The sequence below is a fragment of the Paraburkholderia caffeinitolerans genome (genome assembly GCF_902859945.1).
GTDB lineage: Bacteria > Pseudomonadota > Gammaproteobacteria > Burkholderiales > Burkholderiaceae > Paraburkholderia > Paraburkholderia caffeinitolerans.
In genome coordinates this window covers 1-57671 of record NZ_CADIKL010000025.1, presented here as the reverse complement: position 1 = coordinate 57671, position 57671 = coordinate 1, and the positions used below count along the sequence as shown (strand labels likewise).

The following is a 57671-nucleotide window of genomic DNA, read 5'->3' as shown; positions in this document are numbered from 1 at the left end:
ATGCATGAGCGGCACCGTGCCGAGCACCGAAAGGATGCCGAACAGGATCATCGACATGCGGCGGCCGATCTTGTCGGAGAGCGAACCGAACACCGGCTGCAGCAGCATGTACACGAACAGCGCGGCGGTCATCACGTTGCTGGCGGTTTTCGCGTGCATGCCGGCCGTGTTCACGAGGTACTTCTGCATGTAGGTCGTGAACGTGTAGAAGATCAGCGAGCCGCCCGCGGTGAAGCCCACCACGGTGAGAAACGCGCCCTTGTGCTGCCACACGCCGCGAATCGTGCCCGCGTCTTTCTTGTGGCGCGATTCGTTCGTGGAGGTTTCGTCGAGCGACTTGCGCAGATACAGCGAGACCAGCGCGGCGGCCGCGCCGACCACGAACGGAATGCGCCAGCCCCACGCCTTGAGTTCCGCGGTCGAGAGCGTCTGCTGCAGGATCACCAGCACGAGCAGCGCGCAGAGCTGCCCGCCGATCAGCGTCACGTACTGGAACGAGGCGAAGAAGCCGCGCCGGCCCTTGAGCGCGACCTCACTCATGTAGGTCGCGCTGGTGCCGTATTCGCCGCCCACCGAAAGCCCCTGGAACAGGCGCGCGACGAGCAGCAGCAGCGGTGCGAATGCGCCGATCTGCGCGTAAGTGGGCAGCGCCGCGATCACGAGCGAGCCGCCGCACATCATCAGCACCGAGATCATCATCGCGGCGCGGCGGCCGTGCCGGTCGGCGATGCGGCCGAACAGCCAGCCGCCGATCGGGCGCATCAGGAAGCCCGCCGCGAACACGCCGGCGGTGTTCAGCAACTGGGTCGTGGTGTTGCCGCTCGGGAAGAAGGCGGGCGCGAAATACAGCGCGCAGAACGAGTAGATGTAGAAGTCGAACCACTCGACGAGATTGCCCGAAGATGCGCCGACAATGGCGAGCACACGTCTCCTGGTGTCGTGCGGGTCGTGCACGGCTGGCTCGGTCTTGACGTTCATGAGTTGGTCTTTTCCTGTAAATGCGCTTGGGGTTTTGCCCTTTGGGCACGACGGCTGAGTGAGCGTCGCGTGCGATCGTTGCCATTGCGCGCGTCGCCCTGTCAGGCGTGCGGCTACAGGATTTTAGCCAATCGTAATATTTTTTCCAGAAAACGTAAGCACCGTGCGCCGCATCAAGGATGCTTGCGCAACGGCACGTCGCGCAGCAGCCAGGCCAGCGCGAACGCCAGCACGACCACGCACGCAGCCGAAAAATAGACCGTGTGCAGCGCACCCGCGAAGGCGTCGAGATACTGGGCGCGCACGGTGTCCGGCAGATGATGGATCGCCTCGGGCGTGAGCGGCTGGGGCAGCTCGACGCCGCTCGCGAGCAGGGAAGCAAGGCGCATGCTCCGGCCGTGCGAGAACACCGCGCCGAACGCGGCCACGCCCACCGAGCCACCAATCGAGCGAAACAGCGTCGCGCCCGAGGTGGCCACGCCCATGTGCTTGAACGCGACGGTGTTCTGCACGGCGAGAATCAGCACCTGCATCACCATGCCGAGCCCGCAGCCGAGCAGGCCCATGTAGAGATACATGCGCGCGAGTGGCGTGTCGATGCGTAGTTGCGCGAGCAACATCATCGCGGCGGCCACGAACGCGGTGCCGACAATCGGAAAGATCCGGTACTTGCCGATCTTGCTGATGATCCGGCCCGAGATGATCGACATCGTCAACACCCCGCCCATCATCGGCAACATTTGCATGCCGGCTTCCGAAGGCGTCGAGCCCTTCACCACCTGCAGATAGAGCGGCAGGAAGGTGACCGAGCCGAACAGCGAGACGCCCACAATAAAGCCGATCAGGCTGGAGAGCACGAAGGTGCGCTCGCGAAACAGTTCGAGCGGCATGATGGGCTCGACGGCATGCTTCTCCTCGTGGATGAAACCCGCCACCGACACCACGCCGAGCACGAGCGTGAGCCACAGTTGCGGCGAAGTCCACGGCAGCAGCGAGCCGCCTTCGCTCGTAAAGAGGATCAGGCAGGTGAGGGCGGCGGCGAGCCAGCCTGCGCCCATGTAGTCGATCACATGCTTCACGTGCGCGACGCGCGGCTTGAACACCGCGCCGATCACGGCGAGCGCCACCGCGCCCAGCGGCAGATTGATGTAGAAGATCCAGCGCCACGAGAGGTGTTCGACGAGAAAGCCGCCGAGCAGCGGGCCGACCACTGTGGCGAGGCCGAACACGCCGCCGAACAGGCCCTGATACTTGCCGCGCTGCGCGGGAGAAATGACGTCGCCGATGGCGGCCATCGTCACGACCATGAGGCCGCCGCCGCCCACGCCCTGGAGCGCGCGCAGCGCGATCAACTGCTCCATGTTCTGCGCCACGCCGCACAGGGCGGAGCCGGCGAGGAAAATGACGATGGCCGCCTGCAGCACGATCTTGCGGCCGTACAGGTCGCCGAGCTTGCCGTAGAGCGGCACGACGATGGTGGACGTGAGCAGGTACGCGGTCACGACCCACGAGAGCCGGTCGAGCCCGCCCAGTTCGCCGACGATGGTGGGCAGCGCCGTCGACACGATGGTTTGGTCGAGCGCGGCGAGCAGCATGACGAGCAGCAGCGCGGGAAACAGCAGCCGGATCGGCGGATGCTCCGCGGTCGCGGACTGGACGACATCTTGTGCGGTGTCTTGCATGGGGGATGGCATTGGGAATCTGTGGCTGCGTTCGAACGTGTCGAGGTCAGCTTTCGATCTTGAAATTAATTAACGTGAAGATTAATATTAGGATAATTCTTAACGGTCGTCAAAGACTGAGCACGTGAGTGTAATCCGATGAAAGAGCCTGGATCGCGGGCCGCGTCCCCGCATGCCCATCCATCCCCGGCTGCAATTGGCGACAGGCCCGCTGCCAGTCCTGCTGAAAGCCCCCTCGCCGGCAAGCCCGCGCCGCGCCGGCCGGGCCGCCCGAGCGGCGGCGGGGGCGGCGCCGAGCAGCGCGAGCGGCTGATTGCCGTGGCGCTCGCGCTGTTCGCGCGTCAGGGTATCGTCGATACGTCGCTGGGCGCGATCGCGCGCGAGGCGGGCGTCACGCCCGCGATGGTGCACTATTATTTCAAGACGCGGGACCAGCTCATCGACGTGATTATCGACGAGCGCTTCGTGCCGTTGCGCTCGTCGATGGGCGGCTGGCTCGAAAAAAATCCCGGCGATCCCGTCGCCGCGCTCACGGCGCTCACGCAGCGCTTCGTGGACGTGGCGCAGACGCACCCGTGGTTTGCGCCGCTATGGGTGCGCGAGGTGATCAGCGAGGGCGGTCTGCTGCGTCAGCGCATGCACGAGCGCTATGGCGACGAGCACCAGCGCGCGGCGCACGAAGCCATCGAGCGCTGGCAGCGCGAAGGCAAGCTCAATGCGGCGCTGGAGCCGTCGCTGCTGTTCCAGTCGCTGATGGGGCTCACGCTGCTGCCGCTCGCCACCGCGCACGTGTGGCGCAACGACCTCGTGCCGCGCCGCGTCGGCGCGGAGGAGATCGCGCGTCACGCCGTGGCGCTGATCACGCAGGGCATACGGCCTGCTTAGCCTGGCTGGCCCACGCGGGTGCAACTCATCGCCGCGTAGCCGCATTTGTTTGATCGAGGTCCATTCTGGCTTCCGCACAGTCCGCTCACGCTCCCGTCGTCGTCTGGTTCCGCGACGATCTGCGCCTCGCCGATCAGCCGGCGCTGGCCCATGCGGCCGCCACGGGGCGGCCGCTGATCTGCCTCTATATTCACGATCCTCAGGCGGCCGGCGAACGCGTGCCCGGGGCCGCGGCGCACTGGTGGCTGCACGAAACGCTTGCCGCGCTCGACGCGGCGCTGCGCGAGCGCGGCGGCCGGCTCCTGCTGATGCAAGGCGCCGAGCGCGAGATGCTGGAGGCATGCATCGCGGCGAGCGGCGCGACCGGCGTCTATTGGAACCGCCGCTACGGCGGCGAGGAGCGCGACGGCGATGCCCGCCTGAAGGCGGGGCTGCGCGAGCGCGGGCTGACGGTCGAGAGCTTTAACGCAACGCTGCTCTACGAGCCGTGGACGGTGCTCAACCAGGCCGGTGAACCCTTCCAGGTGTTTTCGGCCTGGTGGCGTGCGTGCCGCCGAGCCGGCGATCCGCCGCCGCCGGCCAGTGCACCGCGACGGTGGAATTTTCAATCGCTACCGGCAGGTCTTGCCCGGCTCGCATCCCCGCTCGACGATCTCGGCCTTGCGCCGCGCAAGCCCGACTGGGCCGGGGGCCTGCGTGAAGCATGGCCGGCGGGCGAGGAGGCCGCGCTCGAACGTCTGCGCGCGTTTTTCTCCGACGATTTCGAGGCCTACGCAAGCGAGCGCGACGCGCCGGATCTCGCGGCAACCAGCCGCCTGTCGCCGTATTTGTGCGTGGGTGCGCTCTCTGCGCGCCAGCTGTATGCGGCGCTGCGGGCCGGGCAATACGATGGCGCGGCGGGCTCGCCCGGGCGCCGCGAGGCCAGCGCGGAAAAATTCGCCAGCGAGCTGGGATGGCGGGAGTTCTGCTACTACCAGCGCTACCACTATCCCGATCTGGCACGACGCAACCTGCGTCCGGCATTCGACGCCATGCCCTGGCGCCGCGATGCCCGCGGCCTGCGCGCGTGGCAGCGCGGCCTGACGGGCTATCCGTTCATCGACGCCGGCATGCGCGAGCTATGGCGCACCGGCTGGATGCACAACCGCGTGCGCATGGTGGCCGCTTCGTTCGCGACCAAGCATCTGCTGCTGGACTGGCGCGCAGGCGAGCAGTGGTTCTGGGACACCCTCGTCGATGCCGACCCGGCCAGCAATCCGGCCAACTGGCAATGGGTTGCCGGCTCGGGCATCGACGCCGCGCCTTACTTTCGCATCTTCAACCCCGTATTGCAGGGCCAGAAGTTCGACCCGAGCGGCGCGTACGTCAGGAAATGGGTGCCCGAGCTGGCGTCGTTGCCCGACCGGCTGATCCATCAGCCCTGGAAGGCGAGCGCGCAAGAGCTGGAGGCGGCCGGCGTGCGGCTTGGCGTGGATTATCCGCATCCGTTGGTTGCGCATGAGGCGGCCCGCGAGCGGGCGCTCGAGGCGTTCGCGAGAACCGGCAAGGCGCAAGGCAAACCGGCGCGGTTGTCATCGGCGTGACGCCTGCTGCGGCTATCGTGCGCGGCACGGGGTTGAACGCGCGGCATCGGGATTGCTCTAATTGGGCAATCGGGCAGGTTGCCCGTAGTGTGTTGCCCGCTGCGAACCGCGCGCCTCATTGCACCCATTGCGCCGCGCGGCAAGCGAAACAGACAGAACGGCACTCAAGCAAACACAATGAACGCAGTACACAAGCTCGACCAGACGACCATCGTGCTGGTCGAAGACGACCCGCAAAGCCGGGACTCCCTGACCTCGCTGCTGGAGTCCGAAGGGGCCAGGGTCGTGGCGGTGGAGGACGCGGAAACGGGTATCGAAGCGGCGCTGAGCCTGCTGCCCGACGCCGTGGTCTGCGATCTGGATCTGCCCGCGATGGACGGCTTCTACCTGATCCAGCGCCTGCGCGATCACGAGATCCGCGGCGATCATGCCCCGGTTGTGGCGGTGGCGCTCACGGGCCACACCGACGAAAGCTGGCGTCTGCGCAGCATCGGCGAGGGCTTTCAGCATTTCATGACCAAGCCGGCTCGGCCTGAGGCGCTGGTGGCGCTGCTGAGCGACGCGATCGACGCGCGCCAGATGCCCTGACAAGCGTCTTTGCGGTGCCGGGAGGTTGTGCCCCGCGCCGCTCGGCGTTGCTCTGCTCAGTCGCTCAGTGTTGTTTCAGGCTCAGGGCTGTGCGGCCTGCGTGCCTTCGGCGGCCGTTTCGGCAGGCGCCGCGTCGGCGGTCTGGCATTGCGCGCAGACACCCTTGAGCTCGATGCCGTCACCGGAGAGCCGGTAGCCCGCGGCTTCTATCTGCGCGACCAGCGCCTGGCGCAGCTTGGGCTCGTGCAGCTCCGTGACGTTGCCGCATTGCTGGCAGACCACGAGAATGCCGTGCTGGCACTGCGTGAGGTCGTGGCAGACGGCAAACGCATTGATCGACTCGATGCGGTGAATGAGTCCCGCCGAAAGCAGAAAGTCGAGTGCGCGATAAACCGTGGGCGGCGCCGACCCAGGATGGATCTGGCGCATTTCGTCGAGCAGCGAATAGGCTTTGGTCGCGCGGCCCGAGGCGAGCAGCAGTTCGAGCACCTTGCGGCGGATCGGCGTGAGTTTCTCGCCGCGCTCGCGGCAGTAGGTCTCGGCCATCGCAAGCGCGCTTTCGAGCGATGCGCCTGCAATACCCGCAATCCCGCCCGCAACCCCGTTTACGCCGCCCGCACCCTGACCGAGCGCCTCGTGAGCGCGATCGTGATCGTGCGGATGATCATGCGCGTGGCCGTGTGAGGCCGTGGCGCCGAGGGACGGTTTAGCTGTCTTCATGCTGCGATTATACGGGGCGCGTCGCGCGTGCGCCGGCGCGCCCGAAGACGGCTCAGGTCAGCGGCAGGTCGATGTACTTGCGAAAGCCCTGGCGCTGCGCGAGGCGCTGATACCAGCGCTCGAGATTCGGCAGCGCGGGCCGCTCGATGCCTTCGAGTCCGAACCAGCGCCGCGCGTACGCGCCCAGCACGATGTCGGCGAGTGAGAAGCGCTCGTGCTCGAGGAAGAAGCGGCCTTGCAGATGGTGGTCGAGCAGCGTCCACAGCACGGCCACGTTCTGCACATCGGCTTCGATCTTCGCGGGGTCGCGCTTTTCGGGCGGAGTGCGCACGAGCGCGAGAAAGAGCGGCCGCTCGGCGGGCGCGAGCGTGCCGAGCGACCAGTCGAGCCAGCGCTCGATCGAGGCGCGCACTTTCGGGTCGGTGGGGTAGAGCAGGCTCGAGGGGCCGTATTCCATCGCCAGATAACGCACGATCGCGTTCGATTCCCACAGCACGAAATTGCCGTCCGCGAGGGTCGGGATCTTGCCGTTCGGATTCATCGCGAGGTAGGACGGGTCGTCGAGATGGCCGAACTGGCCGCCCGCGTCGATACGTTCGAACGGCAGCACGAGTTCGTCGCAACACCACAGCACTTTCTGGACGTTTACCGAATTGGCGCGTCCCCAGATCTTGATCATCCGGCGCTCTCTCCTTTGCAGCAAAGATAGCAACGATACACGATCCGGGCCGGCTTTTTACACATGCGCCTCGGCGCGCATCCGTAGAATAGCCGCTGCACGCCCCGCCGATCCCCAACCCAACCCGATTCGACTCGACTCGACGAGAACCGCCCATGGCTCGCATTGTCCCCGACGACTGGCAGCATCTGGAAGCGACCGGCGCGGCCGCGCGCGAACGCGAGACGCTCGCGCTGCTCGAACGCGGCCTGCCCGCTGGCTACACCGTTTATCACGGCGTGCACTGGACGCGCCTCGTGGAAGGATTCTCCGTGTTCGGCGAAGCGGACTTCGTGATCGTGAGCCCGTCCGGGCGCGCGCTGATCGTCGAGCAAAAGACCGGTTTCCTGCGCGAGACGAAAAACGGTCTCGTGAAGGCGTATCTGCAAACCGAGCGCAATGTCGCGGTCGGGCTCGCACGTACGGTGGAGCGATTGCACCGGCGCTTCACGGCTGCTTTCGGCGCGGGCAACTACGGTCTCGAAGAACTCTTTTACTGTCCCGACCATGTGGTGCGCGAGCCGGCGATCGCGGGCGTGCAGCCTTCGCGCATCGTCGACGCCACGCGCAAGTCGCAGCTCGCGGCCATCGTGCGCGAGGCGCTCCCGGCCGACGAGCCGCGCCTGCCGAGCGCCGCGAAGATCCATCACTTTCTCGCCGACGAACTCTCGCTCACCCCCGACGCCAGCGCGCTGGTGGGCGCGGCCGGCACGCTCGTCACGCGTCTCGCGGGCGGGCTCGCCAGTTGGGCACGGCGTCTCGAGTTCGAGCCGTTTCGCCTGCGCGTGATTGGCACGGCGGGCTCCGGCAAGACGCAGCTCGCGCTGCAGGTGATGAAGGACGCCGTGGCGCGCAGCGCGCGCACGCTCTATGTGTGCTTCAACCGGCCGCTCGCCGACCACATCGCCAAGGTCGCGCCGCCTGAGGCGAAAGTGGCCAACTACCATCAGCTATGCGACTGGGTTTCGCGCGACAGCGGCCACGTGCCCGACTTCGAGGGCACGCATGTCTTCGACGATCTCGAGCGGCGTTTCGCTCAGGCGCCCGTCGACGCGCGCTGGCAGTTCGACGTGGTGATCGTCGACGAGGGGCAGGATTTCCAGCCAGCATGGGTCGATGCGCTTGCGCGGCTGTTGCGCCCAGGCGCGGCGTGGTGGTGGCTCGAAGACCCGCTGCAGAACCTCTATGTGCGCGAGCCTGTGGCCTTGCCCGGCTGGACCGTGCTGCGCGAGACCACCAATTACCGCAGTCCGCGCGACATCCTCGCGTTCTTGCGCGAGGCGGCGGGCGAGGCCGCGCCCGCGCTCGCGCAACTGGTCGCGGGTAGCCCGTTCGACGGTTCCGAGGTCACGTTCGCGGTGTGGGACGAGCGCGCCGTGGAGGGCGCCGCCGGCGCGCAGGAGAGCGCGGTGGTGGCGGCGACCAAGCGCGCCATTACGCAAGCGCTCTCGCTCGGCTTTCGCAAGCAGGACATCGTGGTGCTGTCGTTCCGGGGCCGCGAGCACTCGCACTTCACGGCGCTCGATCATCTGGGACCGCATCGGCTGCGCAGTTTCACGGGGCAATACGACCTGTTCGGCAATCCGCGGTATCGCGACGGCGATGTGCTGCTCGATTCCATCTATCGCTTCAAGGGGCAGTCGGCGCCGTGCGTGATTCTCACCGATGTCGACTTCGAGACGCTCGACGAGCGCACCGCGCGCAAGCTGTTCGTGGGCGCGACGCGGGCGACCATGAAGCTGATCGTGGTGGCCTCGGCGCGCGCCGCGCGGGCGATGGGGCATGACCCAGCCGCGGCGGCAGCGTCCGGCGAGCGTGCCGTGCCGGGCATAAAGCGAGAAGGGCGTGAGGGGCGCGAGGGGCGGCCGCAATAGCGGCGCGGGAGAAACCGGCAGCGGACGAAAGCGGGAAGGAGCCGGGAGGCCAGCGGGAAGCAAGCGGGAAGCCAGCGGAACTACGCGCGCTTCAACTCCAGGCCGAAGCGCCGATTAGCGTGCCCGCTCGCGCCGACGCGTTCCACCAGATCACGCGCAACAGCGGCGCGAGCCGCGCGATATAGATGGCCTGCACCGGATCGCTTTCGATGAAATGCGTCACGCCGCAGCGCACCGCCGCGGCGGCCTTGTGCTCGGCTGCGCCCGAGGGCGTCTCGTCGTGCTCGCCTGGGGCGCGCATCATCAGCTCCAGATGTCCGAAGCCGTGCCGGTCGAGCCACGCCTGGGTGCGCTCGCGGTCGATCTCGGGGCGTCCCGTGATGATTGCGCGCGCCCGCTTCAGGTCGATGTCGGGGATGCGCTCGAGCGGCAGCAGCGCATCGCGCTCGGCGAGCGCCGCCTCGAGATCCTCGTCGTAGCGCGAGAGCGGAATGTCGGGCAGGAGAATGCCGTCGAGGTCGATGGCGTAGATCGTGTAGTCGTGATCGTCGGCCATGCCGGTGCCCTCGCGCGCGCTGGTGCGCGCCCAGTCGGCCCGGTAGCGGTCGGTGTAGGCCTGGCGTTCCCACGGGAACAGTGCGAAATACCCGCTCGCGTCGATCGAATAGTCGGGGCGCAGGCGGCTCAGGTCGTCATAGGCGCCCGTGAGCGTGCGCACCACGAGGCCGTGCTCGCGCAGGAACGCAATGCAGTCGACGAGCGTGTGGCCGCGTCCGGCGATGTCCTCGCATACCAGCACTTTCGAGCCGGGCTCGGGCATGGGCAGCGTGGAGTCCCAGCGCACTTCGCGGGTTTCGCGCGAGTAGCGCAGGAACGCGACGTTCGCGCCGGTTGCGTGCGAGACCATCAGCGCGAGCGGCGCGCCGCCACGCAGGATGCCGACGACGGCGGCGAAATCCTCCTCGATCAGCAACGGCTGCAGCGATTCGACCCAATGGTCGAGCTGTTCGTAGGTGAGCGGGACGACGGGTTTGTTCATGGGCGAGACAGCTATGGCTGGATCAATGTTTGACGATATTATGCCTATGCTGGCCAGCTCATGCAGACCGGCACGGTGCGGGCCGAGCGAAGGCGGAAGCGGGCGCAAGCGGGGGAACGCAGGCGCAAGCGCGCGAAGGGCCGGATCGTAAAACTATCGCATGACCGCGCCATGAATTTGCGCAAGGGGAGCAAGAGCAATGCAGGAACCCGTTGCCGGGCAAGACAGCTGGCAAGAACTTTGGCAACAGCGCAGGCAAGAGCGCAAGCAAGAAGGCCGGCCCGCATCCCGCGAGCGCCGTCGCTTCACGGCCGCGCTCGCGGGATGGCTGGCGGTTGCCGCCGCACCGGTTCCCCGGCTTGCGCTGGCGGCCCGGGACGGCTCGCTCCAGCTCGACGTGAACGGCGAAGTGCGCACGACCAACAACGCCGCGCACACGGCCTATCACTTCAGCGCCGATGCGCTGCTCAAGCTGCCGCCGCATTCGATCGTGACGTCCACCACCTGGACGCCGCGCGCCACTTTCACGGGCCCGCTGCTTTCCGACGTGCTCGGCGCCGTGGGCGCGTATGGCAGCGAGATCGAGATCCACACCATCGACGACTACACCTGCGTCGTGCCCGTCTCCGACGCCGCACGCTTCGGCGCGGTGCTGGCCTACGAGATGAACGGCCAGCGCCTGAAGGTGAGCAATTTCGGCCCGCTGTTCCTGGTCTATCCGCGCGACCAGTACCCGCAGGAGCTCGACGGCGCGGCGGGCGACGCCAAGTTCGCCTGGCAGATCGTTTCGATGACCATCAAGCAGTGAGAAGGTGATGCGACGTCCGTTGCGGCGCATGCTGCATGTGTTGATCTGGATTGCCGCGCTGGCGCCGCCGGTGGTGGCGGTGGGCTACCTGCTCTACGCGAACCTGCTCAATCCCAACGTGGTGCAGCGCCTGACCGGCAATTACGACGGCCTCTACTGGGATGCCGCGCAGATGCAGATCGCCTACGCGCGCTTCGAGAGCCAGTTGCTGATCTACGCCGATGGCCTCGACCGCGACCTCGACAAGGTGCGGCTGCGCTACGAAGTCCTGCAATCCAAGCTCAACGTGATGAAGGGCTCGACGCGCGAGCTCGCGGGCAAGGCCGACCTCATGCGGCGCCAGCACGACGATCTTGCTGCGATCGATGCCGCCATTGAGCCGTTCGACGCCGAGATCGACACGCTCGCCGAGAACCCCGAGCGCGCCGTGCCCATACTGATGGCGCTCGACACGCACTGGACCCAGGTGACCGATCTCGCGCTGAACCGGCGCTTTGCCGACGTCACCGAGCGCGAAGACCTCCGGCGCGACTTCATCGCGAAGCGCCGCGATCTGTTCGCAGCCGGGCTCGTGCTGCTGATGCTGTCGGCTGCGGCGGCGGTGCTGCTAGTTTTGAACGGCTACCGCCGCACGCGCCTGATCCGGCAGCAGCACGCGGCGCTCGAGGCGGAAGCCCAGGCGAGCCGCGCCGCGCGCGAGGCGAGCATGGCCAAGGACGCGTTCCTCGGCATGATCAGCCACGAATTGCGCACGCCGCTCCATGCGATCGTGTCGTCGATCGAGCTGCTCGGTTTCAACTCGCACTCCGAGGCGGACAGCAAGGTGATTCAGCGGCTCGAAACCGCCGCGCGCCAGCTCGAAGCGCAAATGAAGGACCTGACCGACTACGCGCGCCTTGGCGCAGGCAAGCTCGAATTGCGTCAGGAAGCGTTCGATGTGCGCGAGCTTCTGCAGTCGATCGTCGACGAAAACGAGCAGGCCGCGTTCGCTCGCGGACTTGCGTTCGAACACGCCTGTCACGGCCCGCATCAGGCGCTAGTGGCCGACCCGCACCGGATTCGCCAGATCGCCAACAATCTTGTGACCAATGCGATCCGCTATACCGAGCGCGGCTCGGTGCGCATCGAGTTCGTCACCGGCGGTGCGTCGCCCGACGGCATGCCGCCCAGCGTAGCGACGCGCGCACAAATGTTGGCGATCATCGTGAGCGACACCGGGCCGGGCGTATCAGCCGCGCAGATCCCGCTCATCTTCAAGGAGTTCACGCAGCTCGACACCTCGCGCTCGCGCCGCTACGAAGGGGCCGGCATGGGGCTCGCGATCGTGCGCGGGCTCGTCGACCTGTTCGGCGGCACGATCGACACCGATAGCCGGGTGGGCAGGGGCACGACCTTCACGGTGATGATTCCCGTTGCGGCGGTCACGGCGCCGCTAGCCGAAGTGGCCGCGCCGCAACCTCATGACAAGGCGCAGCAGCAGGTGCTGGTGGTGGACGACAACCCGCTCGTGCGCGAGTCGCTCTGCGAGATGGTTGCGCACATGGGCTACGCGGCGCTCGCCGCCGCCGACACGGACAGCGCGCTGGCCCGCCTCGACGAGGCGCAGTGCGAAGTCGTGCTGCTCGATCTGCACATGCCAGGGCGCGACGGCTACGCATTCGTGGCCGAGCTGCAAGCGCGCGAGGGTGCGGGGGAGGGCGAAGGCGAAAGCGAAAGGATAAGCAGCGGCGAGCGCACGCGCGTGATCGCCGTGAGCGCCGACGTAGCCGCACTCGCGGCCACCGCCGCCGACAGCAGCAATCCGTTCTTCGACTTGCTGCCCAAGCCGGTGCACTACGAAGTGCTGCGCAAGACGCTGCTGCGCGCGTTCAATGCGCGACGCTTACCGGGCGTAGCGGGAGCCGCGAGCGCGGCCGGCCAGCCAATGCGGCAGACGCAGCGGCCGGCGCAGGATGTATCAGCCGAAGGTATGGGCCGAGGCGTCAGACTCGATTGAGCCGCTTGGAAAGATCGGCGACGAGAATCGCCATGCGCGCGGGTTTTTCGTAGCACGCCACGTTGTAGTGGCGCACCACCTGGCTGATCTCCGACTCGCTTGCCTTGCCCGTCAGCAGCTCGCCCGTGAGCACGAAGATGGGCGCGTCGGGGTTCTCGGAGGCGCGCACCTGGCGGATGGCATCGGCGGAAGTCTGGCTGCCGAACAGCCAGTCGATCACCACGCCGTCGAACACGTTCTGCTCCAGCGCCTGCTCGAACGCGGCGAGGCCGTACAGCGCGTGCGCCGCATAGCCGCTGTGCTCGAGATAGTCGCGCAGGTTGTCGGCGGAGGCCTGGTCGTCGTCCACCACGGCGATGAGCGGCTTGTCGGACTCGGCGCGGCGCGGGTAGATCTCGATCTTGTGCACTTCGCGGGCGTTCTGGTACAGCGCGCCGTCGGGGCGCACCACGCGCCACTGGCCCTGCTTCTCGTAGGCGACGAAGTCCGGGCGGCTGCCCGGCTCCACGGGCGCGCCAATCCAGGCCGTGCAGGCGAGCTCCACGGCGCTCACGCACAACAGCGCTTCCTGCGCGCTCGCGCCCACCGTGCCGGGGTCGAGCAGTTGCGCGCCGAACAGTTGCCCGGCGGGCTCGTCGAACGCTTCGGCTACTTTTTTGATTTGCGCGAGCGTCCACGGGCTGTTGCCGCGCAGTTTGCGGTGCCCTTGCGAAAAGCTCAGCTCGAGAATCCGGCACAGCTCCGTCGTTTGCTGACGTTTGCCGATGCCATGGCGGCTCATCAACTCGCGGACGCGTTCCGCGACTGCGGCCGAGTCGGTTGAATGTTCAACGTTCGACATGCTGCAAATGGGGGGATCGAGGGTCGGTTGGGGCTAATTATCTCGTGTCGCGACGCTGCGCCAAGAATAATAATTCTGACAGAACGTGGGCGTGCGAAATATTCTAAACGCATAATTTTACAATTCTGCAAGCTTTTAATCGACAACATTCGATGATGAGTCGATATTTCTGTGCAACGACCGTTCCCGGGCGATGGCGCCGGGCCGATAACGCGAGGGACGCTTGAACGAGTTCACGAATCAGCCTGCGGGCGAACCAGCGGCGCATGACGGCAGCGATGTTGTGTCGCGCGTGATCCGCCACCATGGCGTGCCGTACCTCAGCCAATGGGGGAGCCCGGGCTGGGTGGCGCGCATCGTCGAAGAGGACGCGGACCCTTGCGATGATCCGGGCTGGCGCGCGAGCGGTTTCGCGCTGCCCGGCGACTACCGCTTCTGGGCGAAGCGGTTGTGCGGGCTGACCTGCTTCGAGTCGGCGCTCGACTACTGGGGCATTGCTCACGCGCCGCGCGCCGGGCTGCTCGAAGATGCGTTGCGTCACGGCGTCTATCGCATGCGCGAGGACGGCGGCGTGGACGGGCTGATCTACCGCCCGTTCGCCGCGTGGGCCGAGGCGGCGTTCGGCGTGCGCGTGGAGGTGATGACCGACGAGGGCATCGAGACCAGCGCCGCGCGCGTCGATGCCGACACGCTCGTGATCGTCTCGGTGAGCCCGGAGATCCGCTATCCCGAACGCGCGAATGCGCATCAGGGTGGCCATCTGATCCTGCTGCACGGACACGGCGACGGCGGCGTGTGGTTCCACAATCCGTCGGGCGTCGCGCCGTATCAGGCCGATGCCTGGCTGCCTTATGAAACCGTCGCGCGTTTTCATGCGCGACGGGGGATGGCGCTTACGCGGACGCGCCATCTGCGTGGCAAGCCAGCCTGACCCCCGCCCCGCTCAAGCCGGCTGCAACCCCTCCAGCAACTGCCGCACGCGAGACAGATCGCGGTTGATCGCGCCGGCGTCCTCGAACAGCGCCGCGAGCCAGTCGACGAAGATGCGCACGCGCGGCGAGACCTGGCGCGACTTCACGAACGCCACCGAGACCGGCGTGGGCAGCGGCTTCCATTGCGGCAGCACTTCGACGAGCGCGCCGCTGTCGAGATACGGTTGCGCCGCGAGCAGCGGCGGCTGGATCAGCCCATAGCCCTGCAGCCCGCAGGTGAGGTAGGCGAACTCGTCGGAGACGTGCACGAAGCCGTCCACCTTCACCTTGGTTGCGCTGCCGTCCACCTCGAAATCGAACTCGAAGGGGCGGCCCGTGAGCGGCGAAAGAAAATTCACCACCGGGTGCCGCGCGAGGTCGTCGAGCGACTGCGGCGCGCCATGGTGCGCGAGATACGCGGGGCTCGCACAGGTCACGTGCTCGAGCACGCCGAGGCGGCGCGCCGCGAGCCCCGAGTCGGGCAATTCGCCGAGCTGAATGCTGCAATCCACGCCTTCGCCGACGAGGTCGACGTTGCGCAGGCTCACGCCGATCACGAGATCGATTTGCGGATAGCGCGCGTGAAAGTCGTCGAGCGCGGGCAGCACGATCGCGTTGGCGATCAGGCCCGGCATTTCCACGCGCAGGCGGCCGCCGATTGCGCTGGGCGACTGGCGCACGCTCGCTTCGGCATCGTCGATGTCGGCGAGGATGCGCGCGGCGCGCTCGTAATACGCCGCGCCTTCGGACGTGAGCGAAAGACGGCGCGTCGTGCGCACCAGCAATTGCGTGCCGAGCAGCGCTTCGAGGTTCTGCATCAAGGTGGTCGCGCTGGCGCGCGGCATGTCGAGCGATTGGGAGGCTTTGGTGAAGCTGTTGGTATCGACGATGCGAACGAAGGTGCGCATCGCCTGAATGCGGTCGATCACGGGCGAGCTCCTGGTTAATGGGGAAAACCGGGCAAAAACGAACCGGCAAAAGCTAACGGGCAAAAACGGCTGGAACGAATTCACGCTACGGCACAAAGCAGCAATAAGCCGCAATAGCGGTTTCAGGGCGGCGCGCGTCTCGCGCGAGGCGGCGCCGCTCGACTACGTGAGGCCGGGAAAGACTGGCCCCGGCACGAAAGCACGTAAGTACGAAGGAGGCTGGTTGGGCCGTCAGGAACGGACGGCCCGGCGGGAACAGGCGTTATGTCAGGCGTCAGCGGTCACTTACTGGCGCAGCGAATCGATGTCGATCACGAAGCGGTACTTCACATCGCTCTTGAGCATGCGCTCGTAGGCGTGGTTGATGTCCTGCATCTTGATCATTTCGATATCGGACGTAATGCCATGCTGTCCGCAAAAATCCAGCATTTCCTGGGTTTCCGCGATGCCGCCGATCAGCGAGCCCGCCAGACGGCGGCGCTTGAAGATCAGGTTGAACACCTGCGGCGAAGGGTGATCGTGCTCGGGCGCGCCCACCAGCGTCAGCGTGCCGTCGCGCTTGAGCAGCTCGATGAACGGGTTCAGGTCGTGTTGCGCGGCCACCGTGTTGACGATCAGATCGAAGCTGTTGGCATGCGCCTGCATCTGCTCCGGGTCTTTCGAAATCACGACTTCGTCGGCGCCGAGCCGCTTGCCGTCTGCGATCTTCGAGGGCGAGGTGGTGAACAGCACCACGTGCGCGCCCATCGCGTGCGCGAGCTTCACGCCCATGTGGCCGAGGCCGCCGAGCCCCACGATGCCAACCTTCTTGCCGGGGCCCGCGCCCCATGTGCGCAGCGGCGAATAGGTGGTGATGCCCGCGCACAGCAGCGGCGCCGCGCCCGCGGGGTCGAGGTTCTCGGGCACGCGCAGCACGAAGGCTTCGTCGACCACGAGTTGGGTGGAATAGCCGCCGTAGGTGAGCTCGCCACTTATGCGGTCGATGCCGTTATAGGTGCCCACGAAGCCGTTCTCGCAATACTGTTCGAGGCCTTCCGCGCAGCTCGCGCAAGTACGGCACGAGTCGACCAGACAGCCGACGCCCACGAGCTCGCCCACCTTGAAGCGCGTGACGCCCTTGCCCACTTCGGTCACACGGCCGACGATCTCGTGGCCCGGCACGACCGGGTAGAGCGTGTTGCGCCATTCGTTGCGGGCCTGGTGCAGGTCGGAGTGGCACACGCCGCAGAACTGCACGTCGATGCGCACGTCGAGTTCGCGCAGGTCGCGGCGCTGGAATTCGAACGGGGCGAGCGGCGAGGCGGCGTCGCGGGCGGCATATCCGTAAGTGGGGTACATGGGCTGGCTCCTGAGGCTGGACTGACTTGTCGAATCAGCAAATTGTGCGGACGCAAATACCCGCTCGCAGCGCATGAGCAAGCGCTGGATCAATGGGTGTTGCGGCAGGGTTCCCATGCTAAGGATCGCGCTCTACCCAGGGAATACCTGAAGCTATCGAAGACTTGCCTGATTCTCCTGGCGCGCAGCACGCGCGTGCGTTCGGTGATAGATTGGCAAGCCTGTTTCTCCGCTTCTATCGATGAATTCAGGAGCGCTACTGTCATGAAAAGTCCACAAACCGACGACGCCACGCAAAGCCGTATCGTTGATCTACTGCTGCAACTCACGCAGCGCGATGGCTCGCATCCCACCTCGATCGACTGCGTGCGCCTGTTGCGCGGCAGCGAGAGCCACCCGCGCAGGCCGGTGATGTACGAGCCGAGCATCGTGATCGTGTGCCAGGGCCGCAAGCGCGGCTTTCTCGGCGACCAGGTGTTCATTTACGATGCGCAGCAATATCTTGTGCTTTCCGTGCCGCTGCCGTTCGAATGCGAGACCGAGGCCACGCCCGAAAAGCCGATCCTTGCGATTTCGATTCGCGTCGATCTGACCATGGTGGCCGAGCTGCTGATGGCGCTCAACGATTCGCGCGGCAGCGCCGTGGCGGAGCCGGTGGGCATCTACGCGACGCCGCTCGACGCGACGCTTTCGAACGCGGTGCTGCGTCTCGTCGAAGCGCTCGCCCAGCCGAGCGACGCGCGCATTCTCGGCCCGTCGATCGTGCGCGAGATCTGCTATCGCGTGCTGAGCGGCGAGCAGGGCGATGCGATCCGCGCGGCGCTCACGCATCAGCATCATTTCGGTCGCATCGCGAAGGCGCTGCGCCGCATCCACGTCGACTATCGCGGCGACCTCGACGTGGAGACGCTGGCTGCCGAGGCGGGCATGAGCCTCGCGGTCTTTCACGCGCACTTCAAGGCCGTCACCTCGACTTCGCCGATGCAGTACGTGAAGACCACACGGCTGCATCAGGCGCGGCTGTTGATTACGCACGACGGCATGAGCGTGAGCGCGGCGGCCACGCGCGTGGGCTACGAAAGCGCGTCGCAGTTTAGCCGCGAGTTCAAGCGTCTGTTCGGCTGCAGCCCCGCCGACGACATGCGCCGCGCACGCAACGCCGCCGAAGCCGTCGCGCCGCGCGTGGAGGTGGTGGCGCGTTACGCTGGCGCTGCCGTGTGATTGCCGTGCTGATCGGTTGATCTGCCTGGATTATTCGGATCTCTAATGAATGATGCCGTGGTGCATGATGCGCCGTTGCTTGATATGCCGCGCCTGCTCGTGCTGATCCCTCTGACTGACGCCGACCGCGCGGAACTCGCCGCGCATTTCGACGTGCTCTACGCACCCGATGCGCAACAGCGCGCACGGGTGATCGCGCGACAGGGCAGCACGGTGCGCGCGGTGCTCACGAACGGCGCGACTGGGCTTGCCGCCGAAGAAGTCGACCGGATGCCCGCGCTCGAACTCGCGGGCGCGCTGGGCGCGGGCTACGAAAATCTCGCGCTCGACCATGCGCGCTCGCGCGGCGTCGCGCTGTGCAATGGGGCGGGCGTGAACGCCGATTGCGTCGCCGATCATGCGATGGCGCTCCTGCTTGCCGCCGTGCGCGCGGTGCCACGGTTCGACGCCGCGTGCCGCGCGGGCGTCTGGCGCGACGCCCTGCCGATGCGGCCGACGCTCACGGGGCGGCGGCTCGGGATCGTCGGCTACGGGCAGATCGGCGCGAAGATCGCGCGCCGTGCAGCGGGCTTCGAGATGACGATCGGCTATCACAACCGCACGCCGCGCGAGGGTGTGGACGCGCGCTACTTCGACACGCCGCTCGCGCTCGCGCAATGGAGCGACTGCCTCGTGGTGGCGACGCCGGGCGGCGCCCAAACGCAGCATCTGATCGATCGCGCGGTGCTCGACGCGCTCGGGCCCGAAGGCTTTCTCGTCAACGTTTCGCGCGGCAGCGTGGTCGATACGGCGGCGCTGGCCGCGGCGCTCGCGCAGGGCGCGCTGGGCGGCGCCGGCCTCGACGTCTATGAGGGCGAGCCAGCGCCGCCGCAGGCGCTCGTGGCGCTCGAGAGCGTCGTGCTCACGCCGCATGTGGCCGGCACGTCGCCCGACGTGCGCGCGGCCAGCATTCGTCACTTCATCGAGAACGCCGCGCGATGCTTCGCGGGCGAGCCGCTGCTCACGCCGCTTTGAGGTGCCTGCAGGTGCCTGGGTGCCTGGCGGGCAGGGGGCCGCCCCAGGCCGTCACAGGAGCGCTTAAGGGCGCCTTAAGCCGCGCCAGGGTACCTTGACCGCCGCCCGGATCTCCGGCCACGCTCCTTGGCCTCGCTATGTGCGCTGGCCCACGTCCCGAGGACACTCTCCACAGCGGCGACCCTTTGCGCCTTTATGCATACCGTATCATTCCCCGCTAAGCGACGAGGCCTCGCTTGCCGCCTTGCGCGCCGCGCACGGCTGGTCGACTTTCCCGCCCCGGCGCCATGACACGTCATACATGCAAACATTGATCGAGGCATTGCAAGGCACTGCCCACCTCGTGGTCGACCACTTCTATGAGGAACTGGCGCGCTTGCCCAAGTCCCGGCGCATCCTCGAAATGCTGTCGGCGCAGGAGCTCGCGCATCTCAAGGACCGGCAGGTGCAGAACCTTCTCGCGCTCGCGCAGCCGGACCTGAACGCGCAGGAGCACGCCGCCATGGCGATGCGCATCGGGCGCATTCACGCGATCGTCGGGCTCGGCAAGGAAGAGCTCGTGCGCAGCCGGGGCATCCTTCAGGAACTCGTCTACAAGCAGATCGGGCGCAGCGTGAGCAGCCAGGCGCTGTCGCTCTACGCGCGGCGCCTCACCTCGGACACCGCCTGGCAGCTCAAGGCTTATCAGGCGGTGGAGGATTCGCAGCAGGAGGTGCTTCAGCGCATCACGCGCATCGTCTGGACGGCGGGCACATATACGCATTTCATCGACCAGGTGATCGGCGCGCTTGCGGCGCACGACGAGATCGCCGCATGCGCGATCGGCCGTCCCGACCGGCACGGCATCTTTCACTTCGAGGCCGGTGCGGGCGGCAGCGGACTGGACGGCGGCGGCTTGCTCGCGGCGCTGGGATCGCAGGGGCTCGATATCAGCGTGCGCGCCGACCACGCGTGTGGCCAGGGCGCGGTGGGGCGCGCGTGGCGCAGCGGCAAGGCCGAGCGCGTGGTGAACTATCAGACCGATCCGCTCGTCGAGCGCTGGCGCGAGATGACCACGCGCGAGGGCTTGCGCTCCGCCGTTGCGTTGCCGCTCGCCACGGCCGGCCAGCCGCCGATCGCGATCCTGATGCTCTATAGCGCCTGGCCGGGCGGCTACGTCGGCCCGGACCAGGTGGCTTTCGTCGAGCTACTGCAGACGCTGCTCGGCTGCGCGGTCACGCGCTTGCAGACTCACGAGGGCATGCACGGCGCGGCTGTGCCGGTGAGCGTGCGCCAGCATTGGGCCGCGCTCGTGCGCACGGGCGCGTTGCAGATGCACTACCAGCCGCTGCTGAATCTGGCGACGGGCCGTTGCGGCAAGGTGGAGGCGCTCGCGCGCCTGCGCGACGGCGAACGGCTGCTCACCCCCGACGAATTTCTTTTCTCGCTGGGCTCCGACGATCTGCTCGAATTGTTCGTGCGCGGGCTGCACCAGGCGCTTGCCGACCGCCGCCAATGGCTCGCGGCGGGGCATGATCTGGACATCTCGATCAACCTGCCGCCGGCGGCGCTCAACGACATCCGCTATTTCGAGGCCGCTCGCGAGGCGCTTCAGACCCATGCTTGCTCGAGCGAGCGGCTCACGCTGGAAATTCTGGAGACCGAAGCATTTTCGCTGGACGACGGGCAGCGCTCGATTCTCGCGAAGTTTCGCGCGCTGGGCGTGCTGCTCGCGCAGGACGATCTGGGCTCGGGGCATAGCGGGCTCGCGCGGCTGCGCGAGTTGCCGTTCGACTGGATCAAGATCGACCGCGAGATCGCTCAGCTCGATGGCGACACGGCGCTCGACGCGTTGCGCGTGGTGTATCAGGTCACGCGCTTGGGTCATGCGCTGGGCAAGCTCGTGCTCGCGGAAGGCGTCGATTCGGCGGATCTGCTGGCCGCGCTCCAGATACTCGGCGTGGATGGTGCACAAGGCTATGTGATCGCGCGGCCCATGCCCGCTACGCGGCTGCCCGGCTGGATTGAAGGCGCAGAGGCGCACGGCACGTGTGGTGCGCGCGATGGGCACGCCGGCTTGAGCGTGCTGGCGCGGCTTGCGCGCTTCGTGGTGTGGGAGGACCGGGTGCTGCTGGTCGCGGGCACGCCCGGCGCGGTGCGCGACCGCCTGAAAGCCGCCGGGTTTGTCCCGCCCACGCCGCTGGCCGAAGAACTCTTGGGCCTCGGCGACGTTCTTCCGGCGGGCGAGGCGCGCGACATGCTTCAGCACGATCTCCTGCGCGCGTTGCTGGAGGGCGGCCGCGAAAGCGAGGCGTGGCGCGCCGCGCTTGATCGCCTCAAGAGCGTGATCGCGGCGACGGCGCACGAGACCCTGCCTACTGAACCGGCGCCCTCGCACGCGCACTAAGCGAGCGGCGCACGCGCCTTACTCGGTCAACGCGATGGCGGCGCCCGCTTGCGTCGCCGCCGGCTGCCTGCGCTGCAGCACCGCGATGCACACCAGCGAGACGGCGGCGAGCGCGCTATAAAAGAGCGCCAGCGGCCACCATTGCCCGGGGAAATCGTGGGCGAGCAGCGTGCCCACGAGCGGCGTGAGACCACCCGCAAGCGCCGCGCAACATTGGTAGGAGATCGAAATAGCCGAATAGCGCACGCGCACCGGGAAGGCGTTCGTCATGAAGCCCGCCATCACCGCATACGAGCTCGACATGCACATCACCGCAATGGCAATGCCGATCACGATGGCGGCCGGCTTGCCCGTGGAAACCAGCACGAACATCGGATAGGGCGAGAGCATTGCGAGCCCGGCCGCGAGCTTGAGGAAGCGGCCCGCGCCCACGCGCTGCGCGAACCATCCTGAGGCGAGCTGGGTGAAGAACTGGATGAACGCGACGACGAACAGGCAGTCGAGGATTAGCGCGCGGTCAAGGCCGAGCGTTTGCGTCGTGTAGTTGAGCATGAAGGTGTTGACGAACCACGCGCCCGCCACGCCGATCACATTGGCGCCCAGGCACAGCAGCACGGTGCGCCAGCTATCGCGCAGCACCTCGAGAATGGGCAATGCGGCCGTGCGGCGCTGGGTCTTGAGCGCTTCGAACTCGGGCGATTCGCCCACGCCCGAGCGGATCAGCAGGCCCACCACGAGCAGCACGGCGCTCGCGATGAACGGCAGGCGCCAGCCCCACGAAAAGAGCGCGGCATGGTCCAGATGCGCGACACTGCGAAACGCGAGCAGCGCGAGAATCAGGCCTGCGGGACTGCCCAATTGCGCGAACGAGGCGAGGAACGTGCGCTTTTCTTTTGGCGCATGCTCGCCCGCCATCAGCACCGCGCCGCCCCATTCGCCGCCGATCGCGATGCCCTGCGCGATGCGCAGCGCGACCAGCAGCGCCGGCGCGAGCGCGCCCGCGCTGGCGTAGGTCGGCAGGAAGCCGATGCCCACGGTGCCGAGCCCCATGATCGAGAGCGTCGCGACTAGCGCCTTTTTGCGGCCGATGCGGTCCCCCAGATGCCCGAACACGAGACCGCCGAGCGGCCGCGCGAAAAAGCCCACGGCGAAGGTGCCGAACGAAGCGAGCGTGCTGTAGAAGGGCTCGTTCGACGGGAAGAACAGCTTGCCGAAAATGAGCGCCGCTGCGGTGGCGTAGATGTAAAAGTCATACCACTCGATCGTCGTGCCGATGAAGGCGGCCAGTGAAGCTCGCGCGGGTTGGCGCGTGGGGGTGCTCGTCATGTTTGTCTCCTGTGCAACGCAGTGTTCGGTTGAGCCGGCTTGGGCCGGTCTTCTGTCCGTCGATGCTTTGTGATGTTTCGTAATGCGTATTAATTCGTGTTAATGTGTATTAACGCGTCCTTATCCCTTCACCACTCCCGCATCGAACAGCTTCTGCTGGGTGGCGGCATCGATGCCGAGCGCGTCGAGCACCGCACGGGTGTCGCCGCCGAGTGCGGGCGGCGGCGTGCGATAGGTGGCGGGCGTGCGCGAGAGCTTGACGGGCGCGCCGGTGCCGCGATAGCCGTCCATTTCCACGAGCATGCGGCGATGCTGCGTGTGCGGATGCGCGGCCACGGCGTCGACGGTTTGCACGGGGCCGCACGGCACGCCGGCGGATATCAGGTCGCGCGCAAGCGGCTCGCACGCGTGCTGTGCGAGCCGCGCTTCGAGCGCGGCCTTCAATTCGGGCCGATGCGCGCAGCGGCTGCGGTTGTTGGCGAAGCGCGGGTCGTCGGCGAGATCGGGAATCTCGAGGTGCGCGCAGAGCTTGGCGAACTGGCGGTCGTTGCCCACCGCGAGGAAGATGGGCGCGGTGCCGGTCGCGTAGCTGTCGTAGGGCGCGATGTTCGGATGCGCGTTGCCGCTGCGCTGCGGCGTGCGCCCGTTGCCGAAGTAGTTCGGCAGATGCGGATGCAGCAGCGAGACGCCGCAATCGTAGAGCGCGATGTCGACCGACTGGCCCTGGCCGCTTTTTTCGCGCTCTGCGAGCGCGAGCAGGATGCCGGCGAGCGCGTTCAGGCCCGTCACCATGTCGACGATGGGCAGGCCGATGCGCAGTGCGGGCCCGTCGCTTTCGCCGTTCACGCTCATGAGGCCGGCCATCGCCTGGATCACGGCGTCGTAGCCGGGCAGGCCGCCGAGCGGGCCGTCCGGGCCGAAGCCGGAGATCGCGCAATGAATCAGGCGCGGAAAGCGCGGCTTGAGATCGCGTTCGTAATCCATGCCCCAGCGCGCGAGCGTACCGGGCTTGAAATTCTCGACGAGCACGTCGGCGTTTTCGAGCAGTTGCCAGAGAATCGCGCGGCCTTCGTCGCGCGACAGGTCCACGGCAATGCCCTGTTTGTTGCGGTTCACGCCCATGTAGTACCAGGCGGTCTCGTCGAGAAAGGGCGGGCCCCAGCCGCGCGTTTCGTCGCCGTCGGGCGGTTCGAGCTTGATGACTTCGGCGCCATGGTCCGCGAGCGCCTGGGTGCAGTACGGACCGCCCAGCACGCGGCTCAGGTCGATCACGCGCAGGCCGTGCAGTGCGCCGTTGACCTTGCTCGATGTAGATGATTCGGATATCTGATGAATGTTCATCGTGCAGGCCTCACTGTGCGGGCAGCAACTGCATCGCATCGGCGAGCGGCAGCGGGTGTTCATCGACGAGTGCGCGCAGTTGCGCAGCGCTCGCGTCGCGTTCGTCGAGTGCAAGCGGATCGCGCGGCAGCAGCTTGTGACGCACGATCAGGTGCGCGAGCGCGAGACGCCGGTAGTCCTGCGCGCCGCGCGAGATTTGCGCGGCCTCGCACGCCATGAATGCGGCCGTGGTGGCGTGATAGAGCGCGCTCGCGGCCTGGCGCACCGATTCGTCGCGGCCGCACTCGGCCACGCTGTCGAGCGCCGCGCCCGCGCGTTCGAAGGCGGCGCGCAGCAGCCCCGCGCTCGCCTCGGGCAGGCCCGCTTCCGCAAGCTGAGCGCGCACGTAGCGCGCGAGCGCATCGAGCGCGCCTTCGCGTTTGGCCGCGCGCGCGACGTCTAGCGCGACGATGTTGCTCGTGCCTTCCCAGATCGAGCCCAGATGCGCGTCGCGCACGAGGCGCGGGTCGCTCCATTCCTCGATATAGCCCACTCCGCCGCGCACTTCCATGGCGTCGCCGGTCACGCGGCGCGCGTCGCGGCAGGCGCGGAATTTGACGAGCGGCGTGAGGATGCGCACGCACTTCGCGGCGAGTTCGTCGCCGTGGTCGGCGCGCGCGAGCAGCGTGGCGATCTGCATGAACATCGTGCGCGCCTGCTCGGCGGGCAGCATCATCTTGAGCAACTGGCGCTGCATCAGCGGCATCTCGATCAGCTTGCGGCCGAACGCTTCGCGGTGGCGCGCCACGTGCAGCGCCTCGGTCAGTGCGCGGCGCATGAGGCCCGCCGCGCGCACGCCGTTCGACAGACGCGACATGTTGATCATGTCCGCCATTTGATGAAAGCCGCGGCCCACTTCGCCGATCAGATACGCCTGCGCGCCTTCGAGCACGATCTCGCCGCTCGCCATCGAGCGGCTGCCGAGTTTGTCCTTCAGGCGCACGATGCGGTAGCTGTTGCGCGTGCCGTCGGGCAGCTTCTTCGGCAGCAGGAAGAGGGCGAGGCCCTTGATGCCCGGGGGCGCGTCTTCGGCACGCGCGAGCACCATCGCGAGATCGGCGTCGGCGTTCGAGCAGAACCACTTGTCGCCGTGCAGGCGCCAGACGTCTTCGCCGTTCGCGCCGCGCTCCTTCGTTGCGCGCGTGGCGATGCGCGCGACGTCCGAGCCCGCGGCCTGCTCGGTCATGAACATCGCGCCCTGATAGAGCGTGTCGAAGTCCTGCGAGGCGAGCATTGGCAGATAGCGCGCGATGAGTTCGGGCGAGCCGAAGCGGCGCAGCGTGCGCGTGAGCGAGTCGGTCATGCTCACGGGGCAGCACAGGCCGAATTCGGCCTGCACGAACAGATAGGTGAGCGCGTATTTGACGAGCGGCGCGGGCGCGTTGTCGCGATGGCTCATCGCCGCGAGGCCGAGGTCGGCGTAAGCGACGCGTTCGAGCGCGACGTAGTCGGGGTGCTTCTCGATGCTCTGGATAGGCTCGCCGCGACGCGTGCGCTGCTTCAGCGTGGGCGGATTATGGTCGGCGACGAGCGCCAGCGCATCGAGTTCGTCGGAGGCGCGCTGGCCGAGCGCGACGAGTTGGGGCTCGATGGCGGCGTAGGCCGCATCGCCGAGATAGCTGCGCAGCAGCGGGGCCAGACCGGGATCGCTCGTGAAGAAGTTGATGCCGCGACTGTCGGGAATATTGGCCGAGCCGTCGGCCTGCGCGGCGACGGCGGGAAGATCGCTCATCGGGGTGTCTCCAGAAGTTTGTTCGGACCGGCGCTCATCGGGCGTCGTATTGGAAAGCAAGCTTAGGCAGCGCAACGATAACGGTCCAATACAAACGATGTCCTGTACGATAAGCAGCATCTATCGATCAAGGCACGCGGAGACACCGGAATGGAACTCAAGCAATTGCGCTATTTCGTGGCTGTGGCCGAGGAACTGCACTTCGGCCGCGCGGCGCGGCGGCTCTTCATCTCGCAGCCCGCGCTGAGCTTCGACATCCGCAAGTTCGAAGAGCAACTGGGGGTGCAACTGCTGGAGCGCACCAACAAGGCGGTCGCGCTTACGAACGCGGGCTACGTGCTGCTCGAAGAAGCGCGGCGGCTGCTGGAGCAGGCCGACGAGGTGAGGCGCATCGCGGCGCGCTCGGCGCATGGGCTCGCGGGGCGGCTGCGCATCGGCTTCGTCAACTCGATGCTGTATCGTGGCCTGCCCGAGGCGGTTCGTCGCTTCGAAGCCGATCATCCCGCCGTGGAGGTGGTGCTGCGCGAGATGAACACCATCGAGCAGGTCCATGCGCTGCAGCGCTTGCAGATCGATCTGGGCTTCGCGCATTGGGGGCGCTTTCCCGCCGAGGTGCAATCCAAGCCGCTATTTTCCGAGCCGTTTCTGTGCTGCCTGCCGGCGGGCCACCGCTTCGCGCGGCGCAAGCGCATCGAACTCGCCACGCTCGCGCGCGAACCGTTCATTCTGTTTCCGCGCTCGGTGTCGCCGCATTATCACGATCAGATCATCGCGACCTGCGTGGAGGCCGGCTTCAGTCCGCAGATCCGCCACGAGGCGCGCTTGTGGCAGACCGTGGTGACGATGGTGGAGTTCGGCATGGGCATCGCGCTCGTGCCCGCCGCGCTCGGCAACATGGCCGGCGAGCGCGCGGTGTTTCGGCCACTCGCAAGCAATCCTTATGAATCGCAGGTGCTCAGGCTCTTGCGCACGGGCGAGACGAACGCGATTGTGCAGGGTTTTTCGGAGTATCTGGCGGTGCAGGGGTCGGGCGGTTAGCCCGTCACGCGCGTGCGCTTCACGCACTCACCTGGTCATCGCGCGTGGCGTGCGATGGCGGTGGCAGCGGCCCGCCGTCGGCCAGCAGGCGGGTGATGCGCTCGGCGTCGAGCGGCTTGCTGAAACGGTAGCCTTGCGCTTCCACGCAGCCGAGCGCCAGCAGAAACTCCTGCTGCTCGAGCGTCTCGACGCCTTCCGCAATGACCGATAGCTCGAGCGCTTTTGCCAGTGTGACGATCGCTTTCACGATCGCAGCGGTGTCGTTTTCCTCGATCCTGTGCACGAATGCCCGGTCGATCTTGATGCGATCGACCGGCAGCGCGCGCAGTTGGCTCAGGCTCGAGTAGCCCATGCCGAAATCGTCGATCGCCACGCTGATGCCGGCGCGGCGCAACTCGTGCAGGCGGCGCACGACAATCTCGGGCTGCTGGATCAGCGCGGTTTCTGTGACCTCGAGTTCGAGCACGGCTGGATCGACGCCGGTGTCGCGCAAGGTCGCCTGAAACGTCTCGACAATATTCGCGCGCTGCAACTGCAGCGGCGACAGATTGATCGAGATGCGCTCAGGCGCAATGCCCATGCGCCGCCACGCGGCGGATTGACGGCAAGCCTCGTGCAACACCCACTCGCCGAGCTTGGCGACGAATCCCGACTTTTCCGCAAGCGGGACGAAGTCCGCCGGGGCGATCTCGCCGTAAATCTCGTCATACCAGCGCACGAGCGCTTCCACGCCCAGCACGCGGCCGCTGCGCATGTCGACTTGCGGCTGGTAATGGAGCCGCAGGGCGCCGGCTTCGATCGCCTTTCTGAGGCGCGCCGAAAGAATCAGCTTCGCATCGGCGTCCGCGCGCATGTCGGGCCGATAGCGTTCCCAGCAGTTGCGGCCTCGATTCTTGGCCGCGTACATCGCCATGTCCGCGCACGGAATCAGCGTCTGGGCGTCGCGCGCATCGGCCGGAAACACGCTGACCCCCACGCTCGCACTCACCACGAGTTCATGCCCGTCGATTAGCACGGGCCGGGCCATCGCCGCGAGCACGGCGTCGGGCAGATCGAAGCGTGCGGCTTCACCCCGCACGCCGGGCGCCACGACGATGAACTCGTCGCCGCCGTAGCGGCCGACGATGTCGCCGGGCCGGGCGCACGCGCGCAAACGCGTGGCGACCTCCACGAGCAACCGATCGCCGACGCCGTGCCCGAGCGCATCGTTGACGGTCTTGAAGGCATCGAGGTCGACGAACACCACATGAACCGATGCGCCGTCGCGGCCCGGGGCGGCGAGCAACGCCTGCAATCTTGCGCTCACCGCCGCGCGGTTCGAGAGCCCGGTCAGGCTGTCGCATTCGCTCAGTTCGCGCATGCGGTGCGACCGGTCGAGCAGCTTTACCGAAACGTCATGAGTCGTTTTGGCGAAGAGCAGCGGATAAATGAAGATGATGGGCAGCCAGGCCGGCGCACTCTGCCCATTCAAGGGGTAGAGGGCGACGCCGAAGATGGCCACGCCCGCTGCGAGCCCTGCCGCGCTGGCGAGCGCCCCAGAGACGAAAAGCGCCCACCCGCCGATCGCCATGTTGTCGAGCGAGAACATCAGCAGGATGACGATCGTGGCGACGGGCTCGAAATGCACGGCGGCGACGAGCCAGCCGCCGAACGCCGAATCGATGAGCAGGTTCCGCCGCTCTTTGCGCGGCGCATCTTCGACGACGGTACCCGCGAGCCGGTAGGCGAGATGCGGCCAGAGCAGGCAGACGGCCAGCACCACGGCAAGGAGCCACGCGCTCGCCTGCTGCAGGTGCAGCAGAAACAGCATGGGTAGTATGCCCATTGCATAGCCCAGGGCCCTGAGCACGTAAATGCGCCGCACAAGGCCAATAGTCCAGGCGTAGTCACCCTGGGCGGACGTGAGCACGTGGTCTCCTGAATCGGTTCATATGATTTAACGACAGAGTAGACCAGATCGGCTCAACGCGCGCGGGCAATCAAAACGGGGGAGCGATCATCCCCCGAACCTTCCTCCCAACTTCCGCTTAACCGCAGCTGCCGATTTCCCCGCATGCGGTGCAGAAGTCGCAGCCATCGCGCCGGATTACCGCGTTCGCGCCGCACGAACCGCATTTGCGGCCGAGCATCGCGTGAGGCGCGGCGAGCGCCGCATCGGCGGGCAGCGCGTTGGGGCCGTCCAGCACCTGGTCGCCGGCGCGTGCCGCGGCATCGGCATCGTCGACTCCGGCGGATGCCGCTGAGGCGTTCGAGAACGCCGCCGCTTCGGCGCGCCGCTGCGCGAGCAGCCGCGACGGCACCTGGCGCCCTTCGGCGTCCAGAAAGCCGCGCCGGTGCAGGATCTGCTGGATCGCATAGGCGATCGCCGCGACCTCGGAGTCGTGCCACAGCGGCGTGCGCTTGCCGTCGAGCCGCTGCGTCTGCCCGTAGCGCACCTGGCCGCGGTCCCACGACACCTTGCGCAGGTCCTGCAGATTGCGCGCGACAAAGCCGCCGCGCGCCGCGAGCGAGAGCGAGCGCATCGTTGCCGTGATCCATTGCTGCGACTCGTCGCGTTGGCCGATGGGGATGAAGAACTCGATGGGGCGCTCGATCGTCATGGATTCGCCGCCCACCTGGCCCGTCACTTCGAGAAACGAGACGGCCACGTAGAGCGAGACCTTGCCCGTCTGCGTGAGGTATTCGATTTTCTCGATCACGGCGGGCAGCTCGCCCTTGGGCCGATGGTCGATCGCCACGCGCAGCGGGTCGAGCAGGGCGTCGCCCTGGACGTCGTCGAGCGCGTCGCCGGTGGCGGGCAGCGTCTGCAGCACCGCGCCGAGCGTCTCGTTGGGCCGATACGTGGCGAGGCCCTTGAGGCCGCGCCGCCAAGCGTCGAGATAGAGGTTTTCGAACGCGTCGAACGGGTAGTCGGCGGGCACGTTCACCGTCTTCGAGATCGAGGTATCCACGAACGGCTGCACGGCCGCCATCATCGCCACGTGCTCCTGCGCGCTCATTTGCAGCGCGTTCACGAAATAGTCGGGCAAGGCATCCACGTTCCCGCCGAGTTCGCGATAGACGCGCCACGCGTGGTCTTCGACCATGAAGGTCTCGTTGCTGCCGTCGGCCATGCGGCGGGTGCGCTGGTAGGTCCACGAGAACGCGGGCTCGATGCCGTTCGAGACGTTGTCGGAGAACGCGAGGCTCACCGTGCCGGTGGGTGCGATCGAGAGCAGGTGGCTGTTGCGGATGCCGTGTGCGCGGATCTCGGCTTGCAGGTCCTCGGGCAGGCGCGAGGCGAAGGTGCCGGCCGCGAGATAGGTGTTGGCGTCGAACAGCGGGAACGCGCCGCGCTCGCGCGCGAGCGCCACCGACGCGCGATACGCCGCGTCGCGCATGGTGCGGCCCACGCGCGCGCCGAACGCACAGCCGGCCTCGGTGTTGTAGCGGATGCCGAGCATCACGAGCGTGTCGCCGAGGCCCGTGAAGCCCACGCCGATGCGCCGTTTGGCTGCGGCTTCCGCCTGCTGCTCGGGCAGCGGCCAGAGCGTGACGTCGAGCACGTCGTCGAGAAAGCGCACCTGGGTGGCGGTGCGCGCCGCGAGCTCGTCCCAGTCGAACGCGGGCTGGCCGCCGCGCAGTTGCGCGAATGGCTCGCGCACGAAGCGCGTGAGATCGAGCGGACCGAGATTGCAGCAGCCATAAGCGGGCAGGGGCTGCTCGCCGCACGGATTGGTCGCGCGGATGCTTTCGAGCGCGCGCAGGTTGTTGTCCTCGTTCATGCGCGAGATGAACACCACGCCGGGCTCGGCCATGTCGTAGGTCGAGCGCATGATGGTGTCCCACAGCGCGCGGGCGCGCTTTTCAGCGTAGACCCACAGGCCGTCTTCGCGCTGCTCGAGGTCGCCCGCCGCGCGCAGCGCGGGCGAGGGTTCGGCGCGGTGCACGAGCGGCCAGATTTCGTCGTTTTCGACGGCGCGCATGAACGCGTCCGTGACCGCCACCGAGACGTTGAAGTTGTTCCAGCGCCCCTTCGAATGCTTGGCCTCGATGAACTCGGGCAGGTCGGGGTGATCGCAGTCGAGCACGGCCATCTGCGCGCCGCGCCGCGAGCCCGCGCTTTCCACGGTGCGGCACGAGGCGTCGAATACGTCGATGTAGCTGCACGGCCCGGAGGCGCTCGAACCCGTCGATTTGACGTGCGCGCCGCGCGGGCGGATCGCCGAAAAGTTATAGCCGACTCCGCCGCCGCGCCGCATGGTTTCGGCGGCTTGCAGCAGCGCGACGTAGATGCCGGGGCGGCCTTCGTCGTCGGTGCCCTGGATGCTGTCGCCTACCGGCTGCACAAAGCAGTTGATCAGTGTGGCCTCGATGCCGGCGCCCGCCGCGCTCATGATGCGGCCCGCGCCCAGCGCGCCGTGACGCAGGTTGTCGACGAAGCGCGCTTCCACTTCGGCGCGCAGCGCGGGCGGCTCGGCCTGCGCGACGCCGTGGGCGACGCGGCGATAGATGTCGTCGGCGGTCTGCTCGTCGCCTTTGGCGTACTTTTCGAGCATCACGTCGAGCGAGAAGGGCTGCGCGACGGGTTTTGATGCGGGCTTTGAAGCGGGCTTTGAAGCGAACGGAAGCGGGGGCGTGTTTTCAGCCATGGCGGGGTCTCTTGGAGCGCCGCGCCTCACAGGGGCGAAAACAACGGGTGCGATGAGCGTGGCGGCGGTTGCGGGACGGGGCGTCTGCCGCGCATGCTGTGCGCAACCGGCGCCATCTTGTGCAACCTTACCGCAGTGGCGCCTGAGTGTCGCCGGAGAGGATCAGAGTGCGTCGACGAGGTCGCCGAACACTTCCGCCGCGATCATCACCGAAGCATTGAGCGGCGCCGGCCGTTCGGCGGGCTTGAACACGGCGTCGCCACGGCGGATCTTGCGGCGCGTGACGGCGCAGGTTCCCGAGGTATGCGCCGAGCGGCGGCGCCAGCGCTGCTCGCCGTAGTGGCAGCGGCCGGGTTCGACCCAGCGGATCACGAGCGCCGAATCCGTTTGTTCGAGGATTTCAATGCGTTCACCGTGGATTCCGTCAAGCGCGAGGCACGCGTTCTTTGTCATTGTCGGCTCCGTAAGTGGGTGTGCCCGGACTGTATTCCTGTGCGCAGCCGAGAGCCATTGTGCCGGGGTAGAAACACCGTTGCTGATACAGAAACAATCCCCCTGCGACACATTGCGGATAACGAAGGAATGGGGGTTTGCGGGCGGTCAAGGTTCGACCTGCTGAATTTGTGCAACGCAGTGTTGTACCAGGCGCGACACAAAAACGGGCCTGGAGGAGGGAGTTGAAACGCCGGAAGTTGGCGCAAATCTACTGAAACGCGGCCTGTCGTCGCACCCGACGTTCGCGTTTTGGGTGTGCCGCGCTTATGCTGGCGGCTTGCCTGAGGCATGACACGCTGCCCCGGTTCGGCTTCGGATCGGAGAATTTTGCTGCACCGCACGAGCCGTCTTGCCGAATTTTCAAGAGGTTACATGATTCAACGCCCACCCGCTCCGAACTCCGCAAACGAGCAAAAACTCCAGCGCTTCGCCTCCGCCGCGTTGTTCGCCGTGCTCGTCCTGCTCGCGCTGTGGGTCGTGCGCGAGTTCCTGCCGGCCGTGGCGTGGGCGAGCGTGGTCGCGATCGCGCTGTGGCCGGCCTATCAAGCCATCGAGCGGCATCGCTGGTTCAAGTGCCGCACGACCTGGATCGCAACGGTGCTCACGATAGCCATCGCGCTGCTGGTCGTATTGCCGATCACGGTTACGGCGATCCAGGCGGCCGGCGAGGCCCACGAGCTCTATCTGTGGCTGCGCGCGGCCCAGCAGAACGGCGTGCCAGTGCCCGATTTCGTCGCGCGGCTGCCGATGGGCAGCCACCAGGTGAGCGCGTGGTGGCAAGAGAATCTCGCGCAGCCGCTCAATGCTTCGTCGGCGATGAAGAACCTGCACAGCGACGCCATCGTGTCGTTCGGCCGGAATTTCGGCGTGCGCGCCTTGCGTGCGTCGATGACCTTCGGCTTCATGCTGGTCACGCTGTTCGTGATCTTTCAGGCGGGGCCGAGGCTCTCCGGCACCGTGATGCGCGGCGCGCGGCGCGCGTTCGGCGTGGACGGCGCGCAACTGCTGCAGCGCATGGCTTCGGCCGTGCGCGCGACCGTGACGGGTCTCGTGGTCGTCGGGCTGGGCGAGGGCGTGCTGCTCGGCTTCGCCTACATGCTCATCGGCGTGCCGCACGCGGCGCTGCTCGGCACCGTGACGGCCATTGCGGCGATGGTGCCGTTCTGCGCGCCCGTGGTGTTCTGCGGCGCGGCGCTGTGGCTGCTGGTGCAGGGCTCGGTCATCGGCGCCATCGTGCTTGCGGTGTGCGGGTGCGTGGTGGTGTTCGTCGCCGAGCACTTCGTGCGGCCGGTGCTGATCGGCAATTCGACGCGCCTGCCTTTCCTGCTCGTGCTGTTCGGCATCCTGGGCGGCGCGGCCACCTTCGGGCTGATCGGCATTTTCATCGGCCCGGCGCTGATGACGGTGCTGACGGTGCTGTGGGTGAACTGGGCGGAGTGACGCGGTCGCTTTGGGTTTACCTGGCCTTTGGCCGGCGGCCCGCGCTCAGTACCGCCTCAGCGCCGCCTCAGTGCACGCAGGCGAGCGCGTACTTGAGCGCGGCGGGCAGCAACTGGCGCCAGACGGGCCAGACGTGGCCGCCATCGACGATGCGCAGCGCCGCCGGATTGCCGGCCTCGCGCAAGCGCGTGTAGAGCAGCGACGACTCGGCCTGGATCACGAGGTCGTCGTCGCCCGAGGCGATGAAGATGGGGATGCGCCAGGGCCGCCCGAAATAGCTGCTCCACAGCGCGGGATAGTTGAGCGTGTGCCAGACGCGCGGGTCGAACTGATGCTCGCCGAACACCCCCACGCGCCGCGCCGACGACGAGAGCGGCGGCTCGCCCGAGTAGATCGCCGGCGAGAGCAGCAGCGTGCCGCAAAACATCTCCGGGTGTTCGAGCGTATAGCGCAGCGCGCCGAATCCGCCCATCGAGACGCCTCCGATCGCCCGGCCGCCGCGCTCGTCCTCGACGGCGAAGTGCGACTCGATCTCCGGAATCAGGTCGGCGAAGAAGGCCGTTTCCATCTTTTCCTTGCGATCGACGTACCAGTCGGTGCCGCCTTGCGGCATCACGATCACGACCGGGGGAATCTCGTGACGGGCGATCAGCGTATCGGCGGCGTTTTGCAGGTCGCCTTGCGTGACCCAGTCCATCGCGTCGCCGTTGTTGCCGTGCAGCAGGTAGAGCACTGGATAGCGTGCCGCGTCGGCGTGATAGCCGGTAGGCAGGTAGACCGCGTAAGGCCAGTCGCGCCCGAGTGCCGTCGCGTGGAAGTTGTGCATGGCGACCGTGCTGGCCAGGGCGCGCCCGGCAAACGGCACGAGGGCCGCGAAGGTCACGAAGGCCATGAGGATCGCGAGCGCCGAGCGGAGCACGACGTGCGCCGCGCGCGACGCAGCGAAAGGCGAGCCGAACAGCACGGTGCGGGGATGTCTGCGCATGGCAGGAGAGGGCGATGTGGAAGGCGCGTCAGTGGCGCGCGGGCTCATCATGCTAGCAGCGGCCCGTGCGCGCCGGAAGCGCGGCGGCGCTTCTCAGGCCGACACCTCAGGCCGACACCTTGGCGCGCGAGGGCAGCAGACGCTTGAGCGGATCGGATGCGCGCGCAACCAGCAGCAGAGAGGTTAGCGCGATGGCGTCGGCGGCGAGGCCGAGCGGCACGTTCAGATAGCCGTCGGTGTACCAGTAGAGCACCGAATCCACCGTCAGCGAAATGACCGCGCCGGCCACGAACGACAGCATCCCCTTGCGGCCCACCAAGCCCACCCACGGCAGCGCGGCGGCGACCTTCTTCGCCCAGCCGAGCCGGATCATATGCGCGGTGAGCCACGCGATGCCGAAGAAGTTGACGGCGCGGAACCACGCGAGGTTGCGCTTGTAGTCGCCGTCGAGCGCGGTGTTGCCCAGATGCAGGCGGTAGACGGCGGCTGCCACGACCACGGCGAGCGCGAGCGCGGTGACAAAGGCGCCGAGCTTGCGCTGCGCGGTGACGCTCTGGAACACCGGCTGTGCCTGGGCGATCACGCCGGCCACGAACATCAATTGCCAGCCGAACGGATTGAAATCCCAGTTGACGTCGGCCACGTGCGGCAGCCACGGCGTGACGTACGGGCCGATGGCCCACAGCGCGAAGCTGATGGCGGCCAGCAGCCACGGGCGCGTGCGCGCGAGCGGCAGGGCCAGCGGCGCGGCCAGCGCGAAGCACGCGTACATCGGCAGCACGCCCGCGAGATACGGCTGGCGGCGCAGCAGCACGATGTCGCGCAGCGCGGCGGCGGGGGCGAGCGTGAGATCGTCGAGATCGGTGGTGGCGAGGTTAGGCGCGTCGACGTTGCAGGCGACCATGATCGCGGTCACGAGCAGCATGAGCAGCGCGGTGACCACGAAGGCGCGGTAGATCTCGAACGCGCGCTTGATGAAGCGCTGGCGCGCGGCGGCCTCGGTACGGCGCGCGCAGAGCGCGGCCCACGCGGTGGCCGTGGCGAAGCCGCCGAGGAACACGAACACCTCGGCGGCATCGCACAGCGCGTAGGCATGCAGCGTGACGCGCGAGAGGATGCTGCCGCCGATGTGATCGACGACGATGATCAGCAGGACAAGGCCACGAAAGAAGTCGAGTTCGACGAGACGTTTGGTTGACTGTGACATGGATCCGGCGTCAGCCGGCTGTGGCGCGCCGGGAGGGCGCGCACGGCCGCGCTGGCGCGTGCAAAAAAACGCTGCAGTGGCGGGCCGCCTCCCGCGCGAAGCCGGAGTGGCGCGAAAAGTCAAAAGCCCCCGCGAATGAACAACGGAGGCCCCAGGAATGACCTGAATTGACGCGTCAGGGTTCCCATGTTCCGGGTTATCCGCTTGACGGGGGCAATATTACATGAGTTTCAAATGGCTTTCAGGGGGCGCGGCTACTTAAGTTCTAATTCAGCTTGCCGATATGTCGGAGGGGGTGCGATTTGATCTGACTCTATTTCAGCAAACGCGGGGCAAGAGGATTCTTCGTATTTTTAAGATTTGTATCAGAGTGTTGTTGCCTGCCGGATATGTGTGAAATGCGTTTTACAATGTCAGACGGTTTTCAAGATGGATTCGGAGCTGCTGTCATAGGATTTGCGCGACGGTAGCGGATTTTGTCATGTAAAGCACGCATTTTGAATGCAGATGGGAGCGGGTCGGCGCGTGAGTCTGGCCGGCGAGCGGAAGGGGAGCGCGTTGCGACGCTGCAGACCCGATCAGGCCGCTCGAGTGGCGTTCCGTTGCGATGAGCGGCTTTGCATGGGACAGGAGAGCAACAATCATGTTCGAGAATCGTTCCTGGCAGCGCGCCAACGGTCCGACGCGCCGTCTGTGGCAATGCCTCGCAGGCTTCGGCCTCGCGGCCTTGCTGGGCGCTTGCGCAAACGTTGACCAGCAACCGGCGCAGCCGCAGCCCGATCAATCGGCTGCGGCGAGCCCCGCGTCGGATGCGGCCGCCACGGCCGCCAAAGCGTCGGCGAGCCCGCAGCAGGCAGCCGCGCCCGTCACACGCGTGGTCACGAAGACCACGTGGGTGCGCGTGCGCCGTGGCGACTCGCTGCTGGGCATCGCGGCGAGCCACAAAGTTGCGGTCAAGGATCTGGCGGCATGGAATGGCATCAAGCCTGACAGCCACGTACGGATCGGCCAGTCGCTCAAGCTGGTCTCGAAGCAGACGATCACGGTGCAAACCGCCGCGCCCGCGCAGTCCGGCGGCGCAACTGCGGGAACAGGCGCGGCGACCGATTCGGCGGCCAGCGCCGAGGACAGCCGTCAGGTCGCAGCCGAAGTCAAGCGCCATGCCCGCAGCGTGGCGCTGGTGTGGCCGGCTCGGGGCAAGGTGGTGGAGCCGTTCGAGCCGGGCACGACGCGCGGCATCGAGATCGCGGGCAAGGCCGGCGACCCCGTGATTGCCGCCGCCGACGGCAAGGTCATGTACGCAGGCACGGGCCTGAACGAGTACGGCAGTCTGATCATCGTCCAGCACAACAAGGACTTCCTGACGGCTTACTCGCATAACCGGCGTCTGCTTGTGAGGACAGGCGACGTGGTCCGCCAGGGCCAGCAGATTGCTGAGATGGGCAGCGAGAACAACGACCGCGTTGCAGTGATGTTCGAGGTGCGCCGCGACGGCAAGCCGGTCGACCCGATGCCGTATTTGCCCACGCCGCAGAGCTGAGCGCGCGGTTTCGGAGCGCGGCTCAAGGGCGTCGTGCTTTTTTGCGGTTCTTTCTAGTGCCCGATTTGCGCGGCGAGACCGAGTTCGCCGGCAACCTTCCCAAGCCGCTTGTCGCGCGTCCAGATCGTAACGCCGGGTTGCAGGCGCGCCGACGCAAGCAGGCTGGTGTCGACGTAGCCGATCCCCCGATTGGCCAGCTTCGCTTGCTCGATCAGATAGAACGTCTCGTCCGGCGTGGCGATGGGTGCGGCTGGCAGGTCGCGCAAGGCGCCGAGGACGACATCGCGCTCGCGCAGGCTGCCCAGCGAAATTTCCCCGATCACATAAGCGTGCGCGAGCACGCGCTCGTCTGTGAGCAGGCCAATCAGCATGGGGTCGGCGGCGTTGAAATGGTCGATCCAGATCGATGTGTCGACGAGAATCATTCGGTATCCGTCCGGCGGCGCGGCGCGGCCACGATGCCGGGTTGACTGCCGCCAAGATTCGCAAGCCGTCGCGAAGCTTCCCGCTGGATAAGGGCTTTGAGGGCTTCGCGCACGAGCGCCGTCTTTTCTTCCAGACCGGTATACGCCTGGGCTTTGGCGATCAAGTCGTCGTCGAGAGCGATGGTGGTGCGCATGACGGTTGCCTCCCAATGTGCATGCATTAAATATAGCATCAGATGATGCTAGTTTCGATGCGTCCATAGGCGATCCTGTCGTTGGTTAGAGAAACATTGCTGAAAAGCAAAAACGCCCTGACGCATCGCAGCGCCAGGGCGTTTTTTTCAATCAGCGCAAACCGCGCGCTGCTTAAAGCCGCTTTAAAACCGCACCTTAAAACGCATCTCCCGGCACCCGCACCGACCCTTCCATCAGCACTCGCGCGCTGCGGCTCATGATGGCTTTCTTGACCACCCACTCGCCGTTTTCCTCGTGTGCCTCGGCGCCCACGCGCAGCGTGCCCGACGGATGCCCGAAACGCACAGCGTTGCGCTCGCCGCCGCCTGCCGCGAGATTCACGAGCGTGCCCGGAATGGCTGCCGCCGTGCCGATCGCCACCGCCGCCGTGCCCATCATGGCGTGGTGGAGCTTGCCCATCGACATTGCGCGCACCAGTAGATCGACGTCGCCGGCTTCCACGCGCTTGCCGCTCGACGCGGCATAGGCCTGCGGCTTCGCCACGAAGGCGATCTTGGGCGTGTGCTGGCGCGTGGCGATCTCGTCGAGGTTCTTGATGAGGCCCATGCGCAGCGCGCCGTGCGCGCGGATGGTCTCGAACTTCTTCAGCGCCTCGGCGTCGCCGTTGATGGCGTCCTGCAGTTCCATGCCGGTGTAGCCGATGGCCTCGGCGTTCACGAAGATCGTCGGAATGCCCGCGTTGATCATGGTGGCCTTGAGCGTGCCGACGCCCGGCACTTCGAGGTCGTCCACGAGCTGGCCGGTGGGGAACATCGCGCCGCCCGCGCCTTCTTCCTCGGCGGCGGGGTCGAGGAACTCGAGCTGCACTTCGGCGGCCGGAAAGGTCACGCCGTCGAGTTCGAAGTCGCCGGTTTCCTGCACCTCGCCGTTCGTGATGGGCACGTGCGCGACGATGGTTTTGCCGATGTTGGCTTGCCAGATGCGCACGGTGGCCGTGCCGTTGGCCGGAATGCGGCTCGGGTCGACGAGGCCGCCGCTGATGGCGAACGGACCCACGGCGGCCGAGAGGTTGCCGCAGTTGCCGCTCCAGTCGACGAACGCTTTGTCGATGGCGACCTGGCCGAACAGATAGTCGACGTCATGATCGGGCTTGCTGCTTTTAGCGACGATCACGGTCTTGCTGGTGCTGGAGGTGGCGCCGCCCATGCCGTCGATCTGCTTGCCGTAGGGGTCGGGGCTGCCGATCACGCGCATGAGCAGCTTGTCGCGCGCCTCGCCCGGCTTTTGCGCGGCTTCGGGCAGATCCTGGAGGCGGAAGAACACGCCTTTACTGGTGCCACCGCGAATGTAGGTGGCGGGGATCTTGATCTGGGGAATATGACTCATAGAAATTCCGTGTCGATAAAAGTCCGCGATCGCCCCTCTCCCTGAGGGAGAGGGGCCGGGGGAGAGGGGGAGCGAGGAGAGCGCCCTTTGGCGAGTTCATTGAGAACTGCCTCGAGCACCCCTTCGATGTTCAGCAATATCTCGTCGTTCCAGAAGCGCAGTACGGTGAAGCCCTGGCTCTGCAACCAGGCATCGCGTACCGCGTCGCCGGCGCTGCCGTTGTGCTGCCCGCCATCGGCCTCGATGACCAGGCGCGCACCGAAATGCACGAAGTCCACGATATAGGGGCCTATGGGTTGCTGCCTGCGGAATTTATGGCCGCATAGGCGGTGGGCGCGGAGGTGGCGCCACAGCAGCTGTTCCGCGTCTGTCATGTTTTTACGCAGAAGTCTGGCGCGGTGGATTTGATGCGGTGTCGGCACCTCTATCCCTCTCCCCAACCCCTCTCCCCCAAGGGGGAGAGGGGCTTTTAGGTCACGCTGCCTGGGATGACTCCAGGAAGTCTTGCGCGAAGCGCTGCAGCACGCCGCCCGCTTCGTAGATCGAGACTTCCTCCGCCGTGTCCAGGCGGCAGGTGACCGGCACTTCCACACGCTCGCCGTTTTTGCGCTGAATCACGAGCGTCAGATCCGCGCGCGGCGTGCGCTCGCCAATCACGTCGTACGTTTCCGTACCGTCGATGCCGAGCGTCGTGCGGTTCGTGCCCGCCTTGAACTCCAGCGGCAGCACGCCCATGCCGATCAGGTTGGTGCGGTGAATGCGCTCGAAGCCTTCCGCCACGATCACTTCCACGCCCGCGAGACGCACGCCCTTGGCCGCCCAGTCGCGCGACGAGCCCTGGCCGTAGTCCGCACCGGCCACGATGATGAGCGGCTGCTTGCGTTCCATGTAGGTCTCGATGGCCTCCCACATGCGCGTGACCTTGCCTTCCGGCTCGATGCGCGTGAGCGAGCCCTTCTTCACGGCGCCGTCCACCACGGCCATCTCGTTGATGAGCGTGGGGTTCGCAAAGGTTGCGCGCTGCGCCGTGAGGTGGTCGCCGCGGTGCGTTGCGTACGAGTTGAAGTCCTCTTCGGGCAAGCCCATTTTCGCGAGGTATTCGCCCGCCGCGCTGTTCGCCAGGATCGCGTTCGAGGGCGACAGGTGATCGGTCGTGATGTTGTCGCCGAGCACGGCGAGCGGGCGCAGGCCCTGCAACGTGCGCTCGCCCGCAAGCGCGCCTTCCCAGTACGGCGGACGGCGGATGTAGGTGCTTTGCGCGCGCCAGTCGTAGAGCGGGTCGGTGGTCTCGCCGCTGGCGGCCGTGACCGCGAACATGGGTTCGTAGACCTTGCGGAACTGCTCCGGCTTCACGCTTTGCGCGACGATGGCGTCGATCTCTTCGTCGCTCGGCCAGATGTCCTTCAGGTACACCGGCTTGCCGTTCGGGTCCGTGCCCAGCGAATCCTGCTCGATATCGAAACGGATCGTGCCTGCAATCGCGTACGCGACCACGAGCGGCGGCGAGGCGAGGAACGCCTGCTTCGCATACGGATGGATGCGGCCGTCGAAGTTGCGGTTGCCCGAGAGCACGGCGGTCGAGTACAGGTCGCGGTCGATGATCTCCTGCTGGATCTTCGGATCGAGCGCGCCCGACATGCCGTTACAGGTGGTGCACGCGAACGCCACGATGCCGAAGCCCAGCTTTTCCAGTTCGGGCAGCAGCTTCGCGTCTTCCAGATACAGCTCGACCGCCTTCGATCCCGGCGCGAGCGAGCTCTTCACCCACGGCTTGCGCGTGAGGCCGCGCGCGTTCGCATTGCGCGCGAGCAGCGCGGCAGCGATCACGTTGCGCGGATTGCTGGTGTTCGTGCAGCTCGTGATGGCGGCGATGACGACCGCGCCGTCAGGCATCTGGCCCGGCGTTTCTTCCCACTTGCCCGCGATGCCGCGCTCGGCCAGCGCCGAGGTGGGCAGGCGCTTGTGCGGGTTCGACGGGCCGGCCATGTTGCGCACGACGCTCGACAGATCGAACGTCAGCGTGCGTTCGTACTGGGCGTTGGCGAGCGTGTCGGCCCACAGGCCGCCCGTCTTCGCATACGTTTGAACGAGCTTGACCTGCTCTTCTTCGCGGCCCGTGAGGCGCAGATAGTCGAGCGTCTGGTCGTCGATGAAGAACATCGCAGCCGTGGCGCCGTACTCGGGCGCCATGTTCGAGATGGTCGCGCGGTCGCCGAGCGTGAGGCTCGACGCGCCCGCGCCACGGAATTCCAGATACGCGCCCACGACCTTTTCCTTGCGCAGGAATTCGGTGAGGGCGAGCACGATGTCGGTGGCGGTAATGCCGGGCTGGCGCTTGCCGGTGAGCTCCACGCCGACGATGTCGGGCAGGCGCATCCACGAGGCGCGGCCGAGCATGACGTTCTCGGCTTCGAGTCCGCCCACGCCGATGGCGATCACGCCGAGCGCGTCCACGTGCGGCGTGTGGCTGTCCGTGCCCACGCAGGTGTCGGGGAACGCCACGCCGTCGCGCGCCTGGATCACGGGCGACATCTTCTCCAGATTGATCTGGTGCATGATGCCGTTGCCCGGAGGAATCACGTCGACGTTCTTGAACGCCTTCTTGGTCCAGTTGATGAAGTCGAAGCGGTCAACGTTGCGACGGTCTTCGATCGCGCGGTTCTTGTTGAACGCGTCCGGGTCGAAGCCGCCGCATTCCACTGCGAGCGAGTGGTCGACGATCAGCTGCACCGGCACGACCGGGTTCACCTTGGCGGGGTCGCCGCCCTGGTCCGCGATGGCGTCGCGCAGGCCGGCGAGGTCCACGAGCGCGGTCTGGCCGAGGATGTCGTGGCAGACCACGCGTGCGGGGAACCACGGAAAGTCGAGGTCGCGCTTGCGCTCGATGAGCTGCTTGAGCGAATCGGTGAGGGTGGCCGGGTCGCAGCGGCGCACGAGGTTTTCGGCGAGCACGCGCGAGGTGTAGGGCAACGTGTCCCAGGCGCCGGGCTGGATGGCCTCGACGGCTTCGCGCGCGTCGAAGTAATCGAGCCGGGTGCCGGGTAGGGGCTTGCGGTAGGCGGTATTCACGGCTGTGGGGACCAATGATGTAGTGGGGTTGCGGCGGGCACGCGCGCCGTGAGCGATGGGCTCACTCTACGCGCACGTGCGGCCGTCTCCCAGTCTGCCGGACGGACTATGCGGTTCGGCAGACTGGCGTGCCTCGATCAGCGCTTGCCGATCGGCGTGAACTTCAGATTTTCCGGACCCGTGTAATTGGCGCTCGGGCGGATGATCTTGTTGTCGATGCGCTGCTCGATGATGTGCGCGGCCCAGCCTGCCGTGCGCGAGATCACGAACAGCGGCGTGAACATCGCCGTCGGCACGCCCATCATGTGGTACGACACCGCGCTGAACCAGTCGAGGTTCGGGAACATCTTCTTGATTTCCCACATCGTCGATTCGAGGCGCTCGGCGATGTCGAACAGCTTCAGGTTCGACTGCTCCTTCGAGAGCTTCTTCGCGACTTCCTTGATCACCTTGTTGCGCGGGTCCGAGATCGTGTAGACCGGGTGGCCGAAGCCGATCACGACTTCCTTCGCTTCCACGCGGCGGCGGATGTCCGCTTCCGCCAGGTCGGGCGTGTCGTAGCGCGACTGAATCTCGAACGCGACTTCATTCGCGCCGCCGTGCTTCGGGCCGCGCAGCGCGCCGATCGCGCCGGTGATGGCCGAGTACATGTCCGAGCCCGTGCCGGCGATCACGCGGCCGGTGAAGGTCGAAGCGTTGAACTCGTGCTCCGCGTAGAGGTTCAGCGAAACGTGCATCGCGTCGACCCACGACTTCGACGGCTCGCGGCCATGCAGCAGGTGCAGGAAGTGGCCGCCGATCGAGTCGTCGTCGGTTTCCACTTCGATGCGCTTGCCGTTGTGCGAATAGTGGTACCAGTACAGCAGCATCGAGCCGAGCGAGGCCATCAGGCGGTCGGCGATGTCGCGCGCGCCGGGCAGGTTGTGGTCGTCCTTCTCCGGCAGCACCGTGCCGAGCACCGAAACGCCCGTGCGCATCACGTCCATCGGGTGCGCCGAAGCGGGCACCCATTCGAGCGCCGCCTTCACGTTCGCGGGCAGGCCGCGCAGCGCCTTGAGCTTGGTCTTGTAGGCCGCGAGCTCAGCGATGTTCGGCAGCTTGCCGTGCACCAGCAGGTAAGCGACTTCTTCGAATTCGCACGCGGTGGCGAGATCGAGAATGTCGTAGCCGCGGTAGTGCAGGTCGTTGCCGGTGCGGCCCACGGTGCACAGCGCGGTGTTGCCGGCGGTCACGCCGGACAGCGCGACGGACTTCTTCGGCTTGAAGCCGCCCGCGGCTTGCGTGGTGTTGTCGGTTTCGCTCATGGTGTCGTCCTTTCTCTCTCTAATTGGGGTGAGGGTATGAAGATTGCGCGGCGTTACTTCTTCGCGGCGAAGAGCGCGTCGAGCTTGTCTTCATACGCGTGATAGCCGAGGTACTTGTAGAGGTCCTCGCGCGATTGCATCGTCGAAACGGCGGCCTTTTGCGTGCCGTCGCGCTTGACCGTCTCGTAGAAGTTCAGCGCTGCCGCGTTCATCGCGCGGTACGCGCCGCAGCAGTAGAGCGCGATGTCCACGTTGGCGCTCTTCAGTTCTTCGGTCGTGAAGAACGGCGTCGAGCCAAACTCGGTCAGGTTCGCGAGGATCGGCACGTTCACGGCTGCGCGGAAACGGCGGTAGTCGTCGAGCGTCTTCATGGCTTCGGGGAAAATCATGTCGGCGCCCGCTTCCACGTAGGCGACCGCGCGCTCGATGGCGGCGTCGATGCCTTCCGCGGCCGCTGCGTCGGTGCGGGCCATGATCACGAAGCCATCGTCGGTGCGCGCGTCAACGGCGGCCTTCACGCGGTCCACCATTTCGTCGATCGAGACGACTTCCTTGCCCGGGCGATGGCCGCAGCGCTTCTGGCCCACCTGGTCTTCGAGGTGCACCGCAGCGACGCCTGCCTTGATGAACGACTTGATCGTGCGTGCGATGTTGAAGGCGCCGCCCCAGCCCGTGTCGATGTCGACCATCAGCGGGATGTCCACGGCGTCGGTGATGCGGCGCGCATCGATCAGCACGTCGTCCATGGTGCTGATGCCGAGATCCGGCACGCCGAGCGAGTTGGCGGCCACGCCGCCGCCCGAGAGGTACACGGCCTTGAAGCCGGTCTGCTCGGCGAGCTTGGCGGCATAGGCGGTGATGGCGCCCACGACCTGCAGCGGTTGTTCGGTAGCCACGGCCGCGCGGAATTTCGCGCCGGCGCTTGCGGGGAATTTGCTATTCATGTGTGCGAGTCTCCAAAGGAACGGGGCTCATACTGCAGATACCGTGCCAGCTTTGAGCAAGGCCGCTAATGCGTTGATTTTTCGTGGATAGCGTCCAAGGCGCCTTGCGCCCCAATTTCTTGTCTGAAATTGCAATTTCAAATCTGAAATCATCGCGCGATAATGAAATATCAAGCCGATGATGAACCGCCGCCCCATGAACCGCTTTCCCTCCGCTTCCGAATTTCGCCCGCGCGTCTGGGCCATGGGAATCAGCCGCCTGCGCGACCTGTTCCGCGACATCGCCGGCGAATACGAAGCGTTGGCCGACGTGCGCGTGGTCCCGCGCGGCTTCGAGGAAGCCTCGGCCGAAATCGCCGCGGCCGCGCCCCATCAGCGGCCCGACGTGGTCGTGGCGGCGGGCTCGAACGGCACCTGGCTGAAGGCGCGCATCGACTTGCCCGTGGTGCTGGTGCAGCCCACCGGCTTCGACGTGATGCAGGCGCTCGCGCGCGCGCGCCGCGAGGCCGACCTCGTCGCGCTCGTGACCTATGGCGAGACGCCCTCCGAAGTGCGGCGTTTCGCGAGCGCGTACGGCCTCGATGTCGTGTTCGCCTCCTACCGTACCGTGCAGGACGCCGAGGCCTGCGTGCTCGACCTGCGCGACCGGGGCGTGGGCGCGGTGGTGGGGCCGGGTCATGTGAACGACCTGGCGGCGCGGCTCGGGCTCGTGCCGTTTTTTGTCTACTCGCGCTCCTCGGTGCGGCTTGCCTTCGACAATGCGCTGGAGGTCGTGCAGGCCACGTGGCGCGAAACGCAGCGGCGCCAGCGCCTCGACAGCGTGCTCCAGCATCTGCGCGACGGCGTGGTGGCGCTCGACGCGAACGGCCGCGTGGAGGCGATCAACCAGCGCCTTGCCGCCGTGCTCGGCGTCGACCCGGCGGCGGCGGCGGGCCGCTCGCTCGAAGACCTCGCCCCCGACATCGCCTTCACGCTGCCCGATACCGACGGCGAGTCGCTCGAAACCGTGCGCGGCGTGAGCTACGTCGTGCATCGCGGGCCGCTCGTAGACAACGGCGTGGCCTCGGGCGCGGTGCTCACGTTCCAGGAGTCGCGAGCGGTGGAGCGGCTCGACCGCACCTTGCGTTCGCGCCAGCGCACCCAGCAATTCGTGGCGCGCTACCGGCTTGGCGACCTGAGCGGCGCGACGCCGGGCATCGTGCGCGTGCGCGAACTCGCGCAGCGCTACGCGCGCTCGGACGCCACCGTGCTGATCCGCGGCGAAAGCGGCACCGGCAAGGAGATGGTCGCGCAGGGTATCCACCGTGAGAGCGCGCGGCGCGATTTCCCGTTCGTGGCGATCAACTGCGGGGCGTTTCCCGAGACGCTGCTGGAGAGCGAGCTGTTCGGCTACGAGGAGGGCGCGTTCACGGGCGCGCGGCGCGGCGGCAAGGTCGGGCTGATCGAGGCGGCGCATCGCGGCACGCTGTTTCTCGACGAAATCGGCGAGATGCCGCTGCCGCTGCAAAGCCGCCTGCTGCGCGTGCTGCAGGAGCGCGAGGTGGTGCGTCTCGGTGCAACCGAGCCTACGCGCGTGGACGTGCGCGTGGTGGCGGCCACGCACCGCGCGCTCACCGAGCAGATCGACTCGGGCGAATTCCGCGCGGACCTGTTTTATCGGCTGAACATTCTGAACCTGGCGATTCCGCCGCTGCGCGAGCGCGGCGCCGACATCGTGCCGCTCGCCGCCGAGTTGCTGCTACAGTCGGCGCGCCGCGAGCCGCGCGTGGCGCTGCGCATCCGCAGCCAGGACGACGCGACGCGCGCGCTCGCGCCGGTGGGCGACGCGCTCGGGCGTCATGCGTGGCCCGGCAACGTGCGCGAACTGCAGAACGTGGTGGAGCGGATGGTGGTGGAACTCGCGGATTCGGACGTGGATGTGCTCACGCCCGAGGTGCTGCGCGCGATCGCGCCGGAGGTGTTCGAGTGGCGCGGCGGCGCGGCGCGGGGGATGGCCATGCTCGCCGCTGGGGCGCTACACGATGCAGCGGACATGCAGGCGGCGCAGGCCGCTGCGGTCGATCTGGAGGCCGGCCTGGCCGGTCCGCTCACCTTGCGCGAGCGCAGCCTGCACGTGGAAGCCGACGAGATCCGCGCGGCGCTCGAAGCGAACGGCGGTGACCGCGACCGCGTGTGCGCGCAACTCGGCATCAGCAAGACGACGCTCTGGCGACGCCTGAATGCCGCGAAAGCCAAGCCGGGCGCGAATCACGCGGGCGAAGGAAACGGGGAAGGCGGTGCGGGGACGCGACGCAAACCGGCGCGCGAGACCTGACGCGAAAGAACGCAGAAGGGCGTGAAAGGGCGCGCAAGGACACGCCGCCCTCATCGCGCGCTCAGTTCTTGATGCCGTTCAGCAGCTTTGCAACCGCGCCGTGCAGATGCAGTACCTCGGGGCTCTTTTGCAGGAGCGCCTGATAGCGCTCGAAAAACTCCACCGATTCCTCGCCCGCGAAGAGCCCAGCCACGCCTTCGGCGGCGCCCACGCGGTCTTCGGATTTGGCGTCCTTGGCGTCGAGCGTTTCGTCGACGTTCGCAATCACGGTCGAGAGCGGCATCAGCCAGCGGAACTCCGGGCCGTTGATCAACACTTGCAGGAAGGCGGCTGGTGGCGTCGGCCCGAACTCGCGTTCGTACGCGGCGCGTTCGTGGTCGAGGATCGCCTTGTGCAGCGTAAGGAGCGGCTTGCGGATCTCGGAGAGGAACTGGATTGCGCGGGCTTCGTCCATCGTGGCGGCTCCTGGCTTGGGTTCGACATCGCGCGGCGCGCAAGGTGCGCGCCCATGGCGTCGATGGTAGCGCAACAGGACAGCGCGCGTGGCACTGATGCGGCGTGACCGAAGCCAGGCGGACGGGCACGCCTGGGGGCGCGGCGCTACACTCGGCCGGTTCCCGCAAGGCCGCGATCGCGCCTCGGATCGCCCCGGATCGATCGACGGCAATCGACGGCAACCCGCAATTCCCGCATCGGAGGACCGCTACATGCCGACCGCAGTCAGCAAAGTCGCCCGCAATGCCAGCCACTTCAGCACGCCTTCCGGCGACGCGCGCGCGGCGCTGCCCATCGTGCCGCTGCGCCGGGAGGACCTGCCCATCGACACGGTCGAGCTTGCACGCTTCATGGTCGGCAAGTATCTCGTCCGCGACTCCGACGAAGGGCGCATCGCGGGCCGCCTCGTCGAGGTGGAAGCGTATCCGCTCGGCGACTCGACGAGCCACGCATTCATCGGGCGGCGCGCCTGGAACGCGTCGATGTTCCTCGCGCGCGGGCATGCGTATATCCGGCTCACTTACGGCAGTGCCTACATGCTCAACATGTCGAGCGAAGCCGAAGAGGTGGGCGCGGGCGTGCTGTTTCGCGCCGTGGAGCCGCTCGAAGGATTGGCGGCGATGGCGCACCGCCGCCGCGGCGCGCCGCTGCGCGATCTCGCGCGTGGGCCGGGGCGACTCACGCAGGCTTACGGCATCGGCCAGTCATTCGACGGCTTCGATCTTTGCGGCGGGCAAGGGCTGTGGATCGGTCGGCTAGACGCAGCTGCGCCCGACGCGATGGTGCAAAACGGCGCGACGCGGGAACCGGACCGGACCACGAGCGTGACGACGCGCATCGGTCTATCGCGCGAAACGCATCGGCTACTGCGCTTTTACGAGACGGGCAGCCGCTTTGTCAGCGGGCCTCGCAAGCTGCTGGCGGACGGCGTTTGAGGCCGAGGCTCGAAGACGATTCATGTGCATATTGCATTGTTGCCCTGTACGGAACTGTATTTTAGAGAAATAGGTATTTGCCCTTATCTCCTGTCTTAATAAACTTGAAATCGTTGGCTCGCGGCAAGGCGCTGCCGGCCGGCGCAGAACAAGCTATGGAGGTAAGTGATCATGAAGACCCGTACTCTGATTCAAGCCGCAGTTGTCGCCGCCCTCGTTGCCGCTCCGGCGCTGTCGTTCGCGCAGGATTCGAGCACCGCACCCAAGACTCGCGCCGAAGTGCGCCAGGAATTGATCCAGCTCGAGCAGGCCGGCTATAACCCGGCAACCGCCAACGACTCGACGTATCCGCAAGACATCCAGGCCGCGCAAGCGCGCGTTTCGCAGCAAGAAGGCATGGCCCAGGCGCAATTGCCGGTAGCCGACACCGGCTATGGCGGCGCGCCGATGGGCACGATGCAATCGGGTCAGCCCGCGCCACGCATGGCGCCGTCGCCGGCCAACTCGATTTATTTCGGTAACTGATTCAGGCGCCCAGACGCCGCGCGCAGGCCAGCCAGACGGGCGACGCCCGCCTGACTGACCGGCTTGCCGGTTCGCAAGCCAGCGCACGATTTTTCATGCGTGAAACCTCCGCCGCCGCAAGGTGGCTTCGCCCAACCCGCTCGGGATTGGGCGTTTTTTGCTGGCTGCCGCCTGAGGGTATTTCGGCGAGGGCGGGTGCTCAGGTGCCCGCGCCGCCCGTGATGTAATGCTCCAGCTGCGAGATCGTGAACTGCTGCTCGGCGATGATGTCCTTCACGAGGTCGCCGATCGACACCATGCCCACGAGCTTGCCGTCGGCCATGACGGGAAGGTGACGCATGCGCCGCTCGGTCATGAGCGCCATGCAGTCGTAGGTGGTCTGGTCGAGCTGCACGAAGCGCACGTGCGGACTCATGATGTCGCGCACAGCGGTCGTTTTGGACGAGCGGTCCATCAGCACGATCTTGCGCGCATAATCGCGCTCGGTCACGATGCCGACGATCGAGTCGCCGTCGGTGACCACCAGCGCGCCGATCTGCTTGTCGGCCATCAGGCGGATGGCGTTGAACACGGAATCGCTGGCGCCAATCGTATGGACCACCTGCTCCGACTTGGATTTGAGTACTTGGGCAACGCTCGTCATAGGGCGACTCCTGTTCGTCCTTCGTGTGGTTCGGACATTGCGTGGTGTGGCACGAGCGGGGTATGCGCTGCCCGTGACCGTTCAGTCAGCCATCTCAGTAAGCCATGAAAGCCATACCAGTATAGGCCGATGGGCGTGAGCGCGGCACCTGGATATGCACCCGATTTTGGGTCCGATGGCACACAGCGGGCACACGGCGCCGGGGGGAGGCGGGGCGGGATGGGCCAAATGGCGGTACACTCCGGTTCCAAACTTCAATCCGGCCTTGGGCCGGTTTATGCCAGTCATTTGTTCCAGATCATGCCTACGCCCCATGAGCCGTCCTGCGCGGATGGCGATAACGCCAACGAATGCGTCGTGCTTGACGCGGTCGCCACGCTGCCTACCCGTTATGGCACGTTCGAGTCTTATGTCTACCGGGTCAAGGACGGCGGCGCCGAGCACGTCGCGCTCGTGATGGGCGACGTGGGCGCCGGCGAGCCCGTGCTCGCGCGCCTGCACTCCGAATGCCTGACCGGCGACGTGTTCGGCTCGTACCGCTGCGACTGCGGCGAGCAGCTCGACCTCGCGCTGCGCTACATCGCGGCCGAGGGGCGCGGCGTGCTGCTGTATCTGCGCGGCCACGAAGGCCGGGGAATCGGCTTGTCGAACAAGATCCGCGCTTACCAGCTGCAGCAGCAGGGCCGCGACACCGTCGAGGCGAATCTCGACCTCGGCCTGCCCGACGACGCGCGCGAATACGATTCGGCGGCGGCTATCCTGCGCCTCTTGAAGGTCACCTCGGTGCGGTTGATGAGCAACAATCCCAAGAAGTTCGACACGCTTTCGAAGCACGGCATCCCCGTGATCGAGCGCGTCGCGCTGGCGATCCCGATGCGCGAGGAAAACGAACGCTATATCCGCACCAAGCAGGTCAAGTTCGGGCATTACTTCGAGGAGAACGAGTAGTCAGATTGACATTCGGATGAACGCTGGTATCTGCGCTTAGGTTATTGAAAAATAAGCGATTTTTAGAATTTCGTGGCGTGATTGCAGCTGCCCCTTCGCATATCCGAAAAAATAATGAACGAATGAAAGAAAAGTAATATTCGGCTTGATGAGGAGCGGTCGGATTTGCTGGGTTTAAATATAAGTAATTGATTTTAAAATGCGTTCTGTTGGATGCCAAGCACTGGGTTAGTTAGCCTCCGCTCACCTTTCTCTGTTTGAGTCGGCTATGCCGGCGTAGGTTTTTTCCCGTGTTGGGAGAGAACCTACGCCATATGTCTTTCTCCGCAAAAAACCTACGCCGGGAATCGACAACCCTTCGTGCATCGCCGCGATGCCACCGGCCCGAAAGAGTGATCTGATCGCCACGCTTCTCGACATGGACCAGTTCAATGAACTCGCGTCGCGCTTGAGTTTGACTTTAACCACCTGGCGCTATGCAAATGCGCTTGCGCCCCGCTGGCCTGACGCCTTTAGTGTTTTTGCACAGACTTGTGCTTCCGAAAGGCCGAGTTTTCGATTCCATTTCGGTCGTACTCACTCGCACGTTTGCATTGGTCAAGCGGCGAAATAGCGCTCTATAAAGATAGGAATACTTATCTTCATATGCGTGTTACGTTGCACATTTTCGAGGAAAACTTCGTCCTTCCGGCGCGCTCGAGGGCTGTGTCGCATTAAGCGCTGCGGTAAAATCGGCAGGCCGACACAGCTGACGAACACGATGGCCAAGATCAAGAAGACACCACGTAAGACGCTGCCCGATGGCATTGGGAATGTGCTGAAGCGGCTGCATTATCCGCTTGACGTGATTCTGCTGTGCGTGCGCTGGTATGTGGCGTATTCGTTGAGCCTGCGCAACCTCGAAGAGATGGTGCTGGAGCGTGGAATCGAGGTGGATCATTCGAGCGTGCACCGCTGGGTCATCAAAGTACTGCCGGTATTTGAAAAGGCATTTCGCCGCCGAAAGCGCCCGGTGGGCAAGAGTTGGCGAGTCGATGAGACCTACGTCAAAGTCAAGGGTCAATGGAAGTATTTGTACCGCGCCGTCGACAAAGAGGGCAATACGGTTGACTTCCTGCTGCGAGCCCATCGTGACAAGGCGGCTGCGCTTCGTTATTTCAGGAAGGCGATAGACCAGAACGGTGAGCCCGAAACGATTACGGTGGATAAGAGCGGCGCCAATCTGGCCGCGCTCGAAGCGCTTAACGGCGAACGGCCAACGCCGATTAAGGTCCGGCAGAACAAGTATCTGAACAACATCATTGAGCAGGACCACCGGGCCGTCAAACGCATCATCAAACCGATGATGGGGTTCAAGGATTTCCGGTGCGCGTGCATCATCCTGTCCGGTATCGAAATCATGCACATGATCCGAAAGGGGCAGATGCGTGACGATGGCATCGCTGAGACTGCGACCGATCAATTCCATTCTCTTGCGATGTAAGCAGTCCTGCTCATTGCGTGAGTTCGCTCATCCCAATTCCGTTATTGCGACACAGCCCTTTAATCCCCGCGCCCGAATCCATGCCTCAAGGCTCTGACGAGTCTGCTCCGTGATCTCGAACTGAACCGGCCGTTGCGTGTTCTGCTGCATTACCATTGCCAGCGATCCCACGTGGGCGCCTTGGCAGACGTCTTGCACCTGCAGCCGCGTCAGATCGCATACCCGAAGTTTGCTATCAATTGCGAGATTGAACATAGCCCGCTCGCGAATTTTCGAAGGTATCTGGAGCCGGGTGCGAATCGCCCAGATTTCCGGAAGCTTCAATCGATCTGTCAATACTTCAAGTTGGTCGCCGCTTGGCCTAGCATGATCAATGTGCCCACAGATCACGGCAGGGTCGGAAGGACGCTAAATATGGATCCCTCAATGAAGGACTGGCGACTTAAGTGGACCAGGCCGAGCACGCGTCTGAGAGCCCCCCGCGCTGCCGCCATCGCCGGCATCGTATTTTCTGTCTTGCTAATTACCACTCTTCTGCTGATACGGCGTACTGTTCCGGTACTTCCTTTAGAAGCGGGCGAGTGGCTTCGAGAAAGATCTGGCACCGTATTTTTTGCGGTCAACCTGGTGCCGTTCGCTGGCATTGCCTTTCTCTGGTTCATTGGCGTGCTGCGGGATCGTCTCGGAGACTACGAGGATCACTTCTTCGCTACGGTGTTCATGGGGAGCGGCCTGTTGTTCCTGGCGATGTTGTTTGCCGCGACCGCGTTCGTCGGCGGGATTGTGGTCGCGTATCGCATTGAGTTCGATCGACTTCCCGGTTCGGCCACGTTCACCGTCGCGCGCGCGGTTGCCTACGAACTCACGAATGTTTACGCGGTTCGCATGGCCGCAGTATTCACGATGGCTACCTGTACACTTGCTCTACGTACCGGCTTTGTTTCGCGCTGGATAGCGTTTGTTGGATACGCCGCCGCACTCGCGTTGCTCTTTGCTGGCCGCCACATAGATTGGATCATGCTTGTTTTCCCGATCTGGGTTCTCCTCCTCAGCCTGCACATCCTGTTCGACAATTTCGGCTTATCGTCGAAAGTCGGCGCGAGTGATCGTGACAAGAAAGGCGATGCTTGATTCGTTGACCCGGGGGAACGCCGGCGGCAGACTGACCAATGGATTTAAATTGCAAGCGTACTAGACTATTTGATACGCGAAGAGCGTTGAAATTGAGTCGGTGCGTTTGTCAGTTGTTAATTAAAATCGGAGCGCGTCATGTCGAAAATGGTACCCGCGCTAGCCGCGATTTCTGGATTGGCAATCCTCGTGGCATGTACGACTAGTGGTCAGATGAGCGACAGTGCCACGCCGCCATCCACAGCGGCTCAGTCGTCGCAAGCGGCGACGCCAGCGATGGCGCCGGCGCCGCAGACACAGGGGACGAGCGCGAAACTCATGCTTGACGCTGACTCTCAAGCGGCCTTGTCTAGCCTTGCATCAACCCATCCCCAGATGGGCGCCTTGGCGCGCAAAGCGAAGGCAGTGCTGGTATTTCCAAGTGTGGTGCGGGCCGGCTTTCTTGCCGGCGTTTCGCATGGCAGTGGCGAACTAATCGAGAATGGCAAGATCACGGGGTATTACGCCACGACGTCGATGTCCTACGGCTTCCAGGCAGGCGTTCAGCAATACGCGTATGTCATGCTATTCATGACTGACGCCGCGCTAAATAATCTTAAAACAAGCAGTGATTTCGAGATCGGTGTCGGACCAACGGTAGTCGTGGTCGATGAGGGAACCGCAAAAAACCTTAACACCGAAACGGCGCAGTCAGACGTATATGCAATGATTTTCAATCAGCAGGGTTTGATGGCCGGAACCGCGTTACGAGGAACAAAGATATCTCGTATCAGTCCATGATGGTTGGGCAGACGAAGAGGTCGTCGCGACGGTTGGCCCCGCGTTATTCGCGCCTTTCCGGTCATTCCGACCATCCGCGAGATGGCGATCCATGTTGATCGTCCTGGTCCAGAAACGACGAGAGACCTCGCGACTGCCTCCCCTGCCTGGATATCGGACCAAAGTCCCATTGTGTTTCACCCGGGTGGCGGCCAGACTTGAGCGAAGGTGGCCACGGAAGCCATTTTGGCTCGCGATCCGCTGACAACGGGCACGAGCGAGCCGGCGGCTGAATGGGACGTTGCCTGGCGACGCGCACGTTCGCGCGCTGCGCACCTCTGCCGCTCCCGTGAACTCCTGAGTCAGACGAATGACGATGCGCCGCGCGCCCGATCCGTCGTATGTCTGAACATCGAGGAGCAGGTGAAAGGTGCAGACACCATGATAGATATGTATTCGGCGAGTTCATCGACCGTCAGCCTGACGTTCAATGTTTTCTTCGAAATCGGTTCAAATCCTGAACCCATGGAGGCGGGCGCGCAGAACCGTTTGCGCGTCGTGTTGCCACGACCGTCACGGGAGGTTCGGTCCCAGGGCATTCAGGTCCAGAGGAAGTCGAGCGCATTCATTGCTGCACTGGTGCCGCCATGACTCACGGGAAACTCATCGCCTGTCACGAATGCGATCTCCTGCAGCGCGAGGTGCCCGTGCCGGAGCGCGGAGCCCTGCGATGCCGGCGCTGCCGCGCCCAGCTTTACCGCGAACTCCCCAACAGTCTCGACCGGGCGCTCGCGTTTTCTCTCGCCGCGGTTGTACTCTTCGCGGTCTCGAATCTCTATCCGATCGTCGGCCTGTCGGTCAGTGGGACTGTCGTCGAAACAACGCTGCTGGGCGCAGTGGAGGTACTGTATCTGGATGGGAAATGGCCGATCGCGGGCCTCGTGTTTATTACGACGGTCCTGATGCCGATCTTGCAGACCGCAAGCATGCTGTGGTTGCTGATCCCACTGAAATGCAACCGCGCGCCGTGGGGTGGTCCGGCCATCTTTCGGCTCTTCCGCTTTTGCCAGCCATGGGGGATGACCGAGGTCCTGATCCTCGGCTTGCTCGTCGCGCTTGTGAAGTTATCCGCGATTGCGGGCGTGGTTGTGGGCCCTGCACTGTGGTCGTTCGCAGCCCTGATGTTCGTACTGGCGGCGGCTGGCGCCGCTTTCGATACGCGCAGTTTGTGGGCGCGCGTCGCCACCGTCGAGCACATCAACGCGCAGCCTGACCTGGACGAAGCGTCTTTGCACGGCTCGCTTACCGCAGCGCAATGCGGTCTCGCGCAGTGCCACGATTGCGGGCTGCTCGCCAGCGTACGGGCCAACGCCCACACGTTCGATTGTCCGCGCTGTGGTGCAGCGATGCATGTACGCAAACCCGCGAGCCTGTCTCGAACGTGGTCCTTCCTGGTTGCAGCGATGGTGATGTACATCCCGGCGAACATGTTGCCCGTGATGTACACGAACTCGCTCTTCGGGACCGAGAACGACACGATCCTCTCAGGCGTCGTGTACCTGTGGACATCGGGATCCTGGCCGCTTGCGATCGTCGTGTTCGTCGCGAGCATCGCTGTGCCGATGCTCAAGATCCTCGCGCTCGGCTACCTGACGATCTCCACGCAGATGCACTCGCGCTGGTACCCCATCGAGCGCATACGGATCTATCGGATGGTCGAGTTTGTGGGGCGCTGGTCGATGCTCGACATCTACGTGATCACGATGCTCGTCGCGCTCGTGCAGTTCCAGGCACTTGCGACAATACAGGCCGGCAATGCGGCGATTGCATTCGGTGCCGTGGTGGTGCTGACGATGTTTGCAGCAATGGCGTTCGATCCCCGCCTGATTTGGGACGAAGTGGAGCGCGATCATGCCAGGACCGGAGAAAACGCCTGATTTCCCCAATGCGGAAGCAACGCCGCGCTCACGCTGGCGTCTTCAGGTCGTCTGGCTCGTACCTGTCCTCGCGGTCCTGATTGGCGGATGGCTCGCTGTCAAGGCAGTCATCGAGAAGGGACCGACAATTACGATCAGTTTCCTGACCGCTGATGGTCTCGAAGCGGGAAAGACGAAAGTCAAGTTCAAGAACGTCGACATCGGGCTCGTCAAAACCATTACGCTCACGCCTGATCACGAGCGAGTCATCGCGACTGCGGATATCAATAAAAATGCGACGAACATGCTTGTGGACACCACGCGTTTCTGGGTCGTGCGCCCTCGTATATCCGGCGGAACGGTGTCCGGGATCGGCACGCTCCTGTCCGGTTCTTACATCGAAATGGATGTTGGAAAAACGAAAGCCGAGCGTCGCGAATTCGTAGGTCTCGAGACACCACCCGCGATCGCGAATGATGTGCCGGGGCGCGAATTCATTCTGAAAAGCACCAATATGGGCTCGCTCGACGTCGGTACGCCTGTTTATTTCCGAAGGCTGCAGGTCGGACAGATATCCGGCTACAAGCTCGATCCTGACGGGCACGGTGTGACGCTGAGGGTGTTTATCAACGCGCCGTACGACAAGTTCGTTCTTACGGACACGCGCTTCTGGCACGCGAGCGGTGTCGACGTAACAGTCGGCTCGGGTGGCATCCAGGTCAATACGCAATCGCTCGTGTCGATCATGATCGGCGGCGTGGCATTCGAGTCGCTGCCGAACGGGTTCGACGACGCCGTCGCCGCGACCGACTCGACCTACACGCTGTTCCCGGATCGGGCCGACGCGATGAAGGCGCACTATCACGTCGTCGTCAAGTACGTTGCCGACTTCACTGAATCGGTCAGGGGACTGACCGTGGGCGCGCCTGTAGACTTCCGCGGCATCGTGGTAGGTGAGGTGACAGCGATCTATACACGCTTCGATCCCAAAACACAGAAGTTCACTATCCCGGTGGAAATAGACCTGTATCCAGAGTTGTTCACGTCTCGCTATGAGGCCGGCGCGATCAGCGCCCCGGGTGGCCGCGTGTCCAACGATCCTCACGCGCTGGCGGATCGCCTCGTCGCAAGGGGACTGCGTCTTCAGCTTAAAACGGGCAATCTGCTAACAGGGCAATTGTACCTGGCCGCCGACTTCTTTCCTGACGCGCCAAAAGCCACTGTCAACTGGGCGTCATCGCCTCCAGAACTTCCGACGGTCCCTGGTAACCTGCAAAGGCTGCAGGACAACATCACGCAACTCGTGGCAAAGCTCAACACAATCCCGTTCGACGCGATTGGCAAGAACGCGCGAGAGACGCTAGCGAGCGCGAAGACGCTGCTCAACGATCTCGACACCATGATCGTCCCGCAGGCGCAGGGCACACTCGCCGCGGCCCATGCTGCGCTCGACTCGGCCAACAACGCGTTGCAGCCGGACTCTGCCCTGCAGCAGAACGCGACCGACATGATTCAGGAGCTTTCACGCACGGCTACGGCATTCCGCACGCTCGCCGACTATCTTGAGCGGCATCCGGAGGCGTTGATTCGTGGCAAGCAGCAGGAGACACACCCGTGACACGCGCACTAATATCGGTCGTTATCGCCCTGTTGGCCGTATCGCTTGGTGGCTGCTCCAGCTCGCCTGTGTCCAGCTTCTACCGGTTGAAGCCTGATACAACACTCACCGCCATGAGCACCGCAGTAAGCCCCCGGTAAAGTCATCTTGAATGAGTAAGGCTCGAAGGCGAGGATCGTGTCCATCTAAATTTTTAATGGACAGGTGTACACGATGGACGAGATCGAGGTGATGCA

The 57671-nt window shown here is 65.6% G+C and carries 49 protein-coding genes and 1 pseudogene (1 of these 50 running past the window's edge); 23 read left to right on the top strand and 27 right to left on the bottom strand.

Annotation, left to right across the window (positions count from 1 at the left end; all coding sequences use genetic code 11):
- Together HV773_RS22625 and HV773_RS22620 are read right to left on the bottom strand one after the other, a co-directional pair.
- Positions 1–978, bottom strand: the 5' portion of a protein-coding gene (locus HV773_RS22625) for an MFS family transporter (protein ID WP_175196764.1). Its footprint begins 327 nt before the window's first position; 978 of the gene's 1305 nt are visible here — the first part of the coding sequence; its start codon is at positions 976–978; its stop codon lies off the left edge, out of view.
- 173 nt (positions 979–1151) lie between these two features.
- Complete coding sequence (locus tag HV773_RS22620; protein WP_246282363.1) at positions 1152–2660, bottom strand: MDR family MFS transporter; 1509 nt, start codon at positions 2658–2660, stop codon at positions 1152–1154.
- A gap of 138 nt (positions 2661–2798) precedes the next feature.
- Here HV773_RS22620 and HV773_RS22615 point away from each other — a divergent pair, with 138 nt between their 5' ends.
- From HV773_RS22615 to HV773_RS22605, 3 genes are all read left to right on the top strand, one after another.
- Positions 2799–3545 (top strand): TetR/AcrR family transcriptional regulator, encoded by a 747-nt coding sequence (locus HV773_RS22615; RefSeq protein WP_175196762.1) that lies wholly within the window; start codon positions 2799–2801, stop codon positions 3543–3545.
- Positions 3546–3607: 62 nt separating this feature from the next.
- Entirely contained in the window at positions 3608–5128 is a 1521-nt protein-coding gene (locus HV773_RS22610) for a cryptochrome/photolyase family protein (RefSeq protein WP_175196816.1), read from the top strand.
- Between the two features lie 177 nt (positions 5129–5305).
- A complete protein-coding gene (locus HV773_RS22605) occupies positions 5306–5716 on the top strand; it encodes a response regulator (RefSeq protein ID WP_035533084.1) in 411 nt (136 codons plus the stop codon).
- Between the two features lie 81 nt (positions 5717–5797).
- Here HV773_RS22605 and HV773_RS22600 read toward each other — a convergent pair whose 3' ends face one another.
- Together HV773_RS22600 and HV773_RS22595 are read right to left on the bottom strand one after the other, a co-directional pair.
- Positions 5798–6436: a Fur family transcriptional regulator gene (locus HV773_RS22600; RefSeq protein WP_175196761.1), complete on the bottom strand. Its 639-nt coding sequence runs from the start codon at positions 6434–6436 to the stop codon at positions 5798–5800.
- A gap of 52 nt (positions 6437–6488) precedes the next feature.
- Entirely contained in the window at positions 6489–7115 is a 627-nt protein-coding gene (locus HV773_RS22595) for a glutathione S-transferase family protein (protein ID WP_175196760.1), read from the bottom strand.
- A gap of 155 nt (positions 7116–7270) precedes the next feature.
- On the opposite strand from HV773_RS22595, the gene HV773_RS22590 reads away from it, so the two are divergent.
- Complete coding sequence (locus tag HV773_RS22590; RefSeq protein ID WP_175196759.1) at positions 7271–9028, top strand: ATP-binding domain-containing protein; 1758 nt, start codon at positions 7271–7273, stop codon at positions 9026–9028.
- A 91-nt stretch (positions 9029–9119) separates the two neighbouring features.
- Here HV773_RS22590 and HV773_RS22585 read toward each other — a convergent pair whose 3' ends face one another.
- Entirely contained in the window at positions 9120–10067 is a 948-nt protein-coding gene (locus HV773_RS22585; RefSeq protein WP_175196758.1) for a phosphoribosyltransferase, read from the bottom strand.
- 199 nt (positions 10068–10266) lie between these two features.
- Between HV773_RS22585 and HV773_RS22580 the strand changes: the two genes are divergently transcribed.
- Together HV773_RS22580 and HV773_RS22575 are read left to right on the top strand one after the other, a co-directional pair.
- Positions 10267–10875, top strand: coding sequence for a putative pterin-binding protein (locus HV773_RS22580; RefSeq protein ID WP_175196757.1), 609 nt, complete (start codon positions 10267–10269; stop codon positions 10873–10875).
- Between the two features lie 7 nt (positions 10876–10882).
- A complete protein-coding gene (locus HV773_RS22575) occupies positions 10883–12871 on the top strand; it encodes an ATP-binding response regulator (RefSeq protein ID WP_175196756.1) in 1989 nt (662 codons plus the stop codon).
- Here HV773_RS22575 and HV773_RS22570 read toward each other — a convergent pair.
- Positions 12858–13712 (bottom strand): helix-turn-helix domain-containing protein, encoded by an 855-nt coding sequence (locus HV773_RS22570; protein WP_175196755.1) that lies wholly within the window; start codon positions 13710–13712, stop codon positions 12858–12860. The genes HV773_RS22575 and HV773_RS22570 overlap by 14 nt on opposite strands.
- Positions 13713–14007: 295 nt before the next feature.
- Between HV773_RS22570 and HV773_RS22565 the strand changes: the two genes are divergently transcribed.
- Complete coding sequence (locus HV773_RS22565) at positions 14008–14643, top strand: C39 family peptidase (RefSeq protein WP_175196815.1); 636 nt, start codon at positions 14008–14010, stop codon at positions 14641–14643.
- Between the two features lie 12 nt (positions 14644–14655).
- Here HV773_RS22565 and HV773_RS22560 read toward each other — a convergent pair whose 3' ends face one another.
- Positions 14656–15612 carry a LysR family transcriptional regulator gene (locus HV773_RS22560; RefSeq protein ID WP_175196754.1) on the bottom strand — a complete coding sequence of 319 codons (957 nt, stop codon included), beginning with the start codon at positions 15610–15612 and terminating at the stop codon, positions 14656–14658.
- Positions 15613–15897: 285 nt separating this feature from the next.
- Complete coding sequence (locus HV773_RS22555; protein WP_175196753.1) at positions 15898–16950, bottom strand: NAD(P)-dependent alcohol dehydrogenase; 1053 nt, start codon at positions 16948–16950, stop codon at positions 15898–15900.
- 264 nt (positions 16951–17214) lie between these two features.
- Here HV773_RS22555 and HV773_RS22550 point away from each other — a divergent pair, with 264 nt between their 5' ends.
- The 3 genes from HV773_RS22550 to HV773_RS22540 all read left to right on the top strand — a co-directional run bounded on the left by HV773_RS22550 (position 17215) and on the right by HV773_RS22540 (position 21571).
- The gene (locus HV773_RS22550) at positions 17215–18171 is read left to right on the top strand and encodes an AraC family transcriptional regulator (RefSeq protein WP_175196752.1); all 957 of its coding nucleotides are present in this window, start codon (positions 17215–17217) and stop codon (positions 18169–18171) included.
- A 45-nt stretch (positions 18172–18216) separates the two neighbouring features.
- Positions 18217–19185, top strand: coding sequence for a 2-hydroxyacid dehydrogenase (locus HV773_RS22545; protein WP_246282362.1), 969 nt, complete (start codon positions 18217–18219; stop codon positions 19183–19185).
- A 301-nt stretch (positions 19186–19486) separates the two neighbouring features.
- Complete coding sequence (locus tag HV773_RS22540) at positions 19487–21571, top strand: EAL domain-containing protein (RefSeq protein WP_175196751.1); 2085 nt, start codon at positions 19487–19489, stop codon at positions 21569–21571.
- A gap of 18 nt (positions 21572–21589) precedes the next feature.
- Here the strand turns inward: HV773_RS22540 and HV773_RS22535 are convergent, their stop codons facing one another.
- The 3 genes from HV773_RS22535 to HV773_RS22525 all read right to left on the bottom strand — a co-directional run bounded on the left by HV773_RS22535 (position 21590) and on the right by HV773_RS22525 (position 26009).
- The gene (locus HV773_RS22535) at positions 21590–22897 is read right to left on the bottom strand and encodes an MFS transporter (protein WP_175196750.1); all 1308 of its coding nucleotides are present in this window, start codon (positions 22895–22897) and stop codon (positions 21590–21592) included.
- Positions 22898–23017: 120 nt separating this feature from the next.
- On the bottom strand, positions 23018–24238 hold the full coding sequence (locus HV773_RS22530; protein WP_175196749.1) for a CaiB/BaiF CoA transferase family protein: 1221 nt from the start codon (positions 24236–24238) through the stop codon (positions 23018–23020).
- 10 nt (positions 24239–24248) lie between these two features.
- Positions 24249–26009 (bottom strand): acyl-CoA dehydrogenase family protein, encoded by a 1761-nt coding sequence (locus HV773_RS22525; protein WP_175196748.1) that lies wholly within the window; start codon positions 26007–26009, stop codon positions 24249–24251.
- Positions 26010–26159: 150 nt separating this feature from the next.
- On the opposite strand from HV773_RS22525, the gene HV773_RS22520 reads away from it, so the two are divergent.
- Entirely contained in the window at positions 26160–27047 is an 888-nt protein-coding gene (locus HV773_RS22520) for a LysR family transcriptional regulator (protein WP_175196747.1), read from the top strand.
- A 19-nt stretch (positions 27048–27066) separates the two neighbouring features.
- Here the strand turns inward: HV773_RS22520 and HV773_RS22515 are convergent, their stop codons facing one another.
- From HV773_RS22515 to HV773_RS22505, 3 genes are all read right to left on the bottom strand, one after another.
- Complete coding sequence (locus HV773_RS22515; protein WP_175196746.1) at positions 27067–28956, bottom strand: putative bifunctional diguanylate cyclase/phosphodiesterase; 1890 nt, start codon at positions 28954–28956, stop codon at positions 27067–27069.
- A 118-nt stretch (positions 28957–29074) separates the two neighbouring features.
- Complete coding sequence (locus HV773_RS22510) at positions 29075–31585, bottom strand: adenosylcobalamin-dependent ribonucleoside-diphosphate reductase (RefSeq protein ID WP_246282364.1); 2511 nt, start codon at positions 31583–31585, stop codon at positions 29075–29077.
- Between the two features lie 255 nt (positions 31586–31840).
- A complete protein-coding gene (locus tag HV773_RS22505) occupies positions 31841–32131 on the bottom strand; it encodes a DUF3331 domain-containing protein (RefSeq protein ID WP_175196744.1) in 291 nt (96 codons plus the stop codon).
- A 414-nt stretch (positions 32132–32545) separates the two neighbouring features.
- Here HV773_RS22505 and HV773_RS22500 point away from each other — a divergent pair, with 414 nt between their 5' ends.
- Positions 32546–33613 carry an AI-2E family transporter gene (locus HV773_RS22500; RefSeq protein WP_175196743.1) on the top strand — a complete coding sequence of 356 codons (1068 nt, stop codon included), beginning with the start codon at positions 32546–32548 and terminating at the stop codon, positions 33611–33613.
- Between the two features lie 67 nt (positions 33614–33680).
- On the opposite strand, the gene HV773_RS22495 is transcribed toward HV773_RS22500, so the two are convergent.
- Positions 33681–34505 (bottom strand): alpha/beta hydrolase, encoded by an 825-nt coding sequence (locus HV773_RS22495; protein WP_175196813.1) that lies wholly within the window; start codon positions 34503–34505, stop codon positions 33681–33683.
- Between the two features lie 199 nt (positions 34506–34704).
- Positions 34705–35805 (bottom strand): OpgC domain-containing protein, encoded by a 1101-nt coding sequence (locus tag HV773_RS22490; RefSeq protein ID WP_175196742.1) that lies wholly within the window; start codon positions 35803–35805, stop codon positions 34705–34707.
- 643 nt (positions 35806–36448) lie between these two features.
- On the opposite strand from HV773_RS22490, the gene HV773_RS22485 reads away from it, so the two are divergent.
- Complete coding sequence (locus tag HV773_RS22485) at positions 36449–37345, top strand: peptidoglycan DD-metalloendopeptidase family protein (protein WP_175196741.1); 897 nt, start codon at positions 36449–36451, stop codon at positions 37343–37345.
- A gap of 53 nt (positions 37346–37398) precedes the next feature.
- Here the strand turns inward: HV773_RS22485 and HV773_RS22480 are convergent, their stop codons facing one another.
- The 8 genes from HV773_RS22480 to HV773_RS22445 form a co-directional block, all read right to left on the bottom strand.
- The gene (locus HV773_RS22480) at positions 37399–37770 is read right to left on the bottom strand and encodes a type II toxin-antitoxin system VapC family toxin (protein ID WP_175196740.1); all 372 of its coding nucleotides are present in this window, start codon (positions 37768–37770) and stop codon (positions 37399–37401) included.
- Positions 37767–37964 carry a type II toxin-antitoxin system VapB family antitoxin gene (locus HV773_RS22475; RefSeq protein ID WP_175196739.1) on the bottom strand — a complete coding sequence of 66 codons (198 nt, stop codon included), beginning with the start codon at positions 37962–37964 and terminating at the stop codon, positions 37767–37769. The genes HV773_RS22480 and HV773_RS22475 overlap by 4 nt, the downstream gene beginning before the upstream one ends.
- A gap of 196 nt (positions 37965–38160) precedes the next feature.
- Positions 38161–39351 (bottom strand): 2-methylaconitate cis-trans isomerase PrpF, encoded by a 1191-nt coding sequence (gene prpF, locus HV773_RS22470; RefSeq protein ID WP_175196738.1) that lies wholly within the window; start codon positions 39349–39351, stop codon positions 38161–38163.
- Positions 39348–39773, bottom strand: coding sequence for an endonuclease domain-containing protein (locus HV773_RS22465; protein WP_246282361.1), 426 nt, complete (start codon positions 39771–39773; stop codon positions 39348–39350). Before HV773_RS22465 ends, prpF begins: the two co-directional genes overlap by 4 nt.
- Before the next feature lie 52 nt (positions 39774–39825).
- Positions 39826–42420: a Fe/S-dependent 2-methylisocitrate dehydratase AcnD gene (gene acnD, locus HV773_RS22460; RefSeq protein WP_175196737.1), complete on the bottom strand. Its 2595-nt coding sequence runs from the start codon at positions 42418–42420 to the stop codon at positions 39826–39828.
- 137 nt (positions 42421–42557) lie between these two features.
- The gene (gene prpC / locus HV773_RS22455; protein WP_175196736.1) at positions 42558–43724 is read right to left on the bottom strand and encodes a bifunctional 2-methylcitrate synthase/citrate synthase; all 1167 of its coding nucleotides are present in this window, start codon (positions 43722–43724) and stop codon (positions 42558–42560) included.
- 53 nt (positions 43725–43777) lie between these two features.
- Positions 43778–44668, bottom strand: coding sequence for a methylisocitrate lyase (prpB, locus tag HV773_RS22450; protein WP_175196735.1), 891 nt, complete (start codon positions 44666–44668; stop codon positions 43778–43780).
- A gap of 27 nt (positions 44669–44695) precedes the next feature.
- Positions 44696–44914: a hypothetical protein gene (locus HV773_RS22445; protein WP_175196723.1), complete on the bottom strand. Its 219-nt coding sequence runs from the start codon at positions 44912–44914 to the stop codon at positions 44696–44698.
- On the opposite strand from HV773_RS22445, the gene prpR reads away from it, so the two are divergent.
- Positions 44865–46982, top strand: a complete 2118-nt coding sequence (prpR, locus tag HV773_RS22440; RefSeq protein WP_175196734.1) for a propionate catabolism operon regulatory protein PrpR — start codon at positions 44865–44867, stop codon at positions 46980–46982. The two genes, HV773_RS22445 and prpR, sit on opposite strands and share 50 nt — an antisense overlap.
- A 61-nt stretch (positions 46983–47043) precedes the next feature.
- Here prpR and HV773_RS22435 read toward each other — a convergent pair whose 3' ends face one another.
- On the bottom strand, positions 47044–47436 hold the full coding sequence (locus tag HV773_RS22435; RefSeq protein WP_175196733.1) for a hypothetical protein: 393 nt from the start codon (positions 47434–47436) through the stop codon (positions 47044–47046).
- 253 nt (positions 47437–47689) lie between these two features.
- Here HV773_RS22435 and HV773_RS22430 point away from each other — a divergent pair, with 253 nt between their 5' ends.
- Together HV773_RS22430 and HV773_RS22425 are read left to right on the top strand one after the other, a co-directional pair.
- Positions 47690–48412 carry a DNA-3-methyladenine glycosylase gene (locus HV773_RS22430; protein WP_175196732.1) on the top strand — a complete coding sequence of 241 codons (723 nt, stop codon included), beginning with the start codon at positions 47690–47692 and terminating at the stop codon, positions 48410–48412.
- Positions 48413–48583: 171 nt separating this feature from the next.
- Positions 48584–48937 carry a DUF4148 domain-containing protein gene (locus HV773_RS22425; protein WP_175196731.1) on the top strand — a complete coding sequence of 118 codons (354 nt, stop codon included), beginning with the start codon at positions 48584–48586 and terminating at the stop codon, positions 48935–48937.
- Between the two features lie 199 nt (positions 48938–49136).
- Here HV773_RS22425 and HV773_RS22420 read toward each other — a convergent pair whose 3' ends face one another.
- Positions 49137–49580, bottom strand: a complete 444-nt coding sequence (locus HV773_RS22420; protein ID WP_175196730.1) for a CBS domain-containing protein — start codon at positions 49578–49580, stop codon at positions 49137–49139.
- 300 nt (positions 49581–49880) lie between these two features.
- Here HV773_RS22420 and ribA point away from each other — a divergent pair, with 300 nt between their 5' ends.
- Both ribA and HV773_RS22410 read left to right on the top strand, forming a co-directional pair.
- The gene (gene ribA, locus HV773_RS22415) at positions 49881–50528 is read left to right on the top strand and encodes a GTP cyclohydrolase II (RefSeq protein ID WP_175196729.1); all 648 of its coding nucleotides are present in this window, start codon (positions 49881–49883) and stop codon (positions 50526–50528) included.
- A gap of 760 nt (positions 50529–51288) precedes the next feature.
- Positions 51289–52011, top strand: coding sequence for an IS6 family transposase (locus HV773_RS22410; RefSeq protein WP_175196728.1), 723 nt, complete (start codon positions 51289–51291; stop codon positions 52009–52011).
- Between the two features lie 57 nt (positions 52012–52068).
- Here the strand turns inward: HV773_RS22410 and HV773_RS36930 are convergent.
- Positions 52069–52386: pseudogene (locus HV773_RS36930) on the bottom strand (site-specific integrase); the annotation flags it as partial.
- A 51-nt stretch (positions 52387–52437) separates the two neighbouring features.
- Here HV773_RS36930 and HV773_RS22405 point away from each other — a divergent pair.
- From HV773_RS22405 to HV773_RS22385, 5 genes are all read left to right on the top strand, one after another.
- On the top strand, positions 52438–53142 hold the full coding sequence (locus HV773_RS22405) for a hypothetical protein (RefSeq protein ID WP_246282360.1): 705 nt from the start codon (positions 52438–52440) through the stop codon (positions 53140–53142).
- Between the two features lie 138 nt (positions 53143–53280).
- Positions 53281–53922 (top strand): lipid-binding SYLF domain-containing protein, encoded by a 642-nt coding sequence (locus HV773_RS22400; RefSeq protein ID WP_217481929.1) that lies wholly within the window; start codon positions 53281–53283, stop codon positions 53920–53922.
- Between the two features lie 207 nt (positions 53923–54129).
- Positions 54130–54552 (top strand): hypothetical protein, encoded by a 423-nt coding sequence (locus tag HV773_RS22395; protein WP_175196726.1) that lies wholly within the window; start codon positions 54130–54132, stop codon positions 54550–54552.
- The gene (locus HV773_RS22390) at positions 54549–55838 is read left to right on the top strand and encodes a paraquat-inducible protein A (protein WP_175196725.1); all 1290 of its coding nucleotides are present in this window, start codon (positions 54549–54551) and stop codon (positions 55836–55838) included. The genes HV773_RS22395 and HV773_RS22390 overlap by 4 nt, the downstream gene beginning before the upstream one ends.
- Positions 55813–57435: a PqiB family protein gene (locus tag HV773_RS22385; RefSeq protein WP_175196724.1), complete on the top strand. Its 1623-nt coding sequence runs from the start codon at positions 55813–55815 to the stop codon at positions 57433–57435. The genes HV773_RS22390 and HV773_RS22385 overlap by 26 nt, the downstream gene beginning before the upstream one ends.
- Positions 57436–57671: the final 236 nt, after the last annotated feature.

Coding starts and splice junctions, on each gene's coding strand:
- HV773_RS22620 (WP_246282363.1), bottom strand. CDS start 2,660: ATGCAAGACACCGCACAAGATGTCGTCCAGTCCGCGACCGCGGAGCAT.
- HV773_RS22615 (WP_175196762.1), top strand. CDS start 2,799: ATGAAAGAGCCTGGATCGCGGGCCGCGTCCCCGCATGCCCATCCATCC.
- HV773_RS22605 (WP_035533084.1), top strand. CDS start 5,306: ATGAACGCAGTACACAAGCTCGACCAGACGACCATCGTGCTGGTCGAA.
- HV773_RS22600 (WP_175196761.1), bottom strand. CDS start 6,436: ATGAAGACAGCTAAACCGTCCCTCGGCGCCACGGCCTCACACGGCCAC.
- HV773_RS22595 (WP_175196760.1), bottom strand. CDS start 7,115: ATGATCAAGATCTGGGGACGCGCCAATTCGGTAAACGTCCAGAAAGTG.
- HV773_RS22590 (WP_175196759.1), top strand. CDS start 7,271: ATGGCTCGCATTGTCCCCGACGACTGGCAGCATCTGGAAGCGACCGGC.
- HV773_RS22585 (WP_175196758.1), bottom strand. CDS start 10,067: ATGAACAAACCCGTCGTCCCGCTCACCTACGAACAGCTCGACCATTGG.
- HV773_RS22580 (WP_175196757.1), top strand. CDS start 10,267: ATGCAGGAACCCGTTGCCGGGCAAGACAGCTGGCAAGAACTTTGGCAA.
- HV773_RS22575 (WP_175196756.1), top strand. CDS start 10,883: ATGCGACGTCCGTTGCGGCGCATGCTGCATGTGTTGATCTGGATTGCC.
- HV773_RS22570 (WP_175196755.1), bottom strand. CDS start 13,712: ATGTCGAACGTTGAACATTCAACCGACTCGGCCGCAGTCGCGGAACGC.
- HV773_RS22555 (WP_175196753.1), bottom strand. CDS start 16,950: ATGTACCCCACTTACGGATATGCCGCCCGCGACGCCGCCTCGCCGCTC.
- HV773_RS22550 (WP_175196752.1), top strand. CDS start 17,215: ATGAAAAGTCCACAAACCGACGACGCCACGCAAAGCCGTATCGTTGAT.
- HV773_RS22545 (WP_246282362.1), top strand. CDS start 18,217: ATGAATGATGCCGTGGTGCATGATGCGCCGTTGCTTGATATGCCGCGC.
- HV773_RS22540 (WP_175196751.1), top strand. CDS start 19,487: ATGCAAACATTGATCGAGGCATTGCAAGGCACTGCCCACCTCGTGGTC.
- HV773_RS22535 (WP_175196750.1), bottom strand. CDS start 22,897: ATGACGAGCACCCCCACGCGCCAACCCGCGCGAGCTTCACTGGCCGCC.
- HV773_RS22530 (WP_175196749.1), bottom strand. CDS start 24,238: ATGAACATTCATCAGATATCCGAATCATCTACATCGAGCAAGGTCAAC.
- HV773_RS22525 (WP_175196748.1), bottom strand. CDS start 26,009: ATGAGCGATCTTCCCGCCGTCGCCGCGCAGGCCGACGGCTCGGCCAAT.
- HV773_RS22520 (WP_175196747.1), top strand. CDS start 26,160: ATGGAACTCAAGCAATTGCGCTATTTCGTGGCTGTGGCCGAGGAACTG.
- HV773_RS22510 (WP_246282364.1), bottom strand. CDS start 31,585: ATGCTCGAAAAGTACGCCAAAGGCGACGAGCAGACCGCCGACGACATC.
- HV773_RS22505 (WP_175196744.1), bottom strand. CDS start 32,131: ATGACAAAGAACGCGTGCCTCGCGCTTGACGGAATCCACGGTGAACGC.
- HV773_RS22500 (WP_175196743.1), top strand. CDS start 32,546: ATGATTCAACGCCCACCCGCTCCGAACTCCGCAAACGAGCAAAAACTC.
- HV773_RS22495 (WP_175196813.1), bottom strand. CDS start 34,505: ATGGCCTTCGTGACCTTCGCGGCCCTCGTGCCGTTTGCCGGGCGCGCC.
- HV773_RS22490 (WP_175196742.1), bottom strand. CDS start 35,805: ATGTCACAGTCAACCAAACGTCTCGTCGAACTCGACTTCTTTCGTGGC.
- HV773_RS22485 (WP_175196741.1), top strand. CDS start 36,449: ATGTTCGAGAATCGTTCCTGGCAGCGCGCCAACGGTCCGACGCGCCGT.
- HV773_RS22480 (WP_175196740.1), bottom strand. CDS start 37,770: ATGATTCTCGTCGACACATCGATCTGGATCGACCATTTCAACGCCGCC.
- HV773_RS22475 (WP_175196739.1), bottom strand. CDS start 37,964: ATGCGCACCACCATCGCTCTCGACGACGACTTGATCGCCAAAGCCCAG.
- prpF (WP_175196738.1), bottom strand. CDS start 39,351: ATGAGTCATATTCCCCAGATCAAGATCCCCGCCACCTACATTCGCGGT.
- prpC (WP_175196736.1), bottom strand. CDS start 43,724: ATGAGCGAAACCGACAACACCACGCAAGCCGCGGGCGGCTTCAAGCCG.
- prpB (WP_175196735.1), bottom strand. CDS start 44,668: ATGAATAGCAAATTCCCCGCAAGCGCCGGCGCGAAATTCCGCGCGGCC.
- prpR (WP_175196734.1), top strand. CDS start 44,865: ATGAACCGCTTTCCCTCCGCTTCCGAATTTCGCCCGCGCGTCTGGGCC.
- HV773_RS22445 (WP_175196723.1), bottom strand. CDS start 44,914: ATGGCCCAGACGCGCGGGCGAAATTCGGAAGCGGAGGGAAAGCGGTTC.
- HV773_RS22435 (WP_175196733.1), bottom strand. CDS start 47,436: ATGGACGAAGCCCGCGCAATCCAGTTCCTCTCCGAGATCCGCAAGCCG.
- HV773_RS22430 (WP_175196732.1), top strand. CDS start 47,690: ATGCCGACCGCAGTCAGCAAAGTCGCCCGCAATGCCAGCCACTTCAGC.
- HV773_RS22425 (WP_175196731.1), top strand. CDS start 48,584: ATGAAGACCCGTACTCTGATTCAAGCCGCAGTTGTCGCCGCCCTCGTT.
- HV773_RS22420 (WP_175196730.1), bottom strand. CDS start 49,580: ATGACGAGCGTTGCCCAAGTACTCAAATCCAAGTCGGAGCAGGTGGTC.
- ribA (WP_175196729.1), top strand. CDS start 49,881: ATGCCTACGCCCCATGAGCCGTCCTGCGCGGATGGCGATAACGCCAAC.
- HV773_RS22410 (WP_175196728.1), top strand. CDS start 51,289: ATGGCCAAGATCAAGAAGACACCACGTAAGACGCTGCCCGATGGCATT.
- HV773_RS22405 (WP_246282360.1), top strand. CDS start 52,438: ATGAAGGACTGGCGACTTAAGTGGACCAGGCCGAGCACGCGTCTGAGA.
- HV773_RS22400 (WP_217481929.1), top strand. CDS start 53,281: ATGTCGAAAATGGTACCCGCGCTAGCCGCGATTTCTGGATTGGCAATC.
- HV773_RS22390 (WP_175196725.1), top strand. CDS start 54,549: ATGACTCACGGGAAACTCATCGCCTGTCACGAATGCGATCTCCTGCAG.
- HV773_RS22385 (WP_175196724.1), top strand. CDS start 55,813: ATGCCAGGACCGGAGAAAACGCCTGATTTCCCCAATGCGGAAGCAACG.